The 55961-nt window shown below is 58.9% G+C and carries 53 protein-coding genes and 6 pseudogenes (2 of these 59 running past the window's edge); 23 read left to right on the top strand and 36 right to left on the bottom strand.

Annotated features, from left to right (window positions below; translation table 11 throughout):
* Positions 1-602: the 5' portion of a plasmid partitioning protein RepA gene (repA, locus tag BTN45_RS25945; RefSeq protein WP_207591929.1), read on the bottom strand. 610 nt of this gene lie to the left of the window's left edge; 602 of the gene's 1212 nt are visible here — the first part of the coding sequence; it begins with the start codon at positions 600-602; its stop codon lies off the left edge, out of view.
* A 998-nt stretch (positions 603-1600) separates the two neighbouring features.
* Between repA and BTN45_RS25940 the strand changes: the two genes are divergently transcribed.
* Positions 1601-1858: a hypothetical protein gene (locus BTN45_RS25940; protein ID WP_207591789.1), complete on the top strand. Its 258-nt coding sequence runs from the start codon at positions 1601-1603 to the stop codon at positions 1856-1858.
* A 59-nt stretch (positions 1859-1917) separates the two neighbouring features.
* Here BTN45_RS25940 and BTN45_RS26540 read toward each other — a convergent pair whose 3' ends face one another.
* The 6 genes from BTN45_RS26540 to BTN45_RS25910 all read right to left on the bottom strand — a co-directional run bounded on the left by BTN45_RS26540 (position 1918) and on the right by BTN45_RS25910 (position 5813).
* Positions 1918-2274 carry an HAD-IA family hydrolase gene (locus BTN45_RS26540; protein WP_246751762.1) on the bottom strand — a complete coding sequence of 119 codons (357 nt, stop codon included), beginning with the start codon at positions 2272-2274 and terminating at the stop codon, positions 1918-1920.
* Between the two features lie 505 nt (positions 2275-2779).
* Positions 2780-3226, bottom strand: a complete 447-nt coding sequence (locus BTN45_RS25930; RefSeq protein WP_207591788.1) for a VOC family protein — start codon at positions 3224-3226, stop codon at positions 2780-2782.
* 64 nt (positions 3227-3290) lie between these two features.
* Positions 3291-4052: a YoaK family protein gene (locus tag BTN45_RS25925; RefSeq protein WP_207591779.1), complete on the bottom strand. Its 762-nt coding sequence runs from the start codon at positions 4050-4052 to the stop codon at positions 3291-3293.
* Positions 4053-4073: 21 nt separating this feature from the next.
* Positions 4074-5156: a site-specific integrase gene (locus BTN45_RS25920; RefSeq protein WP_246751761.1), complete on the bottom strand. Its 1083-nt coding sequence runs from the start codon at positions 5154-5156 to the stop codon at positions 4074-4076.
* Between the two features lies 1 nt (position 5157).
* Positions 5158-5559: a type II toxin-antitoxin system VapC family toxin gene (locus tag BTN45_RS25915; protein ID WP_207591777.1), complete on the bottom strand. Its 402-nt coding sequence runs from the start codon at positions 5557-5559 to the stop codon at positions 5158-5160.
* On the bottom strand, positions 5559-5813 hold the full coding sequence (locus tag BTN45_RS25910) for a type II toxin-antitoxin system Phd/YefM family antitoxin (protein WP_207591775.1): 255 nt from the start codon (positions 5811-5813) through the stop codon (positions 5559-5561). Before BTN45_RS25910 ends, BTN45_RS25915 begins: the two co-directional genes overlap by 1 nt.
* A 235-nt stretch (positions 5814-6048) precedes the next feature.
* Between BTN45_RS25910 and BTN45_RS25905 the strand changes: the two genes are divergently transcribed.
* From BTN45_RS25905 to BTN45_RS25885, 5 genes are all read left to right on the top strand, one after another.
* Complete coding sequence (locus BTN45_RS25905) at positions 6049-7002, top strand: DUF1403 family protein (RefSeq protein WP_082186312.1); 954 nt, start codon at positions 6049-6051, stop codon at positions 7000-7002.
* A 2-nt stretch (positions 7003-7004) separates the two neighbouring features.
* On the top strand, positions 7005-7715 hold the full coding sequence (locus BTN45_RS25900) for an SMC-Scp complex subunit ScpB (protein WP_107327914.1): 711 nt from the start codon (positions 7005-7007) through the stop codon (positions 7713-7715).
* Positions 7716-8334: 619 nt separating this feature from the next.
* A complete protein-coding gene (locus BTN45_RS25895) occupies positions 8335-8544 on the top strand; it encodes a cold-shock protein (protein WP_034806062.1) in 210 nt (69 codons plus the stop codon).
* Between the two features lie 453 nt (positions 8545-8997).
* Entirely contained in the window at positions 8998-9273 is a 276-nt protein-coding gene (locus tag BTN45_RS25890; protein WP_038595177.1) for a hypothetical protein, read from the top strand.
* A gap of 72 nt (positions 9274-9345) precedes the next feature.
* Entirely contained in the window at positions 9346-9531 is a 186-nt protein-coding gene (locus BTN45_RS25885; RefSeq protein ID WP_038595179.1) for a hypothetical protein, read from the top strand.
* Between the two features lie 222 nt (positions 9532-9753).
* Here BTN45_RS25885 and BTN45_RS26530 read toward each other — a convergent pair.
* The 5 genes and pseudogenes from BTN45_RS26530 to BTN45_RS25865 all read right to left on the bottom strand — a co-directional run.
* Positions 9754-9948: pseudogene (locus BTN45_RS26530) on the bottom strand (IS110 family transposase); the annotation flags it as partial.
* A gap of 286 nt (positions 9949-10234) precedes the next feature.
* Positions 10235-11215 (bottom strand): L,D-transpeptidase, encoded by a 981-nt coding sequence (locus BTN45_RS25880; protein WP_051917443.1) that lies wholly within the window; start codon positions 11213-11215, stop codon positions 10235-10237.
* A gap of 110 nt (positions 11216-11325) precedes the next feature.
* Complete coding sequence (locus tag BTN45_RS25875) at positions 11326-12237, bottom strand: PhnA-like protein (protein WP_207591774.1); 912 nt, start codon at positions 12235-12237, stop codon at positions 11326-11328.
* Positions 12238-12378: 141 nt separating this feature from the next.
* Complete coding sequence (locus tag BTN45_RS25870; RefSeq protein WP_138787458.1) at positions 12379-13233, bottom strand: YsnF/AvaK domain-containing protein; 855 nt, start codon at positions 13231-13233, stop codon at positions 12379-12381.
* Between the two features lie 32 nt (positions 13234-13265).
* Positions 13266-13637, bottom strand: a complete 372-nt coding sequence (locus BTN45_RS25865) for a YsnF/AvaK domain-containing protein (RefSeq protein WP_080823586.1) — start codon at positions 13635-13637, stop codon at positions 13266-13268.
* A 158-nt stretch (positions 13638-13795) separates the two neighbouring features.
* Between BTN45_RS25865 and BTN45_RS25860 the strand changes: the two genes are divergently transcribed.
* Positions 13796-14188 carry a response regulator gene (locus BTN45_RS25860; protein WP_082186162.1) on the top strand — a complete coding sequence of 131 codons (393 nt, stop codon included), beginning with the start codon at positions 13796-13798 and terminating at the stop codon, positions 14186-14188.
* A 24-nt stretch (positions 14189-14212) separates the two neighbouring features.
* Here the strand turns inward: BTN45_RS25860 and BTN45_RS25855 are convergent, their stop codons facing one another.
* The 3 genes from BTN45_RS25855 to BTN45_RS25850 all read right to left on the bottom strand — a co-directional run bounded on the left by BTN45_RS25855 (position 14213) and on the right by BTN45_RS25850 (position 15811).
* A complete protein-coding gene (locus tag BTN45_RS25855; RefSeq protein WP_024895860.1) occupies positions 14213-14455 on the bottom strand; it encodes a hypothetical protein in 243 nt (80 codons plus the stop codon).
* A gap of 180 nt (positions 14456-14635) precedes the next feature.
* Complete coding sequence (locus BTN45_RS26675; protein ID WP_259030689.1) at positions 14636-14764, bottom strand: hypothetical protein; 129 nt, start codon at positions 14762-14764, stop codon at positions 14636-14638.
* Between the two features lie 258 nt (positions 14765-15022).
* Positions 15023-15811 (bottom strand): SDR family oxidoreductase, encoded by a 789-nt coding sequence (locus BTN45_RS25850; RefSeq protein WP_052821152.1) that lies wholly within the window; start codon positions 15809-15811, stop codon positions 15023-15025.
* A gap of 201 nt (positions 15812-16012) precedes the next feature.
* Here BTN45_RS25850 and BTN45_RS25845 point away from each other — a divergent pair, with 201 nt between their 5' ends.
* The 6 genes from BTN45_RS25845 (at position 16013) to BTN45_RS25820 (ending at position 23960) form a co-directional block, all read left to right on the top strand.
* Positions 16013-16573 carry a MarR family winged helix-turn-helix transcriptional regulator gene (locus BTN45_RS25845; RefSeq protein ID WP_207591773.1) on the top strand — a complete coding sequence of 187 codons (561 nt, stop codon included), beginning with the start codon at positions 16013-16015 and terminating at the stop codon, positions 16571-16573.
* Between the two features lie 140 nt (positions 16574-16713).
* Positions 16714-18252 (top strand): ABC transporter substrate-binding protein, encoded by a 1539-nt coding sequence (locus tag BTN45_RS25840; RefSeq protein ID WP_052821150.1) that lies wholly within the window; start codon positions 16714-16716, stop codon positions 18250-18252.
* 165 nt (positions 18253-18417) lie between these two features.
* The gene (locus BTN45_RS25835; RefSeq protein WP_052821149.1) at positions 18418-19362 is read left to right on the top strand and encodes an ABC transporter permease; all 945 of its coding nucleotides are present in this window, start codon (positions 18418-18420) and stop codon (positions 19360-19362) included.
* A gap of 8 nt (positions 19363-19370) precedes the next feature.
* Entirely contained in the window at positions 19371-20249 is an 879-nt protein-coding gene (locus BTN45_RS25830; RefSeq protein ID WP_082179061.1) for an ABC transporter permease, read from the top strand.
* Complete coding sequence (locus BTN45_RS25825; protein ID WP_052821147.1) at positions 20246-21889, top strand: ABC transporter ATP-binding protein; 1644 nt, start codon at positions 20246-20248, stop codon at positions 21887-21889. Before BTN45_RS25830 ends, BTN45_RS25825 begins: the two co-directional genes overlap by 4 nt.
* Position 21890: 1 nt before the next feature.
* On the top strand, positions 21891-23960 hold the full coding sequence (locus tag BTN45_RS25820) for an FAD-dependent oxidoreductase (protein WP_052821146.1): 2070 nt from the start codon (positions 21891-21893) through the stop codon (positions 23958-23960).
* A 934-nt stretch (positions 23961-24894) separates the two neighbouring features.
* Here BTN45_RS25820 and BTN45_RS25815 read toward each other — a convergent pair.
* From BTN45_RS25815 to BTN45_RS25800, 4 genes are all read right to left on the bottom strand, one after another.
* The gene (locus tag BTN45_RS25815) at positions 24895-25734 is read right to left on the bottom strand and encodes a sugar phosphate isomerase/epimerase family protein (protein WP_052821145.1); all 840 of its coding nucleotides are present in this window, start codon (positions 25732-25734) and stop codon (positions 24895-24897) included.
* A 261-nt stretch (positions 25735-25995) separates the two neighbouring features.
* The gene (locus tag BTN45_RS25810) at positions 25996-26784 is read right to left on the bottom strand and encodes an amino acid ABC transporter ATP-binding protein (RefSeq protein ID WP_052821144.1); all 789 of its coding nucleotides are present in this window, start codon (positions 26782-26784) and stop codon (positions 25996-25998) included.
* Positions 26784-27707 (bottom strand): amino acid ABC transporter permease, encoded by a 924-nt coding sequence (locus BTN45_RS25805; protein WP_052821143.1) that lies wholly within the window; start codon positions 27705-27707, stop codon positions 26784-26786. Before BTN45_RS25805 ends, BTN45_RS25810 begins: the two co-directional genes overlap by 1 nt.
* Positions 27708-27797: 90 nt before the next feature.
* On the bottom strand, positions 27798-28643 hold the full coding sequence (locus BTN45_RS25800; RefSeq protein ID WP_052821142.1) for an ABC transporter substrate-binding protein: 846 nt from the start codon (positions 28641-28643) through the stop codon (positions 27798-27800).
* A 260-nt stretch (positions 28644-28903) separates the two neighbouring features.
* Here BTN45_RS25800 and BTN45_RS25795 point away from each other — a divergent pair, with 260 nt between their 5' ends.
* Positions 28904-29992, top strand: a complete 1089-nt coding sequence (locus tag BTN45_RS25795) for a LacI family DNA-binding transcriptional regulator (RefSeq protein ID WP_052821141.1) — start codon at positions 28904-28906, stop codon at positions 29990-29992.
* Between the two features lie 45 nt (positions 29993-30037).
* Here BTN45_RS25795 and BTN45_RS25790 read toward each other — a convergent pair whose 3' ends face one another.
* Genes BTN45_RS25790 through BTN45_RS25780 form a run of 3 tightly spaced genes read right to left on the bottom strand, consistent with a single transcriptional unit; the run spans position 30038 to position 32723 of the window.
* Positions 30038-30988 carry an ornithine cyclodeaminase gene (locus BTN45_RS25790; protein WP_052821140.1) on the bottom strand — a complete coding sequence of 317 codons (951 nt, stop codon included), beginning with the start codon at positions 30986-30988 and terminating at the stop codon, positions 30038-30040.
* A 10-nt stretch (positions 30989-30998) separates the two neighbouring features.
* A complete protein-coding gene (locus BTN45_RS25785) occupies positions 30999-31709 on the bottom strand; it encodes a UTRA domain-containing protein (protein ID WP_052821139.1) in 711 nt (236 codons plus the stop codon).
* 12 nt (positions 31710-31721) lie between these two features.
* Positions 31722-32723: an SIS domain-containing protein gene (locus BTN45_RS25780; RefSeq protein ID WP_052821138.1), complete on the bottom strand. Its 1002-nt coding sequence runs from the start codon at positions 32721-32723 to the stop codon at positions 31722-31724.
* A 130-nt stretch (positions 32724-32853) separates the two neighbouring features.
* Here BTN45_RS25780 and BTN45_RS25775 point away from each other — a divergent pair, with 130 nt between their 5' ends.
* From BTN45_RS25775 to BTN45_RS25760, 4 genes are all read left to right on the top strand, one after another.
* Positions 32854-33741, top strand: coding sequence for a PfkB family carbohydrate kinase (locus BTN45_RS25775; RefSeq protein ID WP_052821160.1), 888 nt, complete (start codon positions 32854-32856; stop codon positions 33739-33741).
* Positions 33742-33858: 117 nt separating this feature from the next.
* The gene (gene dctP, locus BTN45_RS25770) at positions 33859-34863 is read left to right on the top strand and encodes a TRAP transporter substrate-binding protein DctP (protein ID WP_052821137.1); all 1005 of its coding nucleotides are present in this window, start codon (positions 33859-33861) and stop codon (positions 34861-34863) included.
* 79 nt (positions 34864-34942) lie between these two features.
* On the top strand, positions 34943-35410 hold the full coding sequence (locus tag BTN45_RS25765) for a TRAP transporter small permease (RefSeq protein ID WP_052821136.1): 468 nt from the start codon (positions 34943-34945) through the stop codon (positions 35408-35410).
* On the top strand, positions 35407-36681 hold the full coding sequence (locus BTN45_RS25760) for a TRAP transporter large permease (protein ID WP_052821135.1): 1275 nt from the start codon (positions 35407-35409) through the stop codon (positions 36679-36681). The genes BTN45_RS25765 and BTN45_RS25760 overlap by 4 nt, the downstream gene beginning before the upstream one ends.
* A gap of 77 nt (positions 36682-36758) precedes the next feature.
* Here the strand turns inward: BTN45_RS25760 and BTN45_RS25755 are convergent, their stop codons facing one another.
* From BTN45_RS25755 to BTN45_RS26525, 3 genes and pseudogenes are all read right to left on the bottom strand, one after another.
* A complete protein-coding gene (locus BTN45_RS25755; RefSeq protein ID WP_082186163.1) occupies positions 36759-38297 on the bottom strand; it encodes an IS3 family transposase in 1539 nt (512 codons plus the stop codon).
* A gap of 70 nt (positions 38298-38367) precedes the next feature.
* Positions 38368-39027, bottom strand: a pseudogene (locus BTN45_RS25750) (DNA polymerase ligase N-terminal domain-containing protein); the annotation flags it as partial.
* A gap of 126 nt (positions 39028-39153) precedes the next feature.
* The gene (locus BTN45_RS26525; protein ID WP_246751760.1) at positions 39154-39312 is read right to left on the bottom strand and encodes a hypothetical protein; all 159 of its coding nucleotides are present in this window, start codon (positions 39310-39312) and stop codon (positions 39154-39156) included.
* A 213-nt stretch (positions 39313-39525) separates the two neighbouring features.
* Between BTN45_RS26525 and BTN45_RS26520 the strand changes: the two are divergent.
* Positions 39526-39696 (top strand): annotated as a pseudogene (locus BTN45_RS26520) (transposase); the annotation flags it as partial.
* Entirely contained in the window at positions 39651-39914 is a 264-nt protein-coding gene (locus BTN45_RS26515) for a transposase (protein WP_225339658.1), read from the top strand. The pseudogene BTN45_RS26520 and the gene BTN45_RS26515, both read left to right, overlap by 46 nt.
* A 425-nt stretch (positions 39915-40339) precedes the next feature.
* Here BTN45_RS26515 and BTN45_RS26510 read toward each other — a convergent pair whose 3' ends face one another.
* Both BTN45_RS26510 and BTN45_RS25735 read right to left on the bottom strand, forming a co-directional pair.
* Positions 40340-40810, bottom strand: coding sequence for a transposase (locus BTN45_RS26510; RefSeq protein ID WP_225339657.1), 471 nt, complete (start codon positions 40808-40810; stop codon positions 40340-40342).
* Between the two features lie 1053 nt (positions 40811-41863).
* Positions 41864-42156, bottom strand: a pseudogene (locus BTN45_RS25735) (transposase); the annotation flags it as partial.
* Positions 42157-42360: 204 nt separating this feature from the next.
* Between BTN45_RS25735 and BTN45_RS25730 the strand changes: the two are divergent.
* A pseudogene (locus tag BTN45_RS25730) lies at positions 42361-43794 on the top strand (ISL3 family transposase); the annotation flags it as partial.
* A 115-nt stretch (positions 43795-43909) separates the two neighbouring features.
* Here BTN45_RS25730 and BTN45_RS25725 read toward each other — a convergent pair.
* The 5 genes from BTN45_RS25725 to BTN45_RS25705 all read right to left on the bottom strand — a co-directional run bounded on the left by BTN45_RS25725 (position 43910) and on the right by BTN45_RS25705 (position 48354).
* Positions 43910-44395: a hypothetical protein gene (locus BTN45_RS25725; RefSeq protein WP_052821343.1), complete on the bottom strand. Its 486-nt coding sequence runs from the start codon at positions 44393-44395 to the stop codon at positions 43910-43912.
* A gap of 26 nt (positions 44396-44421) precedes the next feature.
* Positions 44422-44952 (bottom strand): YidB family protein, encoded by a 531-nt coding sequence (locus BTN45_RS25720; RefSeq protein WP_052821344.1) that lies wholly within the window; start codon positions 44950-44952, stop codon positions 44422-44424.
* Positions 44953-45078: 126 nt separating this feature from the next.
* Positions 45079-47229, bottom strand: a complete 2151-nt coding sequence (gene catE / locus BTN45_RS25715; RefSeq protein ID WP_052821345.1) for a catalase C — start codon at positions 47227-47229, stop codon at positions 45079-45081.
* Between the two features lie 72 nt (positions 47230-47301).
* Complete coding sequence (locus tag BTN45_RS25710) at positions 47302-47805, bottom strand: ferritin-like domain-containing protein (RefSeq protein WP_052821346.1); 504 nt, start codon at positions 47803-47805, stop codon at positions 47302-47304.
* A gap of 45 nt (positions 47806-47850) precedes the next feature.
* Positions 47851-48354 (bottom strand): DUF3597 domain-containing protein, encoded by a 504-nt coding sequence (locus tag BTN45_RS25705; protein WP_082186164.1) that lies wholly within the window; start codon positions 48352-48354, stop codon positions 47851-47853.
* Positions 48355-48884: 530 nt separating this feature from the next.
* On the opposite strand from BTN45_RS25705, the pseudogene BTN45_RS25700 reads away from it, so the two are divergent.
* Positions 48885-50114 (top strand): annotated as a pseudogene (locus BTN45_RS25700) (Nramp family divalent metal transporter).
* A gap of 114 nt (positions 50115-50228) precedes the next feature.
* A complete protein-coding gene (locus BTN45_RS25695; RefSeq protein ID WP_038595187.1) occupies positions 50229-50600 on the top strand; it encodes a response regulator in 372 nt (123 codons plus the stop codon).
* Between the two features lie 22 nt (positions 50601-50622).
* On the opposite strand, the gene BTN45_RS25690 is transcribed toward BTN45_RS25695, so the two are convergent.
* The 4 genes in view from BTN45_RS25690 to BTN45_RS25675 are tightly spaced (each overlapping or abutting the next) and all read right to left on the bottom strand, a layout consistent with a single transcriptional unit that may run on beyond the window.
* On the bottom strand, positions 50623-52176 hold the full coding sequence (locus BTN45_RS25690; protein ID WP_052821348.1) for a response regulator: 1554 nt from the start codon (positions 52174-52176) through the stop codon (positions 50623-50625).
* A complete protein-coding gene (locus tag BTN45_RS25685) occupies positions 52173-52745 on the bottom strand; it encodes a chemotaxis protein CheB (RefSeq protein WP_052821349.1) in 573 nt (190 codons plus the stop codon). The genes BTN45_RS25690 and BTN45_RS25685 overlap by 4 nt, the downstream gene beginning before the upstream one ends.
* Positions 52742-53575, bottom strand: a complete 834-nt coding sequence (locus BTN45_RS25680; RefSeq protein ID WP_052821350.1) for a CheR family methyltransferase — start codon at positions 53573-53575, stop codon at positions 52742-52744. The genes BTN45_RS25685 and BTN45_RS25680 overlap by 4 nt, the downstream gene beginning before the upstream one ends.
* Positions 53572-55961, bottom strand: partial view of a response regulator gene (locus BTN45_RS25675; RefSeq protein WP_207591772.1) — the 3' portion only. It continues 1045 nt past the right edge of the window; the window shows 2390 of its 3435 coding nt (coding positions 1046-3435); its start codon lies beyond the right edge, outside the window; its stop codon occupies positions 53572-53574. The genes BTN45_RS25680 and BTN45_RS25675 overlap by 4 nt, the downstream gene beginning before the upstream one ends.

Raw genomic sequence — 55961 nt, 5'->3', positions numbered from 1 at the left:
AAGTATGTCGGACGGATGATGTCGGAGAATGGACGGCGTTCGTTATCGTACCGTATAGCGGCATATGCCGTCTCATTGGGCCCTAGATCGAACTCTGGCTGGATGCCGAACATTGCGGTCATTGATGCTTGCGGATCGAGATCAATGCATAGGACGCGATAGCCTTGAAGGCCAAGAAAGTGCGCGAGATGCGTAGACGTGGTCGTCTTCGAGCTTCCACCCTTGAAATTCACGGTGGCTATAATCTGCAGCTTCTCGTCTTTCCGTCTCGACGGCAATAGAGTGTGCGCTTCGTCAGGGCGAAGGTCGGCCAAAAACGATCGGAGTTCTTTCACCTGGCCAATGGTATAGGTACGGCGATTGTTATCTGCTCTGTCTGGCTGAGGCCCCCTCCCCTCGATCGTCAGTTGTCGCAACGTGCTTTCGGGTACCTTTAGGAGACGCACCAGGTCCACGGTAGAAAATGTCCTGGAGAACATCTTGCGTGCTTCAGGCGGGTAAGCAGCCTCGCGCATGTCGCGGAGTTCCGCCGAGAGCTTAGTCGTGTAGGCCTCGATCTTGGACGCGGTGTCCCTGACGTTATGTGATGCAGCCTGGGGCATCCATTCCTCTTGACGGTTATTACCAATTTTAGCAGTTGTATCCGTCAATGATGGCAGGGTGCGTCCGATTCCACAAGTCGTTTTTAGTTAACGAGAGGTTAACGGCAAATTGTAAGCACGACTCGCTGAAGGACTCGAATCTTTACAGTTGTAAAGTCTGATCTGTGCGGCTCCCCAGCTTTACAACTGTAAAGATCGGCTGGAGAGCCCGGGGCTCGATTCTCTCGGTTCCGATTTGCTGGAACGTAGCGTAAGTCTGGTGCGTGCCAAAGTTAAATTCTCCAAGGCGGTTAGTTGGGTGACCGCACCCCCCTGCCCTGCTGTCGGCGGCAGACCCGCGAAAAATAAAGGTGGTCTGGGGATCCCCTTATGCCGATATCCGTCAAAAGATTGGGGCATCGATTTCTCGCTGTCGCAGTCTGATATTAAGTCTCCAAACGCTGCCGCAGTTTGCAATCCTGCCCGACGGTCTGCCAGCGACGTTGGGCAACGGCGCAGAGGTCTGCTTCGCCCCATTCCAGGATTTTTGTCGACGAAGCTTGGCGTGCCGCAATCGAACATGGCGGAATGGACGAGTGTGCCCCGGGCCTCAGGCCGAAATACGCAGACGACTTCTATTCAGCCTATTGCCGCGATCCGCAGGGTAATAGGCTCTGTTTTGTGCATGCTGGCGGGATGCGGGACTAGGTCGAAGCTTGCCGCATCCGCGCGTCGAGAAGTTCACAGAAATTACGTACATCGCACTCGACATCATCCCCTCGGAAAGATGTATTACGCGGAGATGGAGAGAATCATGTCTTATCAGTGGGATGCCAGCAAGGCTCGTCGAAGCCGTCTCTTCAGGCTTGGATGTGTAATCGTCGCGACGGCGGCAAGCGCTGCAATCCCGGTTTATATCCTGGTCGAAGCAATGCGTCCCTAATGATTTGATTTCGTTTTTGCAATGAGAGGCAAAATTCGTCGTATAGTGTTCGCCTACGTTTCAGATGGATACCGCGATGCTCAAAACCGATACCCGACAAGCAGACTGGCGCCGAGCGAATCCAGGCAAATACGATGCCCATCTCGCGGTCCAGCGGGCGGTGAAATCGGGCGATCTGGAAAAGCAGACATGTGAGGTCTGCGGGGTACAAAAGGTCGACGCCCACCACGATCAATACGACGACCCGCTGCAAGTGCGGTGGTTATGCCGACGGCATCACACCCGCCTTCATCATTACGGCGAGGACATGTTTCCCGTAAGGCCAACCGTTTGAGCCACATTAGTTGATTGCGGCTCATTGTTCCGAAGGCAAAAACAGCGCGGCGGCGCGCTTCAGGTCCGGTACTTCAGCATAGGCATCCAGTCGGGGTTAGCAGCTTCTTTCCGGCGGTTTACCCAGATGCCGCGCAAACCCAGTTCATGCCGCGCTTTTATATCCGTGTACATTCCCATCGCAACATGCACGGTCTCGTGCGGCATGACGCCCATGGAACGATAGGCATGGTCGAAGAGCCTTGGAGATGGCTTGTAGGCTGGCGCCTGCTGGGCGGTAATCACGTAGTTGAACGGAACGCCGATGCGAGCCACAGTTGGCGCGATCAGATCGTCGTCGGAGTTGGTCAGGATTGCTAGCTTGTAGCGCTCGCGTAACCGGTGCAGGGCATCCCGCGCGTCTGGATGCGGACCCATCGTCTTGACCGAGGAAGCAATACCTTCAATTTCAGCCGTGCTCGGTGAAATCCCATGGTCGGCGAACGCTGCCGCAAAGCCGATGCGCAGGATGTCTTTGTAAGATAGGGCTGCTCTGCAGTCACGCTGTCTGACTGCTTCTCACGCGTCTTAGAGATCTCGCGCAAAAGCACCTCATGCCACTGCACGATTGTACCATAGCAGTCGAAGGTGATGATCTTGGGCAGGGGATCAAGCGTGAACGTTGTCATGCCAAGCACTGGTACCTGCCTTGTCACATGCCTTTGAGCCGGCGCCATTCTAGCACATAGCCAAATCCCGGTCCGATCAATAAGCTGCCATGAGCCACTCCATCACGATCGGCTGCCGATCGTCGGGATCATGACCGGTGACGAATAGAAAGAGGCGGCTACGACACAAGCTATCAAAGAAAGAGCAACGAATGGGCCCTTCTCTGTGCTTCGAATATGTTACCTTCAACTTTGTCAGACCGCGGCTTGCAAGGTCATGATACGGAATGCGATAGAGGTAGCAAGCTTCCTTGCACGTCTTGCTCCCAATCCTGGTAGCTTGAGATTTCGATGAGGCCACCATCAGGATCGCGGCAGTAGACTGAGGTCAGCGTCCCGCGGGCGCCCTCTCGATGGTTAGGCCCAGAAACCACCTCGACTCCGGACGTGCAAAGGTGTGAAATAACATCCTGAGCCGATGATGATGTCAGGAAACAGCGATCGTGGCTCCCGGCAGCTTCAAGATCGGCCGTGAACCACTCCCCTTTACTCATCTTCATCATGGAGCGGAGGTTGATCCGCTGGGCGCCAAAAACGACAGCGCTGCGAGGGTGATCCGAATCCGTGCCGTAGTCCAGTCGCGTCATGCCGAGCACTCGCGTGTACCAGTCAGCCGAGCGCTCGACGTTGATGACCATGTGATTCAGTGACACGACCCGCATAAAGTTCTCCCCTAGCCTCAGGCTCCAATCACAATATAGAAAAATGAGCGGTCGTTAGGAAAAATCAGGGGCGCCTCCGCGGCATCCAGCGAAACCGACGTGTGGCCGTGGTGACGAACGTTCCGCGCTTTCTAATTCCTCCGATCGCTATCAGCAGCAACACCGCGGCGCAAACCAGAAGCAGATAGCCGCCAACTGCCCGATAGACGAGGACGCCGACAATGCCCCCGAGGAGAAAGGCGGCAATGGTCCAGGCGTGGAGTTTTAGCCTTGCGCGGTTCTCGGCGGCGTGAACATCCGGCTCTCTCCCACGCAGAATATCGAAGGCGATGCCAAGCTCGATGCCAATATCAGTCGCCATGCCGGAGACGTGTGTGGTCCGCACGCGGGCATCGGAAATCCGCGTCACGGTGGCATTCTGCAATCCCATCAGAAAGGCGAGGCCAAGGATCAAGAGGGGAGGGCGCCAGACCGTCAGCAGCCAGATGTCCGCGAGACCAAGCAGAGCGAGGAGGCATGCCTCCACAAGAATGCTATAAGCGTAGATACCAGCTATCCCCCGTCGCCGCCCCGCATTGATCAGCAGGCTTGACACCGTGGCGCCGACGATAAAGGTGGCGACAATCGCAAGGAAGAACAGGCCCGGTCCCCATTGCGCCGTCGCTACATGATCAGACAGCGCCGACACATTGCCAGTCATGTTGGCAGCGAAAAAGCCCACCGCGTAGAAGGCTGCCGCATTGAGAGCACCAGCGATCAACGCCAGCGAGCAGGCGAGGTTCAAATTGATCCGCGCGTTGCGCGCCGCTCCCTGGCTAATCAGCATCATCGCGCTCCAACGCGTTCCTCACAGCCCCGCCGCCTTGGTCAGGTTCACCTTGAAGCGGTCACGTCGGCGCTGATATCGCCGGGTCATTTCGGCCGACGCATGCCCAAGCTGCTTCTGCACATATCGCTCATCGACCTCGGCAGACGAGGCGAGGCCAGCGCGCAGAGAGTGCCCTGAGAATTTGAACTGCCGCTCAATCTCGGCCAGATCGCCTCGAATGCCGGCGGCCATGGCTGTGCGTTTGACCAGGCGGGCGACCTCTTTGTCGTTCAACCGTTCTGAGCCGACGGATTTTCCCTGGCCGGTCACCCGCCGGAAGAGGGGACCATGGGCGAGCTTGGCGAACTTGATCCAGGTTTCGACGGTGGCGACAGGGCAGGTGGCGTCGGACGAGCCACGACCAATCTCGACTTCGCGCCAACCCGTCTTTCCGCGCAGCGTCACCAGCATGCCTTTGTCGAGGATCTCGATCCAGCCGCGACCGTCTTCGGTCTGATCAGCCTTGAGATCGAGGCCGACGATCTCCGACCGCCGAAGTCCGCCTGCGTAGCCGATGAGCAACATGGCCCTGTCGCGCATGCCGCGTAGCGTGCCGCGATTGAGCGTTTCCAGCATGGCGATGATGTCGGCCGCCATCACCGCTTCCTTCTGGACCGGCGGGCGGGCATGGCTGTTGCGGATGCCGGCCATGACAGTAGCGATATGTCGGTCCTTGCGATCGAGGCTCAGGCCGCGTTGCGCGTAATTCCAGGATATCGACGAGAGGCGGCGCTCGATCGTCGCGACAGAATTCGCCTTCAAGCCACGTTCGGCCGCGCCAGACGCACAGGCGGTAATATAAAGACCGACTGTCTGTGGATGCGGGGGGAGGGGGGAAAGACTGGAGCGCCGACACCAGGCGGAGAAATGCTTCCAGTCTGATGCATAGGCTTTTCTGGTGTTTATGGAGCTGGCTGCCTCGACGTAACCTCGCGCTCGATCGGTGAGTTGCTGAAGGTGTCCTGGCAGATTGGAGCTTGGCGGGGGAGCAGGGGAGGGGACGTCGGCTCCCGAGATCGGTGTTTCGTCTACCTTAGCTTGGCTCTCAACGAACCCGTTCATCTTACACGTCCCATGGATTGATCACGGCTGCGTCTGTGTCCTCGAAGTCCTTGACGTTGCGAGTGACGAGGATCAAGTCGTGGACGATCGCAGTGGCCGCGATCAGCCCGTCGACGTCGCCGCGGGGACGGACCGCAGCGATGCGGCCCCATTCGACCGCGATCTCATCAGTCACTGCAAGGATGCGGTCACCATGATCGTGGCGCAGCTTGCGCAGCCATTCGGCAAGATGTGCCGCAGCCCTAGGATCTGTTTTTTGTTTCAGGGCAATACCGCGCATGATCTCACCGAGCGTCAGCGCGCTCAAGTGGACGCTAAGCGGATCGACTGAACGCAGCCACGATACTGCCTGCGGCGTGCCGCGCCTTGCCTCCGAGACGATGTTCGTATCTACCAGATACATCAGAAGGCCACGTCGCGGCTTGCGACTTTGGCCCGCGCATCGACCGCGTCGGCAAAGGCATCATCCCAAGCAGGACCGGCGAGAAGATCATCAACCAAAGTCGGTCGTCCTGCGCGCAAGGCGTCATAGTCTTTCGCGGACAAGACAACGGCCGTGCGCTCTCCACGCACGGTGATTTCCTGCGGGCCTTCAAAACGGGCCTTTTGCACCACTTTCGAAAACTGATTCTTCGCGTCCTGCAGCTGCCAATCCATAAATCCGCTCCAATCTAGCTAGGCTGTCTAGCTACCAATAGCACCGTTACTAACAATCTCAAAGCCACAATGTACCGTCCTGAGATCGAAGTTCCGGGGTTCTAAAGCGCTTCCACGATTATAAAAATAACGTCCGATAATGCAAGATTATCGGACGTAATATTGTTCCGACAGGTCGTGCGGTTAGGGCCGATATATGTGGCATAAAGCGCGCATATGAACTATGATGCGTAGCATGGATTCAATCACGACAGAGCAAACTCCGTCACCCACATGGTCCGCGCACCTACCAAGTTGGGCGGTGGCGCGCGGTCGCGACGTCGATGAGCGCGACGCGGTCTTCGCCGCCGGTATCGCTCTGAAATCGCTTGATGATCTGGTCCGCGCTGACCCACCGTGGATCGGCTGCTGGCGCGATCGTCTCGCCTTGAAATCAGCCGCGGTCGCTGCTCGGATCCTGGGCCGGAATGAGGAAGAGGATGCGCTGCGCGACGCCGTTTTGCTGACGCCGGCTGATGGCGATCCAGGACCGGCCGGAAAGCTGTTTTTGGCCACACGAATGCTGGCACGTCGAACAGCGATGCCGGGTACTGCGTTTGTCAGGGAATTGGTCGAGCTTTTGTCTATCCGATGGGACACGGAGCTGTGCTCGATCGCGGATCTCGCCGATGTGGCAATCCAGTCCGGGCGCGCGGCCCCCATTGCGATCGCTGATCTGGTATCCGCGATCATGGCGCTTCGTCCGGACGCGGAAGTCCTGGCTCTGGCTTTGGCAAACATCGTACTGGCCCAGAAGCTGAGATGGGCGCGACCCGTGCCGCTTCTGCTACCTGTACGGTTTGGGTCTGCATTCCGCACCATCGGCGGAAGAGGTCGAGTGCGGCCAGGTGAGCCAGCTTATCCCAAGGCAATTTGTCTGGCGCTGGTCAGCAGTGTCGAGGCGGCGCTTCAATCTGCCGCCGACATTGATCGCCGTGCCGCTCGGTTAATGGCAGCAGTGCCAAAGGTGAGGACCAAGGGGGGCGATGCGGTTATCCAAAAGCTCCTCAATGAAGACGCGGTTACGGCCTCGGCGCCGGGGTGCCATCTGTCACGCTGGGCAGCCACTCGATTGTTTGAGCGACTGGAGAGTTTGGAAGCGGTGCGGGAACTGTCCGGCCGCTCTTCCTTTCGAATTTATGGGTTATGACGATGAGGGGAGCGAGCGCAGCAAAAACAAGTCAACGCCAAGCGAAAGACCGGCAGCAGGAGGTCCTTTATGATCGTGAGCTCGAGGGACTGCCTCCAGAACTGCGCTGGCGTGAGTGGATGTTGCGGGTAGAGGCGGTGATATTCGCCTCGTCCGAACCGGTCAGCCGCGAGATGCTGGCGCGGGTGGTCGGCAAAGAGTGCAGTATTGATCTGTTGGTTGATGACCTCATCGACGAATTACGAGATCGACCATACGAACTCGTGTTGGTCGCAGGCGGATGGCAGCATCGCACCCGAGCGCGGTTTGCTGAGACAATTCGCATTTCGACCGCTCCGGCGAGATCAATTGCACCACGGCTGTCAGAGACCGAGTCTATGGTGTTGACGGCGGTGGGATATTTTCAGCCGATCACCCGGGCCGAATTGGCAGAGATTTTCGGCAAGGAGGTCAGTCGTGACACGATCGCCGGCCTGCGAGATGCGGGCCTCATCGTATCAGGGCCGAGAAGTCCGACACCCGGTGCGCCCTACACCTATGTGACAACACCCCGATTTCTGTCGGTTTTTGGCTTTGAGACCCTGCGTGACCTTCCCAACATCGAGGCACTCGAGGATGCTGGGCTTCTGAGCAGGCGAGGCACGTTCGATACCTCCAACAAAGATCTTGCCGACATCGCTTCTGGTGGACATGACGCCGATGAGGCCGACTGATATCCCTTCTCATCGTGAGTTCGTTCGATAACGACCTTTTCTTCGCGATCCGATGTACTGCAGTAACTTGGAATGAAGCAATGCGCTGATATCCCGACGCGCGGTTTTCAAACTGACATGCCAAGTCTGAACGATCTCCTTCGCACTGAAGCGCTCACCCATTCTGATCTGCTCCAAAAACCATAGCTGTCGCTGATTGAAGGATTGTGGTTCAGGGTCATCTTTAGGGTCACGTTCAGGGACACTTGTGAACAACTGGCTGTTTGCGATCCCTGTCATTGCAAATGAATGATAGTCGCGTGCATGTGTCTGCCGGCAACTGATGTTCTCGGTAGGTCTTGATTTGTGGTGCTCTGACTGCTGCACCTGCGCTCCGTGCGGGGATCATTATCTTTCTCGACACAATCAATGGTTGATTACGAAAAGACACGTGAACTTTTCATTGACAGATCCTGCGGAGGGCGGTATTCATTCATCATCGATCTTTTGCTTGCCGAGCTTTGTCTACCGCGCGATTGGCACCGCGCTCTAAGCGAATTTCTCTTTCAAAATCAGTCGGTTCTTGCCCGCGTTGCATTCGTTACGCGGTACATCACTCTATGCTTGGAAAGGGTTCATCATGACCACTGGCACAGTAAAATGGTTTAACTCCACAAAGGGCTTCGGCTTCATTCAGCCTGACAATGGCGGCGCAGATGCATTTGTTCATATCTCGGCTGTCGAGCGTGCAGGAATGCGAGAGCTTGTAGAAGGCCAGAAGATTGGTTTCGAACTTGAGCGCGACAACAAGTCGGGCAAAATGTCTGCGACCAATCTGCAGTCTGCATAAGTGAGATCCGCTTCCCTTTGACCACGGATGTACTGGCACTGCCGGGAGCAATTTCATTGAGGCCAGGCGTTTCGCCTGGCCTTTTTTATTTTGGCCTTGGGCCAGATAGGTAGATAACATGACACAAAGACACAGCAGGCCCCGCCAACAAGCCGAGATCGCGTTCAAAAAGCTTCAGGCTCCTGTCATCGCATCGGATCTTGACGAGCATGATCGGCAAGCCGAGGCGCGGGATGAGAAGACAGCGCGGCTTAGAGCCGCACGCCTCGCAAAAGAGCTTGCCGACCGAACATCTGCGGCAGCAGCACTCATAGCAAGGCGATCCGTGAGGACGCCACCCACTCGCGCGACCGACTGAGCGCATTCGGATCGCATTGGCACCAGTTTCCAGTCCAGCCGTAAGAGCCCTTGGTCAACAATGACGAGGGCACTTGAATTAGCAAAGGAAGACCAATGTCATCGACGACAAGTGAGTTGAACACCATTAACACCGCCTGGCAGATTGCCGTCCAGGAAATCCTGAGGATGGTTATTCGCGATCTTTATCGCGGCGAAGGCGAGGCGCAGTTCAAAGAACATCTTGAACGCATTGAGGCCGCAGCTGTTGACAGTATCCAGACTGACCTGAGATTTCGGGGAACAGACGAGTGGACAGAGCTGCTCGTCAAGGAAAAGGCCAGCAATTTCGTCACGACCTTGCTGACATCATTTACCTTCGACCGGGCATGATTTCGCACTCTTACGGTTTCAGTTCCAGCGCAGTCCGGGGGCGACTTTAGAGAACGAAGAGGGGCCCTGAACATGACAGACTTCAAGCAGTTTGCTACAAGTTCGAATGGCGACAGCTGGTTCGTTGGGAAACGACAAGACGGTGTGGCCGTTGTGCGTCACAAGGCAAACGCCGCGTCTGGTGGACATGAGACGATATTGCGCGTTGAAGAGTTCTTGCTTCTGAGGCACGACAGCCCCGAGCAGGCGGCACTGTGATTAGGCCCTTTAATTGCGGATGCTTGTCAAGCACCTGCTCCATCCTTGCCGGGGTCATGGTCCTTTTCGAGGTCTTCGCCTCACGATCATGTTCGGGTCCAGTGCTTCAACGTATGGAACGGAATACGGCGTAGCCGTTTTCAGCCTAATCAACGAAGTCACTGCAACCACCGTCCCGGCGGGGACTTTGCAGGCCCGCTCGGGCCTACAAATTATAGAATCCTATGTTTCTTTTCCGGCGCTCCATTCGAAGGTCGTACCGTCGACCCAAATGCAGTGAAGGATGACAGCGAGCTTACGAGCTACGGCGACCTGCGCCTTTTTCATCCCGCTGCGCTTGGCCAGCCTCAATCCCCAAGCCTTCAGCGAGCACCATTTCTTTGTCCGATGTAGTAACACGGCTGCGGCTTCGAACAGGTGTCCCGGATCAGCGCCTTTGAGACAGAAGTGTTTTAATTGAGAAGAGAGGATTTTCGGCTCATCGTAGCTCTATCAAAGGAAGCGAAGATGAGACAGAAAACCGTGCCACAGACATCGGCGGCCGAGAAGACGATCAAGGATATCCGCCGCGCGACGCGCAAGCACCATTCGTCGGAGGAGAAGATCCGCCGCCTGATCGCCACACGCTCTCCTTTTTGTAAAGGGCATCGGCTTAGGGGCCCGCCTCATGCCTCGACCGTCTTCAAATGGGGGTGCGCCGCACCTACTCGATAAATTCGACCACGACGCCCGGCTTGACCATTCCAGCCAGTTCCTCGACGTCCCAGTTGGCTAGCCGAACACATCCATGCGAGCCAACCTTGCCGATAAGCTCGGGTTCAGGCGTGCCATGAATCCCGTAGGTCGGTTCGGTGAGGTCGATCCAGACTGTCCCGACAGGACCGTTCGGCCCGCTCGGCAGTTCAAGGATCTTCTTGTTGTTGCCCTGCTGGAAATTGATCTTCGGATTGTAGGTGTACGTCGGCATTCGCGACACGCCCTTGACCTTGTGTGTCCCGGTTGGAGAGGGTGAATCCTCGCTGCCGATCGTCGCTGGATAGACCGCGAGCAGCGAGCTGTCTTCGGCAAAAGCGAAAACCTGCGCCAGTTTGCGATGAACCTCGATCCGCTTGACCGATCCGGTCCTGGCAGCGCCGGGAATGGCGACAGCGATCGTTTCGCCCGGCTTGAAGGCCGCCGTCGGATTGAGGGCCTTGATCAGCGCGATATGCATGTGGAACCGCTCGGCCAGCTTCTCGGCAATGCTGGTGTAGCCGAGATGCTCCATCCTGGCCTGTTCGGCATAGTCTTTCGGAATGCTCTCGACGATATCCTTGCTGTCTTCCTGAATGATGGCATAGGCCTGGATGGCCGGGGCATCATCGGTCAAGCGGCCCAATACGTCGGGATCGAGCTTCCCATCAACTGGCAGACGTTGAAGCGCCTCGAAGCCGGCGATCGCTTTCGTCAGGTTGTCGCCGAAATACCCGTCGATGACGCCCGGCGATGAACCAGCCCGGTCGAGCAGGACCTGCAGATGCACGATGGCGGGATTGGGCTCGGTCTGTTTTTCCGCCGGCGCCTCGATCGGAAGGGACGCGATCGCCGCGGTATTGACGGCTTGTGCGTCGATCGGCGCTGCAAAGGCTGGGGAACAGAGCGTTAGAGCGGCGGTCAGTGAAAAGTACCGAAAGGCATTCTGCATGGAGGCTACCGATAAATTAGGGAGAGACTCTCCACCCGGTGGATGGAGAGGCTTCATTTGATAGAGGTTACGCAAGGAAGAGGCCGCCGTTTCCGGCGGCCTTCATCTTGTCAAATCGTGCGGCGAGTGGAGGTTTCGGCCAGAAGCAAAGCCTTCTTCGTGCCGTAGGAACCGCCGAACCAGGCCGCCACAGCCCCGAGCAGGAGGGCGAAGAAGCCGAGGATCGCGCCGGCCGACACTGCCTTGGTGGCCGTCTGCGCCGCCTCGAGCGCCTGCTGCTTGGCCGCAGCAACATTGTCGCGATAGGTCTTCTCGTACTGCTCGACCTGGGTGCGGGCCTGATCGACCGGGATGTTCTGTGCCTTGGCGATCGCATCAGCGGCGCGATTGCGGGCATCTGCGGCCTTCGTCTGGTCACCGGTCACCGCGGCCTGGACCGCCGAAACGGCTGCATCACGCAGGGCTGCCGGATCGTTGCCGCCAGACGCGTCACGGATCTGTTGCTCGATCCCGGCCATCGGGTTTGCAGAAGTCGCAAGGGCAGGGGCTGCCGACGTGGCAGCGGTCGCGGCCGTCTGGCCGACACCGCCGACAATGCTGGACAGACCACTGAATGCTCCGCCGATGAGAGCACCGACCGACGTGGTCAGCAGGTAGAGGATGACAAGAGTGGTGACAGCCCAGGTGGTTACACCTTGATACCCGCCGGTCGAGCGGCTCGGACGGCCGGACAGGCGGCTGGCGGCATAACCGCCGACGAAGGAAGCAATAATGCCGGCCACAACGAACCACGCGCCACCGGCTATGGAAAAGGTGCTTGCATTCGGGTTATCATAGGTTGCGGGATCGATCACGGCGGCGCCGATGCCCACGCCCAGAAGATTGAGGAGGAACTGGACGGCAAGCGCCAGGACGACCCCGGCGAAGATCGCGCCCCAAGACACCTTGTGCAATGTGGCTGTAAGGGAGGGGTCGACATAAGCCGCTTCGCGCGACACGTGGACGGAGACAGGTTCGGTCATGGTGCATCCTCTTGATCACGGGAACGTGAGTGCCACACTAACGCGGCAATTGCCTTTCGGTTCCCGTACCACAAGAAACAAAAAAGACCGGCGATGGGATCGCCGGTCTCTGCTGCAGTTACATCAAACGAAGAGCCTTGATTAGTCCTTGCGGACGGCGCGGTCGGACCGCTCGTCTTCGACTTCCACCTCGGTACGGCGGACGCTAGCGTTGATGGTCTCCTCGCGCTGCTCGGCGGTCTTGCGCAGCGCGATCTCTTCGACAACGCGCGCATCCTTCGAGACGACAGCCTCTTCATGGTGCTCTTCTGCCTCGATCGTGCGGTCGACGAACGCGTTTTCCGTTCCCGATACAGGGCGGTCGACCGTGCGACGCTCGATGCTGACGTTCTCGTCGCGCAGCGATACCTGTTCGCTGACAGGATTTTCGACCACGTAGGAACGGACACGGACGCGGCCATGGTTGAGGTCGCGCTTGCCGACACGAAGCTCTTCCTCGACCACCGGGATAACCTCTTCACGGCCGGCATCCAGGGCTGCCGTTCCGGTTGCGCCGGCACGATTGGCGGAGGCGCCATACGACCTCACGGTCTCCTGCTGGTTCCAGCCTTCCGAGCGCCAGCTCTGGGCGCGCTGATCGAGATCGATGCTGCCCTCGTCATCGAGGATATCGATAACCTTGTCATAAGAGGCGGCGGTGACGTTGCTGACAGTTACTAGATAACCACCGCGGCGAAGGCCTTCGGAATAGACGGCGCGATCCTCGTCGGGAAAGAAGAAGTCTTCCAGCTTCTCCCAGAAGCCCTTGTGCTCGGAGGCAACCTCAGTCGAGGTAGTAGACTCCTTGCCGGCGACGACGCGAATGCCGTCGCGGGCAATCCCGGCTTCGGCAAGGCGTTCGACGGCGGCATCCGCATCGCTGCGGTTTTCGAAGAAGGCCGTCACCGTGTTAGACGAAGAGGCGCCGTAGGACGATGTGGTTTCGCTATAGGTCATGAGTTTCTCCTTTTCTCGGATTAATAATTGGCTTAGGGGTCGTCGCGCTCGATCGTGGCACGTTGCTTGCGCAGTTCGACCGGAATGGTAACGTCCTCGGTGGTGGCGACGCGGCGGATGTGGATCTCTTCGACCAGCATCAGACGCTTCTCGACAACGAGAACCTCCTCCATCACAGGCACGATGGTCACGTCACCGTCCGTGCGAACGGCCGGCGCTTCTGACACTTCACGTCCGATTGCCACACGCGTCACCTCGACATTCTCGCTGTCGAGGCGTGCCTCCGCTGCTTCTGTAACAAACTCGGTTTTGGTGCTGACGCGGACGCTGCCGTCGCGCACGGCGCGCTTGTCGATGACAAGCTGTTCTTCGATCAGCGAGAGTTTCTCGTCAGGCTTGGTCATCCGCATTCCAGATTGTTGCGACCAGCATTGAACGAGCGGAGTCCAACCTTTGTTCCTTGGAAAAGGTCGCACGTCACCAGCTGAGCGAAAATCGCCCAAGGCCGGAACAAAGTATTGACGCAGTGATTTTGTGGCTCACGAGGAAAGGTTGGATAAGCATGATGAATATCCTGATCGTCGAAGACCAGTGGCTGCTACCTGGCGCGGTCGAAGAGGCAGTGTTGTCGCTTGGGCATGAGGCCATCGGGACGGCAACCACGACAAAGGAAGCGTACGAGCTTGCCGACAAGGCAGAAGTTGCATTTGTCGATGTCAATCTCATCGATGGTGCGACCGGACCGGAAATCGGCCGACGCCTGGCGGCAGACGGCGTCACCGTCGTCTTCATGACCGGCAACCCGGAACAGCTTGGCTCAGGCGTCGATGGCGCCCTCGGGGTGATCTCAAAGCCGGTGATGGACCTTGAATTGGTCGAGACGATCCAGTTCGCAACGGATCATCACGCCGGGCGGGACTGTATCGCTCCTAAGCGGTTTATTGCGTTTCATTGACGACGACTACTCGGCGAGACCCTTCTATTCGTCGAGCTCGTTTCGTGTGACGCTCGCCAACTCGTGGAGCCCCTCGGCGCGGCCTGGCTCCTCGTCAGCGGCCAGAATAACCGCGTAGAAGGCGGCCCGACATATTTCTTTTTTAGACGCAGCAGCGTGTTTCTTTCTGACCGCGTCTACGAGATCCTTCGGTCGCATTCCCGGGAGAGCGAGTTCGGCGATCGTCCGCGCGATATCCTCAATGTCTGATGCCAGTTCTCTTGCCATCACCTTCTCCATTCGAAGATGAGATAGCGAAGGGAGATGACAGCGCGATGTCAGAACGCGTCTGGTCCGCTCAAAGTCAGATTTGCATTCTCAGGCGCGTTTCCGGATGCGTCAGGTCAGGCCTTGCCCCAACGATACGTTTCGCCGCTCAAGCGAGAGTGTGTAGGCGGGTAAATTCCGTCAACTTCCCGACTGAAGCCGCATCTTGCGCAAGCGCTCGGTCTTCAGCCGCCGCTCCTCCGCCTCCGCCTTGATTGACGCCATGGCGCTGTCATGCGTTGCGTCGAAGCGTTGCTTCCTGTCCGCCAAGGAGCTCTTCTCGCGGTTTCGTTTTTGTGGAATGTCGTCATCTTTCCATCACGATGAACTAATGCTCAGCAAAACAGCGACAAGTAGAGGGGGACGTCTGTTGGTTTCCGCGCAGAAGTGAGCCGGCTCACTTCTGCGCGGAAACCAACACTCGATGCTTGAAGACGGCACTGTGTCGATACCGGGCAGCCAGCGAACGTAAACCGCGGCACACGCACGGTCTGCGTTGCCGCCGTCGAAGTCGTTACATCTGCCGAATTATTTCGGCAGCCCGGTCTCGGGCGTGTCGTTGGAAATCCGCGCGCCACCATCGCATTCGATGACGGACCCGGTGACGAAGCCATTTGCCACGACATATAGCAGTGCCTGAGCCAGATCGGAAACCGTGCCGATGCGACCGACCGGAAGACGTGCGGCCGCAAAGGCTTCGGCTTCGGTGAACTCCGCCTCGGAAATGTGATCATACCAGGGTGTGGCGACGAAGCCGGGAGACACGGCATTGACGCGGCGCGGTGCCAGTTCCCGTGCAAGCGTCGGCGTCATGATTTCAAGCGCGCCGTTGATGGCTGCGAAGCCGCTGCCGCCGGCGCTGACCTTTCGTGCCGCGGCACCTGTTACGAATGTGATCGATCCGGTCGGGGAAAGGGTGGCAAGCGAGGCCTGCGCGATAGTGAGATGCGGCCAGAACTTCTCCTCGAACGCCTGCCGGAACTCGCCGAGATCGACCTCTGCGAAGGTGCCGCCGCCGAGGCGGCCCGTCATCGTGATGATGAGGTGATCGAAATCGCCAACCCGGGCAAACATATCCCTGATCGAGTCGATGGACCGTCCGTCGACGACCTCGGCCGAAGCCTTACCGGAGATCGCGCCGACAGCCGCCTGAAGTTTTTCCGCATTGCGGCCGGCAAGGATCACCTCGCATCCCAGCGCGCCGAGAAGCTGTGCGCTGCCAAGCCCGATGCCGGAACCTCCGCCGACAATCAGGACTTTTTCGCCCCGCAAATTCGCCCAGGAAGGCAGGGAAAACGGGGTTTGGATCTGGTTCATGGGGTGACTCTCTATGGTTAATGGTTGTGTGAAAAATATAGTTCCATATGGAACATAGTCAAGCATGAATGCACGGCCTTGCTGTCTTCGACCGGTCACCGGTGCTGTGAACAGTTGCCCGCCCCCCAAAATTCATTCCATAAGAGACGATCGGAGTGATGATCGCGGTCCATTTCTAGGACCGAAACAAAAGGAGTGTGTATGAGCAGGCAGGATCCTGACGAAAACCTTTCGGCGCGGCTCGATGCCGGACGCAAGGATGTTCTTGACGTCGTTATGAAATCCCCGCTGATCGATCGTTTCGGGTTCAGGATGAGTTTGTGGGCCGGCCTCTATGCAGGTCCCGTCTTCGTTGAGATCGAGAAACGGCTCGGGGTGACGCGAGATGAAAATAACATATTGTGTTCATTAACTGTTTACGGATCAACCACAGCAAAGGTCATATCCGATTATCTTGGAAGGCCAAAGAACAGCATCAGTCGTGCTGTCGAAAAACTGTTGCAGAGAGGATTGATTGCCAGCGAGGTCGATCCAACGGACCGGCGACGGATCGTTCTTAGCGTCAGGCCGGAAGGGCGTGCTACATATCTGGAATCCAGCCGTATCTGGCGGTTGCGGCAGGATCGTCTTCTGGCAGTACTCAGCCCGGTCGAGCGGGTGGCATTTGATGCGATACTGGACAAATTGCTGGCGGTTGACGATTGGGATGTGCCGATTGAAGACCTCGATGCGGTCGAAAAGTCTCCCAATGGTTCTGGTTGACATTGTTCCAAAAGGAACTAATAATTGAATTATCGATTGACGCACGGCTGTACGGGAAAACTCGCAAAGACGGTGCAAAAAAGAAAAATCGAGGGGTTCACGCCGTTATCCGCGGCGGATGTCATTTACAGGAGAGTTCCATGAACTGCTGGAAGACTTTGCTTGCCTGCGCGGTGGCGACTGCGCTTCATGCAGGTGTGGCAATGGCCGAGGAGCCGCAATCGGGCGGTAAACTGGTCGCGGCCGTGCCGATCACGTTCAAGACACTGGATCCGGTGTTCGGCGATGCCGACATCACCGATCGTCTGGCACTCAACCAGATCTACGATCCGCTGTTCCGGCTCGATGACGAGGGCGAGATGGTTCCTGTTCTGGCGACCGGCTATAGCTATAATGCGGACAATACCGAGCTGACGATCGGCCTTCGTCAGGGTGTGACCTTCCATGATGGTACGCCGTTCAACGCCGATGCCGTTGTCTACGTGTTCAATCGTCTCAAAAACTCGTCGGGCGCCATGCGCACCGGCACGGTCAGCTGGATGAAGACGATCGAAAAGACCGGCGAGTATGAGGTCAGGATCACCGTCAACGCCCCGACGGGCTACGCGGTTTCCAGTCTTGCCGCCGAGGGAACGCTGATGATCTCCCCGGCCGCCGACAAGAAATACGGTCAGAATTTCGGCCGTCATCCGGTCGGTACCGGACCGTTCAAATTCGTCGACTGGATTGGCACGGATCGCATCATTCTCGAGAAAAATCCGAATTACTGGATGAAGGACGCAGCGGGGCGCTCGTTGCCGTATCTCGACAATGTGGAGATCCGGTCGATCACCAACTATGCGACCGCCATGCTGGAGCTTGAAAGCGGCGGCATCGGCCTGTTGAATGTCGTCAACCCCCAGGATTTCGAGCGCGTCCGCACAAGCGGCGAGCTCGCTCTGCTGGAAGGGCCGCAGGTGCTGGCGCATCAGATGATCGTCAATGTCGATCATGCCCCCTTCGACAAGAAGGAGGTACGGCAGGCACTGGCGTGGGCCGTGGATCGCGAGACGCTTGCGAAAGCCGTGGCAGGCGAAGACGGCCTCGTTTATCCGACCTATGTGCCGCCCGCGGAATGGGAGTTCGACGCGACGATCAAGGGCTACCCCTTCGATCCCAAGAAAGCCAAGGAATTGCTGGCCTCGGCCGGGCACCCTGACGGTGTCAGCTTCGAGATGCTGACAATCCAGCGCGAACCGGACATCACCATTGCCCAGATCCTCCAGCAGATGCTGAAGGAGAGCGGCTTCGACATGAAACTGACCGTGCTTGAGCGGCAGGCATGGATTGGTCGCGTCATCACCGAAGGCACCTACGACGCCAGTATGGCAGCGGGCCAGCATCCCCGCATCGATCCGCACGATACCTGGGCCAGGTCCTATATCAAGGAACAGGGCGGAAACTGGTCGCGGCATAAGAACCAGGAACTCGTCGACCTGATCTACAAGGCCCGCGATACCGTCGCGCGGGAGGATCGCAAAAAGCTCTATCGTGATGTTGCCGAGATGGCGCTCGATGAAAACTATGTCACGTTCCTCTTCGACCGCAGGGCCTATGGCGGCGTGAGCAAGGCGGTCCGCGACGTGAAGGTCGACAACGGTGGCGCCTGGGTTCTGACGAACGCCTGGGTCAAGCGTTGATCCATGCCGATGCATGCCGCGCAAACATGTGCTGTGCGGCATGCCTGAAAGCGGGGATTTTAAGCTGAGAACGCGACTGATCGAGGTCGCTACCGGCGTCACCCGGCTCAGGGCCAGGACAGGCCCGTCATGCGTCATCATCCATATCCGTTTGGAAAGCTTCATATGTTAAGCTACATCTTCTCGCGTATCGTTTCCGTCATTCTGCTGATGCTGGTCATGAGCGCGGTGATCTTCGTGGCCACGACGTGGCTTCCGGGCGATCCTGCCGTATCGATTCTGGGTGTCGAGAGCTCTGCCGAGGAGCGTGCCAAGGTTCGCGAGACCTACGGTCTCGACGATCCGGTTCCCGTACAATATGTGCGATGGTTCGGTCGCGTCGTCGAAGGCGATCTGGGACGTTCGATCCGTACGCGTGAACCGGTTGCAGACATGCTTGCCGCGCGCGCGCCGGTTACGCTGCAACTGACCGTCTTTGCCCTTTTGGTTGCGATGGCCATCGGAATTCCGGCCGGAATATGCGCCGCCCGGTGGCGCGGCAGACTGGCGGACGGCATCATCAGTACTGTGGCGCTCGTCGCATCGGCGGTCCCCTTCTTCTGGCTCGGCGTCATTCTCATCCTGTTCGTCGCCGTCCGCCTGCACTGGCTACCGGCGTCGGGATACGCGCTGCTGTTCGATCAGCCGCTGGAAAGCCTGAAACTGATGATCCTGCCTGCCACTGCCGTCGGTTGTTCGCTGGCCGCATTGATAACGCGGCAAACGCGAGCTGCCATGTTGCAGGTGCTGAACGAGGATTTCGTTCGCACCGGGCGTGCCAAGGGACTCCGGGAAGACCAGGTCGTTTTGCGGCATGCCCTTCCGAACGCCCTGATCCCCGTCATCACCGTCGTCGGCCTGCAGGCAGGTGCGCTTCTCGGCGGTGCGATCGTCACGGAGAAGGTGTTCGCTATCGCCGGCATAGGCAGCATGGTCATCGACGGCATTTTCAACCGCGATTTTCCCGTGATCCAGGGCGCCATGCTTTTCATCGTGCTGTGCGTTGCACTCATCAACCTGATGGTGGACCTGCTCTACACGCTGGTCAACCCCCGCATTTCCTATCGGTAGGCTCATCCATGACCGTGTCATCCCCGCAAGTATCTGCCGAGGCGGCTTCATCAGGCCGTACCGTGTTGCGCAAGGTCCTGTCCTCTCCACGGGGCGCGTTCGGTGCCTTTGTCGTCGCACTGATTGTCATCGTCGCGATAGCCGCACCATGGCTCGCGCCTTACGACCCGACAAAGATCAACTACCTTGCCATCGCCAAGCCACCGTCAGCCCTGCACGTGCTGGGCACGGATGAAGTTGGCCGTGATATCTTCAGCCGCCTGCTTTTCGGTGCCCGCATCTCGGTCGCGGTTGTGGTCCTTTCCATTGGCGGCGCGATGATCGCCGGCTCGGCGATCGGGCTTGCCGCAGGCTATGCCGGCGGGATCATCGACAATCTGGCCATGCGGCTGGTGGACTCGATTCTGGCTTTTCCGACGCTGGTGCTTGCCCTGCTGGTCATCGCGCTGATCGGGCCCGGCCTTGCCAATGCAATTTTTGCAATGGTCATCGTCTACACGCCAAGCTTCGCGCGTCTCGTGCGCGGTGAAACGCTGACACTTCGCAACCGCGACTATATCGCTGCTGCCAAGCTGGGCGGTGCCCGCTCGGCTCAAATTCTGCTTCGGGAGATTCTGCCGAACCTTGCCGGAAACACTCTTGTCTTCGCGTCGCTTCTGGCCTCGACGGCATTGATCACAGAATCCGCACTCAGCTTTATCGGTCTCGGCATCCAGCCGCCCACTCCAAGCTGGGGGTATATGATCAGCGCCGGTATGCAGTACTGGGCTGCCTGGTGGATCAGCTTCTTTCCGGGACTGGCGATTTTTGTCGCGGTCCTCGGCTTCAATTTTCTCGGTGATGCCTTGCGGGACGCGCTGGATCCGACGCTGGAGGCAGGACGATGACGGAACAACTTCTTCAGGTTCGTAACCTCGTCATTCCGTTGCCGGGTGGCGGCGACCGGAAAAATGGTGTCGATGGCATCAGCTTTATGGTCGGATCCGGCCGGACGACGTGCCTTATCGGTGAGTCCGGTTCTGGAAAATCCCTGACCGCCCAGGCTATCCTCGGACTGCTTCCCGAGAAATTCGACAGGCCGACGGGAACGGCCGAGTTTGGGGGTGCGAACCTGCTTGCGCTCGATCCTTCGGCTCTGCGCCGTGTGCGTGGCGCCCGGATCGGCATGATCTTCCAGGAACCGATGACCGCCCTGAACCCCTTGCAAAAGGTGGGACGCCAGATCGATGAAGTCCTCCGTGCCCACATGCGCATGACGCCGGCGGCAAGGAGGGCGCGGGTCCTGTCGATCCTGGGCGAGGTCAATCTGGATGCGGAACGCGTTATCGGTCGCTTCCCGCACCAGCTTTCCGGCGGGCAAAGGCAACGCGTGATGATCGCCATGGCGCTGGTGATGGAGCCGCGGCTGCTGATTGCCGACGAGCCGACCACCGCGCTTGACGTGACCACGCAGGCGCAGATTCTACGGCTGATATCGCAGCTTCAGGCCCGGCACGGCACCGGCGTGCTGTTCATCACCCACGATTTCGGTGTCGTGAAGCAGATCGCCGACGATATCGCCGTCATGCATCGCGGCCGTGTCGTCGAGGCCGGACCGGTCGCCGATATCCTGTCCTCACCGCGGGAGGAGTATACAAAGGCACTTCTCGCTGCCGTACCAAAGGGGGAATTGCGTCCTCCGGTCGCGCGCACGGGGCCTGTCGTGCTCGAGGCGGCGGGATTGACCAAGGTGTACAGTCACCGCCCGTTCCTTTTTGGCAAGCCGAAACGTTTCGTCGCCCTTCAGGACGTGTCGCTGCAACTACGTTCGGGCGAAATCCTCGGCATCGTCGGCGAGTCCGGATCGGGCAAGAGCACCACGGCCCGCTGTATCAGCCGTTTGGTCGATCCGGATGAAGGCAAGGTGCTTCTCGGCGGTGAGGATTTCGGCGCCTTGCGGGGAAATGCATTGCGTCTCGCCCGGCAGCGGATGCAGATGGTTTTTCAGGATCCCTACAGCGCGCTCAATCCACGTCGCCGGGTCGGCGATATCCTGATGCAGGCACCGCTGAATTTCGGGGTTCCCCGGGCGGAAGCTCAAGCCCGCGCGCGCCGCATGCTTCAGCTTGTCGGGCTTGATCCATCGGCGTTCTCGCGGTTTCCCGGCGCCTTTTCAGGCGGGCAGCGGCAACGCATATGCATTGCCCGCGCATTGATACCCCAGCCGAAACTGCTGATCGCCGACGAAGCGGTTTCCGCGCTCGATGTTTCGGTTCAGGCGCAGATCCTGACATTGCTCAAATCGATACGCGACCAGATGGATCTCGCCATCCTGTTCATCACCCATGATCTGCGTGTCGCCGCCGAACTGTGCGACCGTCTGATCGTCATGAAGGACGGTTGCATCGTCGATCAGGGCACCTGCGCACAGGTGCTGTTCGAAAGCACCGTGCCGTACACCCGTACACTTATCGATGCAATTCCCGGCAATAAACTGACGAAATCCGATCGGTTCATCGACACCGTTGCAGCAGGCCAGGGGAATTGAGATGCGGCATCCCGAAACAGTGCAGGTTTCCGATACACGCTCCGGCATTGCCGAGGAGAAGGATCCGCTTCTTCGGCCGCTTTCGATCGGAAGCCTGAAACTGCGCAACCGGATTATGAGCACGAGCCATGAAACGGAGCTGGACGAGCACGGATACCCACGTGAGGCTTATCAGCGCTACCATGAGGAAAAGGCAAAGGGTGGTCTCGCGCTGACGATGTTCGGTGGTTCCGGTCGCGTTTCCGCCGATTCAAGCTGGGGCGGATCCCAGCTTGACTACACCGACGATGCCATCGTTCCCGTGTTCAGGCAATTTGCCGACCGCATTCACGGTCACGGCGCGGCGCTCATGTGTCAGATTTCGCATGTCGGACGCCGGGCGGACGCAACGGTCGGAGATTGGCTGCCAGCCATCGGTCCGTCGCATTCCCGCGAAGAATATCGCAGGAATTTCTCCTGTGAAATCGACAGGCACGAGATCGCCCGTGTCGTGCACGATTTCGGGCAGGCGGCAAGACGGGCGCGCGAAGGGGGGCTGGACGGTCTCGAGACGATGAGCGGCGGGCATCTCATAGGCCAGTTTCTCTCTCCTCTGGTCAACCGGCGGACCGATGAATTCGGCGGCTCTCTCGAAAACCGGATGCGCTTTCTGCGGATGGTTCATGAAGAGATACGCACGCAGGTCGGGCCGGACTTTCCCGTCGGGATCCGCTACACGATCGACGAGGATCACCCGGACGGACTTGGCTTTGACGAAGCCGTCAAGGTGGCAAACATGCTGGAGAGAGAAGGGCTGGTCGATTTCTTCAACTGCATTTTTGGCCGCTTCGATACGAAGTTCAACCTTCTGGTCTACAACATCCCGGATATGACATCTCCTTCTGCACCATGGTTGCAGAAAGCCGGTGCCTTTCGCTCCGAGACCGATTTGCCGGTTTTTCACGCGGGCAAGATTTCGGACATCGCGACGGCACGATATGCTGTGAGCGCCGGGTTGCTGGACATGGTTGGCATGACGCGGGCTCATATGGCCGACCCGCAAATCGTCAACAAGCTGAGAGCAGGCAAAGAGGATCAGATACGTCCGTGTGTCGGAGCGTCCCACTGTCTCTATCGGCCTGTCCGCTGCATCCACAATCCGGTCACCGGTCGGGAAACGTGGTTGCCGCAGGTGGTGGAGCGATCGGCCGAGGCCGGCCGGAAAGCCGTCGTGATCGGGGGCGGACCTGCCGGGCTCGAAGCGGCACGCGTTCTTGCAGAACGGGGGCATCGGGTGGTCCTGTTCGAGGCGACTGATCGTCTGGGCGGGCAGCTTGCGCTGGCGACCCGAGCGCATCTGCGGCACGACCTGAAGGGGATTGTCGACTGGCGCGAGGCCGAACTGGAGCGCCTGGGCGTAACCCTTCACCTGAATGCCTATGCCACTGTGGAAACTGTGTTGGCTGAAGCGCCGGATATCGTCATCGTTGCCGCCGGGGGCTATCCGGATCAGGGCACGTTTGACGGCAATGAACTTTGTCTCAGTGTGTGGGATGCGCTGGGCAATCCATCCGCCATGGCTGATGATATCCTTGTCTATGACGGGACGGGCCGACACCCGGCGCCTTCCGTCGCGGTTCAACTGGCGTCGGCCGGGAAATCCGTGACCTTCGCCGCACTCGATCCCGTCGTGGCCCCTGAAATGGAGACCCACTCCCAGATCATCTATCGCAAGAGATTCGCCGAACTGGGGGTACAGACCTTGCTGGAATACGAGATCGTTCGCGTGTCTCCGAACGGCGACCGGTATGACGTGTCGCTAACACATTTGTTGACCGGACAAGGTCTGGTTCTGGCCTGTTCTCAGGTCGTTGTGGAAAACGGAACTTACCCGGTAACGGATGTGTTCGATGAGCTTCGTCCGCTTTCTGCCAATGATGGCAGGACCGAATTGTCTTCGTTAACCGGCCCAGCCCCGCTTCGCCCGCGACGCGACGACGGGTTCGAGCTGCACCGGATCGGCGATGCCGTAACCAGCCGGTCGGTTCACGCGGCGATGTTCGATGCGGTCCGTCTGTGCATTCAGTTCTGACCTGCCGATCACCCTTGTCGCCCGGGCAACCAGACGCATGACAAATCGATAGCTGACATCGCCCGTCAGCATCCGCGCGAAAGCGTTTTCGATATCGTCCGGTTCGATGATCCCGATGTTTGACGCGATATCCCTCTCGGCGCAGTTTTGACTGGCTACCAAGAGCATCGGCAAACCATCGCGCCTTACGCGGATTGAGGATAGAAACCGCTAAGCTGCGGCTGAGCATGAAAAAATCGAAAGCCCTGTACGAGTTACCGGTCAGTTCGTAGATGATGCGCTCGACGGCCCCCATCCATTCGAGGGTAGCGGCACCCCCCTTGTCGTAGTCGGCGTGCTGCCAGTTCCCATCCTGTTGCCGATGCAGCTCGATATGGTTTTTCGATATATCTGCACCGATGATAATATTAGTCATCTTTTCCCTATCCCATGCTTGTCCTCCGGGCCAAAAGCTCGGGTATCCGTTCAGAACGATTGGAAAAGCTGGATGTGATTACCCACCAGCTCACCCCCGAAACGACCTCGCTTTTCACGATCCATTACCCATTTGGGAAAAGAATGACCGCCCTCTTGGACGCTCCTTTATCTCACGAAGAAGCAGTGATAGGCATAAGGTGAGTATTTTCTTCCCAACATCATTTGCCTGATTGAAGCGGTGCTCCTCACCGCCGATGACGAAGGCCAACGCCATCAACAATCGAGGCGGAAAACATCTTCAAATTATATCAACAAGCCTGATCATGGGGCCGACTTCACAACCAAAACTACTCCGGTTTGACGGACGTTGCCGGCAAGATAGCTGTGCGCGTAGGACAAGCGTAACTGCCGAACATTCACGTCTTGCATTACGTATAGACATTCAAATGTCGTAGCAGATATCAGGAGCTGGTGCTTGAGTGACGGGTTTTTTGTTTGTCTACAGCCGAATAGCCGCCTATGCAGACCTGAGCGCCTTGCGCATGGCTTCGACGCATTGCTTTAGCGGCGGGGTGGGGTCGACGTTATATTTCCAGTTGGTCAGTTCCACCGTCAGAGACCCGTCATAGTTCTCTTTCCGCAGAAAGGTGACCAGCTTGTCAAGGTCGATGACGCCATCACCCCAAGCAAGGTGGCTGCCACCAGCATCGGAATCGGTAAAGTGCACATGCGCAACGCGACCGGCGAGATGGGTGAAGTAATCCTCAGGCGTCTCATGCGTCATTATCGCGCCGGCAACGTCGTATACCGCGTGAAGCGAGGAGTTCCCGAGCTTGTCCATCAGTTCCCGGATTTCCCGCGCCGAGCGAATGATATTTGCGAATGAATCCGGCAGCGACTCCATCCAGAGATCGATGCCGAGTTTCTGCGCGCGGTCGCAAAGAATGCCCATGGAATCGATGCAGCGTTCCAGTGCCTGCTCCACGGGTTCGTCGCGATAGCCACCGCCTGCCGTTACCAGAAGAGCTGGTGCCCCGCATTCGATGGCAAATTCCAGCGATTCCAGAAAATAGCGCACGGAGCGGTCGCGCAACTCCGGTTCCTTCGCAGAGATGTTGATCGGGTAGATGCATTGCTCCGGCGTGAAAGCGACGATGTCGAGACCCATTCCACGGACTTTCCGCCCCAGCGCCCGCGCATCGGCCAGCGTTTTATCGCCGATATAGAAATGCGGCGCGGCGGCCCAAAGTTCGATGCGCGAGACCCCGGCATCACAGACATCGGCCAGAAACCTGTCCAGCGTGTGCCGCACGTAGTGGAAATTCATTACACTTATGCTGCGCTCATCAAGTGCCATTATCTATTCTCCATATGCCTATGCGACGGTTCGTCGTTCACAAGAATGTCGCTATTTACTTCGCGCTTCGGTGTGCCGCGTCGTTGCGGATTGAGATGTCTAAAAACTGAATTCGGTCGCGGGCCTTACCCGTCCCCGCATCGAGCGGCGCATGAGGCTGAGACAGTCGATCATGTCAAACGGTCGAGCCCGCAACACTGCAGCCGCGACATCCTGCTGGAAGTGCCCGCGCCATAATCGTCGCGGACGCGTTCCGGCGCTTTACGCAGCAGCCAGAACCCGCGCCAGAAACGCCTGGGTGCGCTCGTGCTGCGGGCGCGTCAGCACATCTGCCGGCCGGCCTTGCTCCACGATCACTCCCCCATCCATGAAGATCAGGTGGTCAGCAACATCTCGCGCAAAACCCATTTCATGGGTGACGACGACCATGGTCATGCCGTCGTCCGCAAGCTGGCGCATGACAGCGAGAACCTCGCCGACAAGCTCTGGATCGAGTGCCGAGGTCGGCTCATCGAACAGCATGACGTCCGGCTTCATTGCCAGAGAGCGGGCAATGGCCGCGCGCTGCTGCTGCCCGCCGGAGAGTTGGGCGGGATAGTAGGCCGCCCGCTCCTTCATGCCGACGCGATCCAGAAGCACCATCGCCTCCTCCACCGCCGCACCACGGGACATACGCTTGACCAGAACCGGAGCCTCAATCACATTTTCAAGCACGGTCTTGTGCGGGAAGAGGTGAAAGCCCTGAAACACCATGCCCATACGTTGTCGTTGACGGGCAAGCTCGTTGAAGCTCATCTCATAGAGCTTGTCGCCTTTCCAGCGCACACCGACGGGTTCCCCGTTCAGGAAGATCGCGCCGCCCGTAGGCCTCTCGAGATAGTTCAGGCAGCGCAGCAGCGTACTCTTGCCGGAGCCTGACGGGCCGACGATGCAGGTTACGTCGCCACGCATGACCGCTACATCAATCCCGCTCAACACCTCATGTGTGCCGAAACTCTTGCGCAGCTTCTCGACCTTCAGCAGAGGCTCGACGCTAGTCTGGTCCTTCATCACAAAGCCTCCTGCTGACGTTTGAACAGGCGAGCGGGCAAAAGCCCGCCTGCTTTCTTCGCACCTGCACGGTGTTCGGACTTCAAGCGGTGCTCGACGGCATGCTCGATAACCGTCAACACTGTCGTCAGGACGAGATACCAGATGGTCGCGACCAACAGCAGCGGCACAGTCTGATAGGTGCGTGCATAGACCATCTGGGCGGAATAAAGCAGGTCGGGCAATGCCAGCACGGAGACGAGCGACGTGAATTTCAGCATCGAGATCGTATCGTTGCCGATGGGCGGAATAACGATGCGCAGTGCTTGCGGCAGCACGATGCGGCGAAGCGTCTGACCACGCGTCATGCCAAGCGTTGCGGCAGCTTCCGTCTGGCCCGCGTTCACGGCCTGTATGCCGGCACGGATCATTTCGGCGGCATAGGCGCTTTCGGTAAAGGCGAGGCCCATGATGGCCGCACTGAACGGCGTGATGAGCTGGTTGGTGTTCCAGGAGACAAGCTTCGGCCCGTCGAAAGGAATGCCGATCGAAATCTCCGGCAAAAGCAGCGCCAGATTGTACCAGAAGATCATCTGAACCAACGGCGGCACACCGCGGAAGAACCAGATCCAGCCCCAGCTCACGGCTTGAAAGACGCGGCTGGTCGACAGGCGCATGATGGCAAGAACGATGCCGATCCCAAGACCGAGCACCATGGCAAGGACCGTCAGCAGCAACGTCATGCCGAGACCGGAAAGGATCGCAGGGTTGAACATATATTTGGCGACCACGCCCCACTGCATGTTCTTGTTGGTGACGAGCACCTGCAGGAACACTATGGCAAGAATGGTCAGAGCCACGCCGCCGATCCAGTGGCCTATTTTAGGCACCGCGATGGGCTTCAAGTTGAGGATCGAGGGACGCTCCGGCGATTTTTCAGACATCTTTATTCCTTGCTGCCGATCCTGAGCTGTCTGCTTCGGCCCGGATGACAATCCGGGCCGGGATACGCTTTTGCAGCCGGTGAAACTGCGTCAGAGATCAACCGGGTTTTCTTCCGTGATCAGCAGCGCCTTGCTCAGCATGCCACTGTCGTTCAGACCCCACTTGGCCATGATCTTCTCGTAAGTACCGTCGTCGATCAGCGATTGGATCGCGTCCGTCAGGACCTGGCCGAGCGGATCGCCCTTGCGCACGCCGATGCAGCTGTTGACAGGAGACAGAACCAGTTCCGAAACCTTCAGATCGCCGGTCTGCGTCGCCATGTAGCTGAGCTTGACCGAGCCGCCGACGGTGGCTTCGGCGCGATTGGAACGAACGGCAAGTTCAGCCTGCGCCTGCGTGGCGTGCATCTGCATGACGATCGGCTTGTCCTTGCATTCATTGGCGTTGAGCTTTTCAAGGAGCCCGATATCCCAGGAACCGTTCAGAACCGCTATCGTCAGACCGCAGGCATCGGAGGCGGACTTGACGGCGAGCTTGCTGTTTGCCGGGTAAGCGAACGAGGTGCCGATCCGCCGCTGGGAAACGAAATCAAGCGTCTTCAGCCGCTCGGCGGTTGTGCCGAAGGAGGAGAAGCCGGCGTCGAAACGCTTGGACTGAAGCCCCGGAATGATGGCATCGAAGCTTGTACCCTCGAAAGTGAAGGGAACGCCGAGACGTACTTCCATCTCCTTGGCGAGGTCCACGCTCCAGCCCTTGAGCTGGCCATCGGCATCAAGATACTCATCGGGCGCCCAGTCGTTGAAGACCGCAGCCTTGATACCATTATCCTTGTATTCCTGCGGCAGTGCATCGCGCAGAGCGGGAATGACGTCCGCGAATGTGCTCACCGCCGTCAATGCGCTCAGGACACACCCGGCCAGAATGGATTTGAACATGACAGCCTCCTTGTTATGCGAAACCCGGCGGGTCCGCGATTGCGTTCTCCGGTTCCCCTTGCAATCATTTAGAGAACGTTCTCACATATGAGGCACGGCGAATATCCATCCGTCAAGCGTCATCTTTCAGATGACCGGCTTTATGGAGCGTTGAAAACCACTGTCGATCTGCTAAAGCCAAAAAACAGCTACCGTTTTCTTCCGACCAGACATGATAAGATTCTCATTCCGGCAGACCAAAATATGAGAGGAATTGCCAGTTGGCTCCTAAAAGCAAGGCGACGATCACCGATGTCGCACGTGCAGCAGGTGTTTCCACGGCGACCGCGGGGCGCGTGCTGGGCGGTTACGGCTACACCAGTGACGACAAGAAAGAACAGGTGCTCAAGGCCGCCCAGAAGCTGGGCTATCGGCCCAATGCGCTGGCGCGCAGCCTCATTACCGGCAAGACACGAACTATCGGCGTCGTGGCCGGTGATATTCAGAACCCGTTCTACGCTTCGGTTCTGCGCGGTATTTCAAACGTCGTGGAAGCCAACGGTTTCGGGCTGCTGATCACCAATAGCGACGAGTCGCAATCCAAGGAGGTTCACTCGGTGGAGCTTCTGGCGCAGAAGCAGGTGGATGGGTTGATCGTCACCCCCAGCGACACGCGCAAGGCGCGGCACCTGCACAATCTGCGGGGCATGGGCGTGCCGCTCGTTCTGATCGACCGTGCTGTCGCCGGTCTGATGGTGGACCGCGTGGCGACCGACAATATCGCCGCTGCCGAACAGGCCGTGCGCTATCTGATTGCCGCCGGTCACCGGCGGATCGGCATTGTTGCGGAACTCGTCGATCAGGAGAGCGACGGACTGGACGGGTTTCTGGCGCGCGCTGTCGCGGGAGATCCGATCGAAAGCGAAACGCTTTATCCAAGTTGGCAGCGCCTTCTTGGTTATATCCGTGCGCACCGGATTGAAGGCTTGCCAGTGGACCCACGCCTGACGATACGGGCGGGAGGCTATTCTGCCAGCGCCGCTCAGGCTGCGCTCCCCCGGCTGATGAAAGTCCCGGACCCGCCGACGGCTCTGTTCACGACGGACGGCACTATGTCCGAGGGCGCCATGCGAGGGCTCTCCGAGTTGAAGCTTTCAATTCCAGAGGACCTCTCGATCATCTGCTTCGACGATCTTGACTGGATGAGCTTTCATCGCCCCGGCATCACCACCATTGCACAGCCGCGCCTCGCCATGGGCGAGGCCGCTGCACGGATGCTGCTGGAGCGCATTCACGGCGAGGATTATCCACCACGCACGGTGCTTATGCCCGCCGAGTTGATTGAACGCGGCTCTGTCGCACCATTGTGATCGCCGCCACCATGGCAACGACCTCCCGGTGAGGCCCCACCCACATCATGGAGCAGTTGCGTTGTGCGTCGCCATAAGTGCCGCGACGGTGAATAGATCGAGATGGGCACCGCCGACGTTCTTGTAGATGGTGATCTCGTCTTCGGAGATCCGGCCCGGATGCCTTGCCTGCGCCAGATCGAACATATCGGCCGTGACAGCATCCCAGCCGAGAATGCCGGATGCGACCGGCTGCGCCAGATCGCCGGCACCTTCCATGCCGCGCCGGGTGTCGACGAAAATCGTTCCGCGCTGCATGGCTTCGTCGTCGGCTTCCCGAAGCGTCGTCATGTATGCCCCGATCAGGTCGAGATGCGCGCCGGGCCGCAACAAGGCACCCTTGACCAGCGGGGTATCCGACATCGTGACGCACGAAATGATATCGGCCTCGCTGACCGCCTGATCGAGATCAGTTGCCACCGCGGCATTCAGCCCATCGGCCTTCAGCCCCGCCACCACCGCCTCGGCGCGTGCCGGGGTGCGGTTCCACACCAGAATACGATCGACCGACGGACGCGCCGCCGAATGGGCGTGGGCGACGTGAGGGGCAAGGGCACCTGCTCCGACCACGAGCAATGTCCGGGCGTCATGGCGGGCCAGGAGACTAGACCCGAGTGCGGAATCACCGGCCGTCTTGCGGGCTGTCATGGCCGCCCCGTCGGCCACCATACGCGGCGCGCCTGTCGCACCGTCAAATGCGGCGACGAGGCCCTGCACTGAAGGCTGCGGAGGTTGAAGTTCGGCATTGCCGGGAAAGACACCGACCATTTTCACGCCGATCAGACCTCCGGGAATCCAGCCCGGCAATGTTACGAACTGGTTGCCGCTGCCACGCGGGTCGGATTGCAGCACGACATCGGAGGCAGGCATTTCGCCCAAGTGAGCGATGCGAAGCGCTTCGATCAGCAGGGGCCAGGCAAGGGTAGCGTGAACGGCATCGGCATCGAAAACGAGCATTAGGAAACTTTCAGCTTCTCATCGTGAATGTCACGAGGTGGCAAGGTGTCACAAGTCTCGAGAAGGAAATCGGCCGGTCACCGGCCTCGAAAACGGTCTTCTCGATCCGGTAGACGGGTTGCGAGGATGGAATGGCGAGGATCTGCGCTTCCTCGCGGGTGGCGAAACCGACATCGAACTGTCGCTCGGCACCGGCTGGCTGGATGTGCATGCGCTCGCGCAGCGTAGTGAAGAAGGAACCGCCGTCGCGAACAGGCTGGATAGCGCCTTCCAGTCGTTCGGCATCGAACCACAGCGTCTCCAGCGTCATGGGACGGCCATCCACTTCGAGCACGCGCTCGAAGCGGGCAAGCCGTGCCGCCGCAAGGCGTCCGCCAGCGGCGGCGGCATTGTCGTCTATCCCGAAAGACAGAATGCTATGGCTGCTCCTGCGACCAAGGCCGCTCATCGTTTCCGTGAAGCCGGAAAGGGTCACCAGCGTCTGGCGAACCTTGCGCGGTGCGACGAGCGTGCCTCTGCCTTGTTGCCGAACGAGGTGTCCCTCGGCACAAAGCTCCGAGATCGCGCGGCGGAGCGTGATACGGCTGACACCATGCGCCGCGCAAAGTTCAGGCTCGGCGGGCAGGAACCCGCCTTCGCCAAGAACGCCGGATTCGATATCCGCCAGAATTGCACGTCGCACCCGCTCATAGAGCGGTATCAGCTGTTCATGCTCGTCCATCAGCCATCCGTGTCAGTAGGAGATCTTCTTCATGTAGCGTCGCGCTTCCAGCATTTCGTGCTTGCGCAGTTCGGCGATCTTGTAAGCGAAACGCCAAAGGGTGTCGAAGAAAATGAGCGGGACGACATTGCCACGGAATTGCGGATCGATACCGTCGAGATCGAGCTTTTCAGCATCGAGAACAAGAATCTTCTCCGCCGAGCCGAAGCGGTGGAGGAAGGTGTCCGCCCGGTCTTCAAGCGCACGGGTGCTGTCCAGCCCCTTCATGAGAATAAAGGCGCGGTCCTTGTCGAGCACCTCGAACGGACCATGGAAGAACTCGTTCGCATGGATCGCCTGGCTGTTGATCCACTGCATTTCCATCAGCACGCAGATGGAGAAGGAATAGGCTGCGCCGTAGCTGGCGCCGCTGGCGACGGTGTAGACGACGTTCTCTTTGGCAAAACGCGGGGCGTAATCATCGAAAAGCGGCGCGAAGACGAGCTGTGCCTTGTCGATTGCGACCTGAAGCGCGGCGAGGCTTTTGATCAACGGCTCAGTCAGGTTTTCGCCGCCGGTGAGCGCGACGACGCCCATGACAAGCTGGTAGATGCGGGAATAGTTGCTGTTAACGGCATCGATCGGAACGCCGGTCGTGTAGGGGGCCTCGAAGCCGACGACATGATCGCAAGCATTTGCGAGCGGCGAACCCGGCTCGACCGTCAGGCCGATCGTGGTTGCACCCTTTGCACGGGCGAATTCGGCGGCGGCCGTCGTTTCCTTCGTCGTGCCGGTCATCGAGCACAGGATAACCAGCGAGCCGGGACCGAGCAGTTTTGGTGCGCGGGCAACGAATTCGGCAGCGTTATAGACATCCGAAGCAATCGCCGCATGCTGATCCAGCAGGAATTTTGCAGGATGCATGATGGAAAGCGAACCGCCGCAGGCAACGAAGAAGACGTGGTGGATTGCGCTCGCGTCAAGGGCACCAAGGGCTGCAAGCACCCCTTTGTCGAAAGTGGATGGCAAGGTCATTTTAAAGCCTTTCTCGATATGACGTTATAATACGTATTATTTTTTTGCCGGGACGTGTCAAGCGCAATTGACAGGCTTGAAACAATTGTGCGAACGTTCTCTTAAATGAGCAAGAGGGATGGGAACGAGCATGACAAACGAACCATTCGTTCTGGCGTTCGGCGACAACGTCGTCGATTGCTACAGTGACGAAAAGGTCATGTATCCGGGTGGAAACTGCGTCAATCTCGCAGCGTTTGCCCGTCGTGCCGGTGCACGCTCCGCCTATGCCGGAGCCGTTGCCGACGACGCAGCCGGACGTGCGATCCGCGATGCGCTGGCCAGAGAAGGGGTTGACGTTTCACGCCTCCGCTTTCTGCCGGGCGCGACCGCCTACTGCGTGATTGAGCTTCAGGATGGCGACCGTGTGTTCGCAGGGGCCAATCTCGGTGTTTCGATTATCGCGCCCGAGACGGCCGATCTTGAGTTCGCCCGCCAAGTCGACGCGCTGCATACCGGCCGTTCGAGCCATATCGATGCGTGGATACCGTTGATCGCCGGGCTGACGCGCGTTTCCTACGATTTTGCGACGATCCGCGACAGGGCTCACATCGCACCGCTGGCGAAGCATTGCTTTCTTGCCGCCTTTTCCGGTGGTGATCTCGGGCGCGACGATGCCCTCGCGCTTGCTGAATTCACCCGTGATGCTGGCGCGCATTGGGTTCTGGTGACGCTCGGCGACCGTGGTGCGTTACTGCTCGGTGCCTGCGGGCTGAGCGTTGTACCCGCTGCCATTGTCGCGCCGGTCGATACGCTCGGAGCAGGTGATAGCTTCATTGCGCGCACGCTGGTCGGACTTCTGCGCGCGGAAGCGCCGGAGGAAGCCCTCGCCGCTGCCGCGCAGACGGCTGCCCTCACCTGCCTCGCCAAGGGCGGCTTCGGCCATGAAAGTCCCATGGACGTCGATATTTCGACCGCCATGACAATTGATGAAATCTATCGCACGACGAAACCGGCCCCCAGTCCGGTGGATGCCTGAAACGTGCGCTGGAACGCCATGCCCAGGGAAGGGCCTGGCGTCATGCCTGCCAGCGCAAGACCTGCACTGGTTCGAGATACAATGACAACAACAAACCCTGATCAGAGGAGGGGCAACATGACCACTTTGAAGACGACGCGCCGCGGTGCAATCGCTGGCGGACTGTTCCTTGCATCGGCTCTCCTGTCGGCCCCGGCCGTCGCCGAGAACGTGACGATACGCATCGCGACCGTCAACGCGCCGACCAGCGAATCCTACAAGGGTGCGATGGCCGCAGCCGAACGCGTCAAGACGCGGACCGAAGGCCGTGTCTCGTTCCAGGGCTTCCCCTCGGGCCAGCTTGGCAGCACGACCGACTCCATCGAGCAGGCGAGCCAGGGTCAACCCGTCATGACCTTCACCTCCGCCTCGTTCCTGTCGACGTTCGGCGTGCCGGAGCTTTCCGTCGTTGAAGGCCCCTTCATGGTTTCCAGCACGGATGAAGCCGAAAACATTGCGTTTTCCCCACTGATGCAGGGCTTCTACGACCGTCTTGCGAAGGACGCAGGCATTCGCCCTGTGGCGCTGAACTGGTTTGACGGTCCGCGCCATATGATCGGCGACAAGGGCTATCCGGCGCCGACGGACCTCAAGGGCGTCAAGATGCGTGTTCCCCCCGTCGAAAGCTGGCTGAAGACCTTCCAGCCTCTCGGCGTCGTCGCCACCACTGTCGAAGCGGGCGAAGTCTATTCGGCGCTTTCCCAGGGTGTTGTCACGGCTGCAGAAAGCCCGCTGACCGGCCTTCGTGCCTCGGGCTGGCAGGAAGTCGTCAAGCACATCACGCTGACCGGTCACTTCAATCTCTTCACCGGATGGGTGATGAGCGAGGCGGTTTACGCGAAGCTGAGCGACGGCGACCGCGCCATTCTGATGGAAGAGTTCAAAACCGGCGGTCAGGACCTGACGAAGCTGTCGGCCAAGCTCGAAGGCGAAATCCGCACGGCGTTCGAAGCACAGGGCGTGACCTTCCACACCGCCGACATCGAGGCCTATCGCAAGGCCACGGCCGGATACTATACGAGCTTCCCGAAGTGGCCTGCGGGTCTCTTCGAACAGGTTCGCGCGGCGGCGGTGGCCAAGTAAAGGGCCGGTTGGTAATCTGAAGGAAGGGCGGAGGCGCTTGCACGCCTTCGCCGCCACCCACGGATTTTGGGAGCGTTCAATGCGTAGTCTGATCCGCCTTTTCGGCGTCGCGCTTCCGGCGGTGACGACCGGAGCGATCGTCCTCGTGGTTTTCGCGGATGTCATCGCCCGCAATTTCTTTCAAGCCCCCATTCCCTGGGCACACGATCTCGCGGTCGTGATGATGGCGGTCACGGTCTGGTTCGGTCTTGCGGGCGCCTGCATGTCCGACCAGATGTTCGGCATCGCCACCGTCGTGGAGCGGTTGCCGCCGCGCTTGCAGATGGCCGCGATGGTTGCCGCCGATCTGTTGACGATCCTGATCGCCGCCGCCGTTGTGCGGGCCGCCTATGCACAGATCTCCACCGCCCGCTTCACGACGTTTCTGGCGCTCGGTTGGCCGAAATGGATCATCGCGGCCTTCATTGCCGCCGGCATGATCATGATCATCATCGTGCGCCTTCTTGATATCGTTGCCCGCCTGCGTGGGGAGAAGAATTTCCAATGACCCTGACCGCTATCGCCTTCGTCGTTCTGCTGCTGCTCGGGCTGCCGGTCGGTTTCGTCATGCTCGGCGCCTCGATGATCTATTTCTTCCAGAACCCGATGATGGCGAGCATCGTCGCGCAGCGCATGGGTTCGGCGCTCGAATCCTTCCCGCTGCTGGCCGTGCCATTGTTCGTGGTGGCCGGTTGCGCCATGGCGCGCGGCGGCATTGCCGACCGGCTTTACGGCTTTGCCGAAACGCTCGTCGGTCACTGGAAGGGCGGGCTGGCGCAGATCGCCGTGGTGAACTCGCTGTTCATGGGTGCCATGTCCGGTTCCGCCAATGCGGATGCCGCCATCGATGCGCGAACCATCGTGCCGGTGATGCGTCAGCACGGCTATACCAACGCCTATGGTTCGGTGGTCAGCGCCGCATCAGCCCTGATCGCGCCGATCATGCCGCCATCCATCGCATTGATCGTTTATGGTCTCCTGACCGATACCTCGATAGGGCGCCTGTTCATGGGCGGCGTCATTCCAGCCTTCTTCATCGCCGCCGCGTTGATGCTGACCGTGCGCTGGTGCGCACGCCGCCATGGGCACACGCAGGCGAGAACGGAACGTGCAAGACCGCGTGAAATCTGGACCAAGGGTCATGCAGCACTCTGGGCGCTGGCCATGCCGGTTCTCTTGCTGTTTGGTCTGAGGACCGGCTTTTTCACGCCGACGGAACTCGGTGCATTCGCCGCGCTCTACGCATTTTTCGTCGGCGCCGTCATCTACAAGGGCCTGTCCTTTTCCGACAGCTACGACCTGCTTCGTGAATCGGCGCTAACGACGGCGGGCGTCATGTTCATCGTCGCTTCCGCCTCGGTCTTCTCGCTGATCCTCAGCCTGGAACAACTGCCGCAGATGCTGGTGTCGCAACTGCTCGGCATTTCGGAAAACAAATATGTCGTTCTGATCGTCATCAACATCGCGCTGCTTGTTCTCGGTACGATTTTCGAGGGATTGGCGATCATCATCATCCTGGGCCCGTTTCTGCTCGATGTGGCGACCAGTCTCGGCATCGACCCCGTTCATCTCGGCGTCGTGCTGGTCTTCAACACGGCCATCGGCTCGGTCACGCCGCCCATCGGCACGGTGATGTTCACGGTCTGCTCAATCACCAAATGCTCCATCGAGGATTTCTCAAAGGAATTCCTGCCGTTTCTCGCAGTCCTTGTCGGTCTTCTGCTGCTCTTCACGCTGGTGCCGCCAATCATCACATTCCTGCCAAACGTGCTGATGTAAGGTGGTGTGCGGCCAGCTACATGTCGGACGTGCTCAAGGGGCGCGCAAGGGGGGTGCGGATAAAAAGTTGGACTGTTTTAAATGCTCAGGCCGAGGCTCTTACGATATTCGACCGGGCTGAGTGATCCCAGTGATATTTTGATGCGCGTTTCATTGTACCATCGGATGTAGGCGTCCACCTCTGCCACGAACTGCTCGATCGTGATGACCTTCCAGTCTCGTGGATAGAAGAGCTCGGTTTTCAACCGACCGAAGAACCCTTCGCACGCGGCGTTGTCTTGCGAGCAACCCTTTCGAGACATCGAGCGAACCAGTCTTGCTTCGCTGATACGGGTTAACCAGCCGGGCCATCGATAATGAGCTCCGCGATCAGAATGGATGATTGGCCGTTCCTCGCCGTTGGCGACGGTTTCGATGGCTGCATCCAGCATGGTGTTGACGAGACCTGCATCCGGTTGGGTTCCGATGGACCAGCTGATGACCATGCCGTCAAAGCAGTCGATGATGGGCGAAAGGTACACCTTGCCTGCTGGGATCTGGAACTCGGTGATGTCTGTCAGCCACTTCACGTTCGGCGCTTCTGCATGGAAGTCGCGATTGATCAGGTTCTCGGGCGCTGGACTGATCTCTCCCAGATAGGATCCAAACCGCCGTCGACGCGGCCTGGCAACGACCAGCTGCTCCTGCTTCATCAATCGCTGGACAACCTTTTCCGAGATTACCACGCTTTGTCTGGCCAGCGACGCCTGCAGTCGTCGATAACCGTAGCAACGACGGTTCGTTTCAAAGATCTCAGCTAGGCTGTGGCGGACGGCGGCATACTTGTCTGCCAGGCACATGCGGGCGCGATGGTAGAAGTAGGAGCTGCGGGCAATCCGAAGCTGGGCAAGCAGCTCTGGCAAGCGATAAACTTCCTTAAGGGCGTCAATCAGTTGGGTCTTCTCCCGATTACTCAGGATCTGCAGATCGACGCCCAGGTCTTTTTTTAGGAGTTCGTTGGCCTTCTTCAGGAGATCATGCTCGAGTTGTAACTGGCGGACATCACGCTGGAGGGCTTCAAGCTGTCGCTCGAGCTCTTCACGTTCAGGCAGCTTGGGGTTGGATTTGCGGCGTTTCATGGATGAGGGAGCCTCGTGACCGAGTAGCTGATCTTTCCAGCTGTACAATGTCGGCCTTGAGACGCCCAGTCGGTCAGCTACCTGTTGAGCGCTTTCATCTCCACTGCATAATCCGATGACCCCCGCTTGCCGGACCTCTTCGGAATAGCCAGGGTGCCACGATCGACCGACCATCGATGTCCGCGCCTCCGGAAACGCCTCACGAACCCATGCGGTTAGAGTTCCTCGACCGGGATAGCCGAGCGCCCTCATCGTCGCAGAGATGCAACGATCATGGGTGCGAAAGTGCTCAAGTGCCGCCTGCCTCTGAGCCTGTGAATATTTTGGCGCTCGCGCTACCGGCTGAGTACGCAGGTCGAGATGCTGTAGGTACTCGCGGTACCAGCCCCTCAGCGCATTCTTGGTGGGATATCCCAGCTGGCGAATGGTCGCGTTAAGCCGCTTGCCAAGCCGGATATAGAGCTCAACCGCTCGAAGTCTGTCTGCGTAGGAATACATGAACTACCTCCTTGGTGGTCCAAGTTTTCGTCCGCACCCCCACCGGCTCACTTCTGCGCGGAAACCAACAATTGCTGTCCCAGACGGCGTCGGCCTGCACATCGCCGCTCTGCACCATGAACGGTTTTGGTTTCTTTCCTTTACCGGCGGCGATGGCGGCCATGGTTCTGCCCGAGGCAACCGACGTGTTGTTTTCGTCAAGGATGGCGGCGCCGTTTTCATCGACCGAGAAGTCGTCGCGATGCTTGATCAGCAGCCAGTTCGTCCGTTTGCCCCCGTCACGGTCATTGCGCATCCGCACCAGCACGAAGCTGCCATGCAGCCGCTCCCCTTCAAGGGTAAACTTGAAGTCGCCCTTGGCGAGAGCCTGCTCGGGCGTCCTGTTGCCTTCCGGCTCCCAGTAGCCGCGGTCCCAGAGCATGACCGTGCCGCCGCCATACTGGCCTTTGGGAATCGTGCCTTCGAAGTCACCATAGTCCAGCGGGTGGTCTTCCACCTCCACGGCCAGACGCTTGTCCTGGGGATCGAGAGACGGTCCCTTGGTCACAGCCCAGGACTTGAAGACGCCGTCGAGTTCGAGGCGCAGGTCATAATGGAGCCGCGTGGCGTCATGCTTCTGGATGACAAAGCGCCGGCGGTTTGAAGCTTTCAGCTTCGTTTTTCCGCTTGGCTCCTGCGTCTTCTGAAAATCGCGTTTCTGCCTGTAGGTCGAAAGCTTGTCGTTGGCCATGGGTATCCCCGTAAATAATCAGCCTGCCGTCCCTGATGGAATGAGGCGTGGGCAGGACAGAGAGAGGCGCTCAACTGCCCAGCCGAAAACAGGAGCACCGCCCACTATCTCAACAAGCAAAATCAATTATTCCAGGTTTTGTTCCGAGGGGGCGGAGGAGGGCAAATGGCTCGTCTTCAGCCGTACTTCCCCAAGAGCGATGGTCGCCAGCGCGTCGATGATCGACGCGTTCTGAGCGGCATCATTTTCGTCAACCGCAACGGCCCAGGTGGTGCGATGCGCCAAAGGAATATGGCCCTTCCAAGACGCTTTATAACCGCTGGAAACGTTGGGGTGACAAGGGCATCTTTCTCCAGATGATGGAATGCTTGGCTGTGCCCGAGGCTGCAGAGCGCATGAACATCATGATCGACGCGACCTATCTCAAGGCCCACCGCACGGCTTCCAGCCTGCGGGTAAAAAAGGGGGCTCAGGCCGCCTGGGCGCACGAAAGGCGGCATGAACACCAAGCTTCATGCCATAACGGATGCGATTGGTCGCCCGATCATTTTCTTCATAACGGCCGGTCAGGACAGCGATTACACCGGTGCCGCCGCCTTGCTTGATGAACTTCCCAAGGCCAAATGGCTACTGGCCGACCGTGCTATGATGCCGACTGGTATCGTGACGCTTTACAGGCGAAGGGGATCATCTCCTGCATTCCGGGTCGGAAGTCCTGCAACAAAGCCATCAAATACCGTAAACGCCGGTACAAACGGCGCAACCGGATCGAGATCATGTTCGGGCGTCTCAAAGACTCGCGGCGTGTCGCTACCCGCTACGACAGATGCCCAATGGTCTTCCTCTCCGCCACCGCTCTCGCTGAAACCGTTATCTTCTGGCTCTGATCAACGAGTCCTGAACCTAGGAAAGTCCCGAACGCTTTAGGTGTCCGAAAACTGCTGCATTTGATTGGTTCTACAAGTTTTCGGGTGCGGGGCGTCTCATAGCATTTCCACCCCACCCTGTCTCCTGCAAGGCGTCGAAATGGTTGGGGGCCACGCACGTCAGGGCAAATAATGTAACCCGGATGTTCCTTCCTCTTGAAAATCGCGGAATATCTGCCGAGTTAGCCGGATGCTGCGCGCTCGTGACGGAGAACAATAGGTTGGCGTGCCATGCTTCAACCGCCTGCTTGACGGGGCGCAGAAACCGGCGGTTATCGTCTATTTGAGAACGGAGGGCTGACGCCTTTTGATGCTATTTTCCATCCGAAGAGAAGGGTCGCAAGACATAGTCGCGACTAATCGTGGAATCATGGGCGCCGGTAAGATCAATCCATCCCGCATCCCGCCCAATGACGGCGCCAATCATGACAAACAGGGCGACCATCATCAAAAGGATCAAGGAAAACAAGACAGGTGGCAGCACTCTTTTGCACCCGAAAAGAAATATTGCAAGGGCGTTGGCTCAATGGAGGGTCGGACAGCCCGAAGACTGGCCGACCCTGCAGCGACGTGACTTCTGGGCACGTACTCATTGCAATGCAGGATTCGCCGGTGTTCTTCAACCCTCTATCGATCAGCATACCGGAATTGGACATGCGAACCCTACCAACGGATTGCCCCATCTTGCTGACACCACCCAGTCGGGTCTTGCCTCCCGTAGAGTGCTGCCTGGGCACAAGGCCAAGCCAGGCAGCAAAATTCCGGCCGCTCTTAAATGCGCGAAGATCTGGAGCAAATGCGAGGATCGCGCCGACGGTCACGGATCCGACGCCGGGAGCAGTGCAAAGTCGACGCATATCTTCATTCGCTTTGATCGCTTCTCGAAGTTTCAGCATCAGCCCGTCGATTTTCTCGGTCAGCAGCCTGATCTGATCCAGGTAAAGCTGGCCCATCTCTCTAACTCCAGTAGGAAGATCATTTGTCTCATCGGCCAGAATTCCCACTACCGCAGTGAGATTGGCGGGTCCTTGAACAACGATGATCCCGAATTCGCCAAGATGTCCACGCAGCGCATTGATGAGCTCGGTACGATGGCGCACGAAGCACTGGTGCGTTCGAAACGCCACCGCTCGGGCTTGATGTTCAGCCCTTGACCTCGACATAATGCATGTTCGCTCGTTGTGCAGCCTCGATCGCCGCTGCATCGGCTGTGTCGTTCTTCTGACGTTTGACAAACGGCTTCACGTAGATCGGAGGGAATCAGCCTTACATTATGGCCACAGCGTTGAGCAAAGCGGCCCCAAAAATGGCCGGTGGCACAAGCCTCCCGCTCCCCCTCGCGTACAGTCGCCCTGTTCTCCTGTCGTGTTTTTTAAGGTTGCCGGTATTGCCGGCGGGGTTAGCCTTGAACCGTCGCATCTTTCCAACGGGTAGCGGCATAGATGCCCGGCGCTTACGAGGAGCGTCGGGCCTCATTCTTTTTGAAGACTATAAGTTACAGTTGAAACGTAAGCTTCGCGCAACCTATCTGCGCTATCTTCTATTCCAACGACACGAATGCCAAGAACAGGCATCATAGAATGCAGCGGCGTTGCGAATAGCGCCTAAGCGTGAGCTCGTCACCCCGCCAGGTGACGGGCTTTTTTGTTCTCACCTGTGCCCAGGAACGTTTGGTTTTTTAGCGAATTGAAACATTGCCGTCGGTGTTCCAATTCCGCAGCGGCGCGAGGCCCGCTCGATTAATCTCCAACGAGATCGGCGGGCCTCACTTTTTTGAGTGCGACGGGAAGCGTTTCCCGAGCCATTGTAGTCTTGGAGTGCCCGTTTCGGCGGACATGCCAGTTTGATTTAGCCCTGATGAACTGCCGAGGGGAAGCCATTTTGAGCGCGGATGGGGATGGATTTCGTTACTTGATCTCGCCGTGCGACGCTCGATCAGATTTGTCGACTGAAGCTTTGCCCAGTGCTGCTTGGGAAAGGTCATGTAAGCGAGGACATCCTGTTCGGCACTATCCATCAGCGTAGCGAGTTTCGGAACCTTCGGCCTGATCTGGTCGGCGACACTGCGCCATTGGGTGCTCGCCGCCGCTGGCGTGTCCTGAGCAAATGCCGTGGCAATGAAGGCGGACACGACGCGACGTCCGCTCTTTCCGGCTTGGACCAAGGCATTGCGCATGAAGTGAACCATGCATCTCTGCCAGGTTGTGATTAGGCATGGAGTAAGGGGTCTGACTCAATCTTGATGATGTTTTAGATTCCACTGGCCTGGTTTTTCACGGAGAACCAGCGCCATGCGAGCCCAGTTTCGGCTTTCCGATCTGATCCCAGCCGAGCTGACGTCAAGTCAGTGCACCACACATCCGATGCGATGGTCATCGCCGCATACGGTCATTCCCCAGGTTGCAAGTGTCCCGAATGCGGTACGACCTCCCATCGCGTTCATAGCCGCTATCCTCGGATGATCGCCGATCTGCCGTGTGCGGGCCGAAGGATCGAATTGCATCTGACGGTCCGACGCTTCGTCTGCAATGTCGTCCATTGTCGCCGAAAGATTTTCGCCGAGCGTTTCGGTGATGGCGTGATCCGACCGATGGCCCGCCGCACGGCACGCCTAGAGACCTTAGTTTACCATCTCGCTTTGGCATTGGGTGGTCGGCCAGCAGCACGGTTCGCAGATCGTCTCGGGTTACCGGTTAGCAATGACACGCTGCTTCGAACCGTTCGCCGATATGATCGCCCACCACCACCGCCGCCAAGCGTTATCGGCATTGATGACTGGGCGTGGCGTAGCAATCACCGATATGGCACGATTATCTGCGATCTGGAACGGCGAAAGACGATCGCGTTGTTGCCCGACCGAGAATCCTCGACCGCAAAGGCCTGGCTGGTTGAGCAGCCGCAAATCAAAATCGTCGCAAGAGACCGCGGCGGCGGATGTGCACAGGCCGCTGCGCAAGCCCTGCCACAGGCCGAACAGGTCGTCGACCGCTGGCATCTCATGGAAAATGCTAGCCACGCCTTTCTTGACGCCGTTCGCAAGTCGATGCGGCAGGTGCGCCTGGCAGTTGGAACAGCAACCGTAAGCCCTAAGCTTCTGACTGCCGCCGAGCGTTTGCAATATGAGGGCTATCTACGGCGTGAAGAGACTAACTCTGTCATTCGTGGGCTCGTCGGCGATGGCGTGTCCATCAAGGAAATCGTGCGCAGAACAGGACATAGTCGTAAGCTCGTTCGCAGTGTCATCCGTGGTCAAAGGACCGACATCTTCCGAGTCCGGCAAACTTCGCTCGAACCACACCTCCCGTGGCTCGAAGCGCAATGGGATGCCGGATTACGAAACGGCGCTGAACCTTGGGCGGCAGCTTGGCTGGCTGGTTTTGGCGGCGGTCTCCGCGTCGTCACGGAATGGGCAACACGACGAAGAAGGGCCGAAAAGGCCGAGAACGGCTCGGTCACGCGCCAGCAGCACGCACCATCGTCCGCCTGATGACCCTTGAGCGCAACAATTTGACCAAGGCGCAGACGATGATGGTCGCAGCGATTGAGGAGCAGCTACCAGACCTTGTCGACGCAAGAAATGTTGTGGAGAGCTTCCACGAAATGCTGCGGCGCAAGTCTAAAGATGATCTGGACACATGGATCAACTGCGCCGCAGCAAGCTTAATCTCTCCATTCGCGAACGGCGTTATCCGCGATAGAGCAGCGGTTCAAAATGCAATCACTTCAATTTGGTCGAACGGCCCGACAGAGGGCCACATCACCAAGCAAACTCATCAAGCGCCAGATGTACGGGCGCGGGAAACTGGATTTGCTTGAGGCACGTATCGTCGGAGCACCCTGATGTCATCGAAATTGCGTCAGACCCCCCGTTACGACGCCGATTGACAATGACGCTGATGGGCGCCGAAGCCAGCAAGGGAAGCCGCGAGGGCCAGTGAATTGAGCTAACGCCGGGTCTAGCGGGTCAGCCCCCAGACATAACCCAATAGCGCGGCAATACTTACGGCTGTTAGCGGACGCTCCCGAATGCGGCTCTCAGCGTCGCGAACTGCGGATCGGGCTTCCGCCTTCATCAGTTCGACACCGCCCTCGGCGATTTCAAGCAGGTTTTCCCTCAGTCGGGCGACGTCCCGACGCAAAGCGCGGACTTCCTCCCCGGCATCGAGAACCTCAGAGTCAATTTGCGACTGGCTCTCCAGTGCGGCGTCGACGCGTGGGTAGTCCCGATCCTCTGCAAGTTCCGCGGCGCGCGCTGGGGAACCTGCGTCTGCGGTCTCCGCTCGGCCCGCCGGGATCGAGGTGATCGTTGCAGACACGGGATCGGAACCAGGGAAGGTGGCCTCTAGCCCCTTATCGAGGGTGCCGGCGCTCGCTGCGGAGCGCTGCCGCTCCTGCTCCTCGCGCATCAACTGGACGGCTGGCGAATTGTTCGGTTCGGACATCGTGTTCTCCGTTCGAGAGGTAGAGTTCATGCGGTCTTGCCCGTCGACAGCGCGCTGGCCGAGCGAAGGAAGTCGTCTTCTTCGCTCGGCACTTTGCCATCGGGCGTAAGGTCGTCCACGGCCTTCGGCAGATCGCGCGTCAACCGATCGAGGATGTCCTCGCGAGACAGGCCCGTCTTGGCCGTGAGTTCGTCGAGGACGTCCGGGCCGAGAGCCTCCGAGAGCTGTCCTCGCTCAATGGGAGCGTTCGGTCCCGGCTGGACCCACGTATCTGCCTTGTCGCCGTGGCCGTTCTGCTGAAACGTCTTCAGAAGGTCGCCCAGGCCGCCGCTGAGGATGCCGCCGGTCGTCAGGCCCCCGAGTAGGTCTCCAAGGCCGCCTTGTCCCCCAAAGAGACCACCCAGGCCGCCGTCCGCCTTATCGGTCGGGCGAGAGGCGTCGCCGCTTTGAGGCTGCCGGTTCTGAAGCCCGCGCAGCACCTCCGCGATCTTGTCACGGTTCTGGTAGCCTGCCACGGCGAGCGCTCCCAGCAGCGCTTTCATAGGTCCACTCATCATTGATCTATCTCCTGTGTTAGCTTCTTCCGGTGTGTTGCCGCTCCGTGGAACGACAACACTGGAAGAGGTCTCACGTTCCTCACTCCTTCGACGGAGGGGGGCGGACACGGGGTCCTCGCCTCATGTTCACTTCACCGGCGGAGACGCCTTGCCGAGCTTGAGCGCGGGTTCGCGCCCCCAGACCCGAAGCTTGCCGAGCTCAGACACGAAGGCGGCAAGTCCTTCTTCGCCGGGAAGGATGATCATGCCCTCGTCGAGGACATCGGTGATCCCGGCTTTGACGAGCAGCGGGAAGGCGCTCTCGTCGTAGCCGATGAACTTGCAGTGCTGGAATGCATCCGCGACGAAGTCCCGCGCGGTCGCCTCCTTTACCAGATCCTCGATCGCGGCGGGCGAGGCGAGGACGGCAACGGCGTCGAACAGCACCGACGGACCACCGTCGATCATATGCTGGGCCTCGATCCAGGAGCCGTCGGACGCGGTCACGCCGCCGACCTTCGGCGCGATCAGCTCGACTAGAGCCTTCTCCTTTTCGATAGCGGTCTTCAGCCCCTTCAAGAGCTTCGCATCGACCCCGTCGGTGACGAGCACACCAAGCTTGCGGCCCTCGAACCGCTTCGGACCACGCTCGACGATGCTGAGGGCAGGAGAGGGCTCGAGATCCTGGCGCGTCGGCATGGCGGCGTCCGCTGCTTTCGGCATCGTCTGGATCCCGAGCTTCTGCGCGACAGTGGTCGCGAGCGTCTCGTCAATGTTCAGGAGATGGGAGATCATCCGCTCCCGGATGGCGACCGTTTCCACCTTGCTCAGTTCGAAGGTCAGCGCCATGGCGATGTGCCGCTGCTCCGGCGGCGTCTGGCTGAGAAAGAACTGGCGAGCCTGGCTGTAATGGTCGGCGAAGCTCTCCGGGCGCAGCCGCACCTTCGAACCGTTCTCCTCGGCAGGGAAGTGGCGATAGCCTCTCGACGGAGATTCGCGCGGACCTTCACCAAAGGAGTTCGGCTGGTAGTTCACCCGGCCGGCCGGGTTGCGCATCGCCATGTGCCCGTCCTGCTGAAAATTGTGGAAGGGACACTTCGGTGCGTTGATGGGAAGGTGCGTAAAGTTCGGACCGCCAAGGCGCTTTAGCTGCGTGTCGAGGTAGGAGAAGTTGCGGCCCTGAAGCAGGGGGTCGTTGCTGAAGCCGATGCCCGGCGGCACATTCTGGGTCATGAATGCGACCTGCTCGGTCTCCGCGAAGAAGTTGTCCGGCATGCGGTCGAGCACGAGACGGCCGATCGGCTTCACGGGCAGGATTTCCTCAGGGATAATCTTCGTCGGATCGAGCACGTCGAAGTCGAAATTGTCGGCAAACTCCTGATCGAAGAGCTGCACGCACAGCTCCCATTCCGGGAAGTTGCCGGACTGGATCGACTGCCAGAGATCGCGGCGATGGAAGTCGGGATCGGCCCCGTTGATCTTGACCGCTTCGTTCCATGCGACGGACTGCAGGCCGAGCTTCGGCTTCCAGTGGAACTTGACGAACGTGGATTCGTCCTTTTCGTTGACAAACCGGAAGGTGTGGACGCCGAAGCCTTCCATGAAACGAAAGGAGCGAGGGATCGTCCTGTCGGACATAATCCACATGACCATGTTCATGCTTTCCGGCGTCAGGCTGATAAAATCCCAGAAATTGTCGTGGGCGGTCTGCGCCTGCGGGAAGGCCCGGTCAGGTTCCTGTTTGGCAGCGTGCACCATGTCGGGGAATTTGATCGCATCCTGGATAAAGAAGACCGGGATGTTGTTTCCGACGAGGTCCCAGTTGCCTTCCTGCGTGTAGAACTTGACGGCAAAGCCGCGAACGTCGCGCGCCAGGTCGGCGGAACCCTTGTTGCCTGCGACGGTTGAGAAGCGCACGAACACGGGCGTCTTCTCGCCTGGTCGCTGGAAGATGTCGGCGCGCGTGACGTCCGACAAGGTTTCGTAGGTCTCGAAGAAACCGTGGGCGCCATAGCCACGCGCATGCACCACGCGTTCCGGAATGCGCTCGTGGTCGAAGTGGAATATCTTCTCGCGAAAATGAAAGTCGTCGACCAGAAGCGGACCTCGCGGGCCGACTCGAAGCGAGTTCTGGTCGTCGGCGACCGGCCCGCCCTGCGACGTGGTCAGGACGTCGGCGCCATCCTCCGCGATCTGATGCAGCTCGCCGCCCGCGCCGCGGTGAAGCTGCTGGTCGTGAATGGTGACGGTGTCGGTAGATGAGGTCGAGCAGGAAGCCCGCGTCGTGCGCTTTGCCATGGTTGTCCCCGATGATGGTGGCCGGATGTCAAAAAAGGCCGTCTGGACGGCCTTCTCGTGAGTTCAGATGGTTTAGGCTGCCTTGCTTTTGCCCTTGGCATTCGCAGACGCCTTTGCGAGCTGCGTCAGCTTCTTGTCCGTCGCTTCCTCTTCGGCAAGATTTGCCTGAAGGAGCGGCACGGCATCCTTCAGACCGAGCTGCTTAGCCCACTCGATAAGAGTGCCGTAGCGGGCGATCTCGTAGTGCTCGACCGCCTGGGCGGAGGAGATCAGGCCAGCGTCAAGAGCCGGAGATTCCTTGAACTCCTCGATTATCTCCTCGCCTTCGGCGATGATGCCCTGGATGGCCTCGCAAGTCTTACCTCGCGCCGGCCTGCCGAGCAGTTCGAAGACCTGCTCAAGGCGTTCGATCTGGCCCTGCGTCTCGTCGTGATGCTGAAGAAAGCCTGCTTTGCCTTCTTCCGACTGCGCGGCGCGGGCCATTTTCGGAAGGGCCTTCAGGATCTGCTTTTCAGCGAAATAGATGTCCTTGAGCGTATCGAGGAACAGGTCGTCGAGTGTCTTGGTGGCTGCCATTTCATTTCTCCCTGTTGATGATTTCTAACTTAACGATGACTGCGATCAGTCGAGCAGGTCGGCCGGTACCTTGCCGCCGTTTTCCGACAGCTTCTTCATGAGCGCCTTGTGAAGGAAGGTATTCATTTTCGCGCTGTCATGGGCGTCGCCGGAATAGCCGAGTTCCTGAGCAAGCTCTTTGCGCTCTTCGAGGCTCGCGTCCATGTCAAGCGCCTTCATCAGGTCGACGATGGAGTGCCGCCAGTCGAGCTTCTGGCCTGACTTCTTCACGGCTTCGTTCAGAATGGTTTCGACATCGACGGAGGAACCGCTGCCGGCCGACTGAGAGGGCTGCGCGGACGACGGGGCTGCAGGCTGGGTTGCGGAAGACGACGAGCTTGCCGCCGGAGCGGCCGCGGTCGTCGACGGTGCGGGCGACGAAGACATTGTGGAGGCCGGCGCGGAAGAAGACGGTGAGGTCGAAGATGCGGACGAGTTTGATCTCTGCGGAGCAGATGCAGCATGTGCTTCGCCAAAGATTGCGTGCTTGATACGGTCGAAGATGCTCAAAGTGATCCTCCTTGTCTGAGCGGGTGAGGACGTGGCCTGAAACGGAGCTGCGATACTTGGCGTACCGAAATCACCACGAAAGGATTCATGAGCCTGTCGTCCCAATAATCACGTGTCCGTGAGTGCCATTTAACGCGGTGGAGGCGTCAAGGTTCCGCGCCCTGAACGAGTGGGAATAAATTTCGTCGCCAGCACCGATGACAACGTCTTATCACCTCCGTGATCGACCCACAGCGTCCAGCCTCTCGACCTGCTGACAAGGCGGTATTGTTTCGAAAGAACAAGCACTTCGTAGCCATGCCAGCGAATCCTGTGTCCCGAGGTAGCCGTGAATCCGCAGTCTCCCGATCATCCACCGCGCCAGGAACGAGCGGACGTCTTGTCGGGAGGCTGTCGATAGGCGTCGTAACGGGACCCCTTATCGGCTCCCAAAAGGGGCTCTGACGACTGATGTGAACACCTCAATTGACGGCCCGCTACCCGCGCCCCCTTCCGGGCATGCCACGTCGCGTCCGACATCAGGCTCGGTTCTGAAGAAGCTTGGCCCTGGCCTAATCACTGGAGCCGCCGACGACGATCCAAGTGGGATCGCAACCTACTCCCAGGCCGGCGCGCAGTTCGGCTTCAACATGCTTTGGACCATGTTGCTGTCTTATCCGCTGATGTCGGCAATCCAGCTTGTCAGCGCCAGAATTGGCCGCGTGACCGGATCGGGGCTGGCGGTCAACATGGGTGCCATCTGGCCGAAATGGCTCGTCACCGGGTTGGTCTGTCTGCTATTCGTTGCCAACTGCATCAATATTGGCGCGAACCTCGCGGCGATGGGTGCGTCGGTCGAGCTCGCGACGGGCATGCCGAGCCTGCCGATCACCATCTTCTTCGCCCTCTTGTCACTAGGGCTGCAGATGTTCATTCCCTATGAGCGATATGCCAACATCCTGAAGTGGCTGACGCTGGTCCTGTTCGCCTACATCGCCGTCCTGTTTGTGGTGAAGATCGACTGGATGGCGACGTTGAAAGGATTTGTCTGGCCAACCTTTGCCTTGAACAATGACAGCTTCACCGTGGTCGTTGCGATCCTCGGCACGACGATCAGTCCTTATCTATTCTTCTGGCAGTAGAGTCAGGAGGTCGAGGAGATCGATCGCAAGGAGGAAGCCAAGCCGCTTGAGGAGGCACCGCCTCAAGCTCCGAAAGAGCTGAACCGGATCGAGCTTGATACCCTCGCGGGGATGGCCGTTTCCACGATCGTCGCTGTCGCGATCATGATTTGCGCGGCCGCGACGCTGCACGCCAACGGAAAGACCGATATCAACTCGGCCGCGGATGTCGCCGAAGCGCTGAAGCCGATCGCCGGCAATTTTGCCTTTGTCCTCTTCAGCCTCGGCATCGTTGGGACGGGGCTGCTGTCGATCCCGGTTCTGGCTGGCTCTGCGGCATATGCCTTCGCCGAAACGCAGGACTGGAAGGCGGGTCTCGACCACAAACCGTGGGAAGCCGTGGGCTTCTACGGCGTTATCGTGGCGGCGACCCTGTTCGGACTCAGCCTCGAATTTGTGCCGCTCGATCCGGTCAAGGCGCTGTTCTGGAGTGCCGTCATCAACGGATTTGTCGCCGTGCCAATCATGATCGCGATGATGATGGTCGTCAGCAGCAAAAAGCAGATGAAGGAGTTCACGGCTCCCATTGCCATGAAGATCTGCGGATGGGCGGCGAGCGGCGTGATGGGTGTTGCAGCGGTCGCGATGCTCATTGACTGATGCATGAGCCTTCAGGTTAATTGGCATTTTATTAATATTGTCGGCATCTAATAAACAAACGCGCTGATCGTTTTGCGCTGTATTGCGTTTCGCTTGCAGAACTAGGATATCGAGATGCCGAACTCAGGTGATACCGTGCTTGTCGTTGAGGACGAAGCTCTCATCCGCTGGAATATCGTCGATGCCCTGGAAGAGGCTGGTTTCAAGGTCCTCGAAGCCTGCAATGTCGTCGACGCAGTCGCGATCCTTGGCGTGGTTCCCGACATCATTGCGGTGTTCACCGATGTCGACATGCCAGGCCCGAAAGACGGGTTGGATCTCGCGCAAGTGGTGAGTACCGACCGACCCGACGTCAAAATTCTCGTCGCCTCTGGACGCCATCGCCCCGCGAATACCGACCTCCCAGCAGAATGCCGCTTCTTCGCCAAACCCTATAGCTGCGCGAACGTCATTGCCAGTCTGAACGAGATGCTCTCGGCCGCATAACAAACGCCGACGGCACCCTTCGTCAGTCTCTTGCTGCCACGCCCGAAAGTATTCGCTGAAGATCCGCAAGAGGCACAGGCTTGGTGAGGTGGAAATCGAACCCCGCATCTCTGGCCAGTTCCTTGTCCTTATCCTGGCCCCAGCCTGTCTGAGCGATGATGGTGGTGTGTTCGAACAGGTGGTCCTGCCTCAGCGCGCGGCAGACCTCGTAGCCATCCATACCGGGGAGGCCAATATCGAGCAGGATCGCGTCTGGCCTATAGTTGCGAGCGGCATCCAGAGCTTCTCGTCCATCGTGGACCGCCTCGAATTCATGGCCGATGTCCTCCAGCAACATCCCCATCGTGTCGGCGATGATCGGGTTGTCATCGATGACGAGGACTTTCAGCCTCTGGGATGGCTTCTCCGTTGGTTTGGCGGACTGTTCCGCAGTTGTGATTTCCTCCGGGGCTGCGGTTAACGGGATCTGGACAGTGAAGACGCTTCCTCGATCAGTCCCCTCGCTTGATGCGCTGACCGAGCCGCCGTGCAGTTCGACCAATTGCTTGACGAGGGCCAGGCCGATACCGAGGCCACCTTGCGAACGCTCTCGATGACCACCGACCTGCGCAAACAGCCGGAAGACGTCGCTCTGCATCTCGGCCGGAATGCCTACTCCATTGTCGCGGATGGTGATGACAGCTTTGCCGCCGTCCGCGGTCACCGATAGTTTGATCGTTCCGCCGGATGGCGTGTATTTTGCTGCGTTGGTCAGCAGGTTGGCGATGACCTGCGACACGCGGGCCGGGTCCGCATCGATCCAAAGATCTGCGGTGGGGATATCGAGCTCGAAGGTGTGTGCTGCGCGATCGATAAGCGGGCGGCTGGCCTCGGCCGCTGAATGAACGACGTCCGCGACCCTGACCTTCTCCTGGCGCAGCTCGATCTTTCCTTGGCTGACACGCGAAACATCAAGGAGATCGTCGATCAGCCTAACCAGGTGGTCCAACTGACGGTCCATCATCTCGCGAAGCTCGTAAGCCCTCACATCGTCGGGATCGCGCCGCAGGATATCGAGACCATTGCGAAGCGGTGCAAGTGGGTTGCGAAGCTCATGGGCAAGAGTGGCCAGGAACTCGTCCTTGCGGCGGTCCGCTTCCTTCAGCGCCTCGGCCTGGGTCTGAAGCTGGTCCCGCTGCTGCTCGATCTGTTGGCGCTGACGATAGAGTTCGAAAAAGACCTCTGCCTTATGGCGCAGCACATCGGGCTCGATCGGCTTCTGGATAAAATCCACGGCTCCCGCTTCATATCCCTCGAAGCGGCGGCGCTCGCTCGTGCTGCCGGCGGTAACAAAGATGATCGGGATGCGGCGGGTTCGCTCATTGCCGCGCATCAGTTCGGCAAGCTCAAAACCGTTGAGGCCAGGCATCTGGACGTCTATCAAGGCGAGCGCGACATCATCCTCAAGGAGGATTTCGAGCGCCTGGTCGCCGGAGCGGGCTTTCAGAAGATACAGGTCGTCGCGACGAAGCAGCGCTTCGAGAGACAGGAGGTTTTCTTCGAGATCGTCGACCAGCAAAAATTTGACGGGGTTCATGGCTCAACCTTTTGCAGATAAGTAGCTATCGAAGCAAGTGACAAAATATCGGCTTTCGCAACGGCTTTAATCGCAGCCTCTGGCATGGCGTCCTGAAACGCCGTGTCTGGTTCCTGAACAATTGCGATGCCGCCTGCGTCGGCGATCGCTTTGAGGCCCAAAGCCCCATCCTGGTTGGCGCCGGTCAGAACAATACCAATCAGGCCGGGACCGTAAATGTCTGCAGCCGATTCAAACAGGACATCGATCGACGGACGGGAAAACAGCACGGGCTCATCGGCGGATAGCGCAAGTGACCTGTCTGTTTCGACAAGCAGATGGTAGTCTGGCGGCGCGAAGTAGATAGTCCCTGCTTCGAGCGGAACCTTGTCCTCTGCCTCAACGACATTAAGGGCGCATTTTGCGGCAAAGAGCTCGGCAAGAACGCTGCGTTTGTCCGGAGGTATATGAACCACCACCATGATCGGTAATCCGAAGTCGGCAGGAAGCGCTGGCAGGATAACGGATAGCGCCTCAAGGGCACCAGCCGATGTACCGATCACGACAGCCTCTGGACTGGAGGTGCTCATCGGACCGCCTTCTGGTAGATCTTCTCTTCGCGAACGACGTCTGTGAACGCATTGGCATGCGCCGAGAACCGAAGGCTTTCCTTCGCGCCGATCCCCAAAAAGCCTTTCCGCGCGAGCGATTCCTTGAACAGGCCGATGGTCCGATCCTGAAGTGGCCGATCGAAGTAAATCATCACATTGCGACAGGAGATCAGATTCATCTCGCCGAAGACCGCGTCTGTCACAAGGCTATGGTCGGAAAAAACGACACGCTCCCTGAGGCTGCGGTCGAATGTCGCCCGGCCATAACCGGTGGTGTAATAATCTGACAAAGACGACTTGCCGCCTGACGCTCGGTGGTTTTGCGTGAAGAGCTGCATGCGATCGAGATCATAGACACCGGCTTCGGCGATCCTCAACGCTTCCTGGTTGATATCGGTGGCATAGAAGATCGTCCTGTCCTCCAGACCCTCCTCGCGGAACAGGATCACAAAGGAATAAAGTTCCTCCCCGCCGCTGCAGCCAGCGATCCAAATCTTAAGCGATGGATAGGTCTTAAGATGCGGCACCACCTTCTCGCGAATGGCGCGAAAGTAGCTCGGATCGCGAAACATCTCGCTCACCTGCACGGTCAGATAGCCAAGCAACCGCGGCAGCATCGCCTCGTCGTGCAAGACGCTTTCCTGGATGGCCGAAATAGTCGGAAACCCCAGTTGCTCACGGGCCTGACGCAGGCGTCGCTTCACCGATGCCATCGCGTAATTGCGGAAGTCATAGTGGTAGCGGACGTAGAGCGCCTCCAGCAGCAGCCGGATCTCGATGTCCTCGATCTTGTCGAATGTCTCGCTCATCGCGGCATCCAGACGCGGACGAGCGATAGCAGCTTTTCGACGTCGAGTGGTTTGGCCATATAATCGTTGGCGCCGGCATCGATGCAGCGCTGCTGATCGTCGGGCATCGCCTTGGCCGTCAGAGTGATGATCGGCAGCTTTTTCCAGTCAGGATTTTTTCGGATCGCCCGCGTTGCTGTCAGGCCATCCATCACCGGCATCATCACATCCATCAGCACCAGATCGATCTTGGACACGTCATCGGCGCTGGATTTCTCCAGGGCGTCGAGCGCCTCCTGGCCATTGCGGGCTATCTGAATGAGCGCGCCACGGGGCTCCAGAATATTCGTGAGGGCGTAGACATTACGCACGTCGTCTTCAACAATGAGGATCCGGCGTCCCTCAAGCAGGGCGTCGCGGTGACGCGCCTTGCGGATCATCTTCTGCTGCTCGTCCGGCAGCTCCGAGACGACCTGGTGCAGGAACAGCGACACCTCGTCCAGCAGCCGCTCCGGCGACTTTGCCCCTTTGATGATGATCGACTTCGAATAGCGACGAAGTTTTTCCTCCTCGTCGGATGCGAGCACGCGACCGGTGTAGACGATCACCGGTGGGAAGGAATGCGTGTCCTCCTGGCTGATGGTTTCAAGCAGCGAGTACCCCGACGCGTCCGGAAGTGAAAGGTCAAGAACCATGCAATCAAATGTCTGGTCCTTCAGCAGTGCCAAGGTTTCCGCTGCTGTCCCGGCGCTGACCGTCTCGACGTCGTGTGACGTGAGAAGCTTGGCGACGGCCTCTCGTTGAACCTCGTTGTCTTCAACGATCAGAACACGGCGCACGCCTTGCGTAAGCTTTGCTTCAAGCTTGTGCAGCACTTCGACCAGTTGCTCGCGCTGCACCGGCTTCAGCATGTAGCCAACAGCCCCGAGCGACAGGGCAGTCTCCGTATAGTCGTCGCCCGAGACGATATGGATCGGAATATGCCGGGTGCGGACATCCCGCTTCAGACGATCGAGGACGGAGAGGCCGGACTGATCGGGTAAGCCAACATCGAGGACGATGGCGCTCGGCATGAACTGCTGCGCGAGGTTAAGGGCGTCCTGGGCGGTGCCTGCTACGAGCGAGCGGAAGCCCATCTCGCGGGCGAGGTCACGCAAGATCGCCGCGAAGGTCTGATCATCTTCGACGACAAGCAGAATTCGTCGCTCGTCCGAGGGCATAGCGCGGTCGTCCTCCACAATCGCTCGCGGCAGTAGCGCCGTCGGTTGACTTGGTGCTGCTGAAGCAGCGGGTGCGAGGGGTACGGCATTGCCGACCGGAGCTCTCGGCGCGACGATGGCAGGATCGTAGGCGAGCGGGAGCGTGACCGTTAAGGTGCTGCCTTTCCCTTCCTGGCTTCTGATATGGATCGTACCACCCAGCAGGCGCACGAGTTCACGGGAAATAGACAGGCCTAATCCCGTGCCGCCAAACTTGCGGCTGATCGTTCCATCCGCTTGATGGAAGGCCTCGAAAATCCGTTTTTGCTGCTCCGGCGCGATGCCGATCCCCGTGTCCGTCACCCCAAAGGCGACCTGGCCGTCGCCCGTTCGGTTCATCGAAAGCGTAACCTTGCCTTTCTCGGTGAACTTGAAAGCGTTAGACAGCAGGTTTTTGAGGATCTGTTCGATCCGCTGCAGATCGGTCTCGATGACTGCGGGGCATTCCGGCGAGATGTCGATCTCGAAACCGAGCGACTTGTTTTTGGCAATTGGTTCGAAGACTTGACGCAGGTTGTTGGATAGACGCTCGACGGAGACGGGTTCGGGCCGGATGTCGACATGGCCCGCCTCGATTTTGGAAAGATCAAGAATGTCGTTGATCAGGTTGAGAAGATCGTTACCTGAAGACTGGATGGTCTGGGCATACTTGACCTGCTCGGCCGTCAGGTTGTCGTCGGGATTGTCCGCCAGCAGTTTCGCCAGGATCAACGACGAGTTCAGCGGCGTGCGCAGCTCATGCGACATGTTGGCCAGGAAGTCGGACTTGTATCGGCTGGCCTGCTCCAGCTCGCGGGCTTTCAGCTGAGTTGAGGCGTTGGAGCGCTCCAAGTCGTCTTTTTGCGATTCCAGCTGTTGCGCCTGCTCCTCAAGCTGAGAGTTCGTCTGCTCCAGTTCGACCTGCTGCTGTTCGAGCCGCGCTTGCGACTCCTTCAAGGCCCGACCCTGTTCCTCGAGTTCTTCGTTCGAGACCCGCAGTTCCTCGCTCTGCACCTGCAGCTCTTCCGATTGTCGCTGGGTTTCCTCCAGAAGGTTCTGCAACTCACTTCGATAGTTCGCCGAACGAATGGCGGTGGCGATCGTGCCGGATGCCTCTTTAAGGAACGTGAGGACGCGTTCATCCACAGGCCGCAGGAAGCCGAGCTCGA

This window comes from Rhizobium sp. ZX09, assembly GCF_017357485.1.
Lineage (GTDB): Bacteria > Pseudomonadota > Alphaproteobacteria > Rhizobiales > Rhizobiaceae > Agrobacterium > Agrobacterium pusense.
The sequence above is the reverse complement of the archived record's forward strand: the minus strand, read 5'-3'. Positions and strand labels throughout refer to the sequence as shown.

What these genes read in the sequence shown, in the direction of transcription:
- BTN45_RS25940 (WP_207591789.1), top strand. Translation starts at nt 1,601, where the DNA reads ATGCTCAAAACCGATACCCGACAAGCAGACTGGCGCCGAGCGAATCCA.
- BTN45_RS26540 (WP_246751762.1), bottom strand. Translation starts at nt 2,274, where the DNA reads ATGGGTCCGCATCCAGACGCGCGGGATGCCCTGCACCGGTTACGCGAG.
- BTN45_RS25930 (WP_207591788.1), bottom strand. Translation starts at nt 3,226, where the DNA reads ATGCGGGTCGTGTCACTGAATCACATGGTCATCAACGTCGAGCGCTCG.
- BTN45_RS25925 (WP_207591779.1), bottom strand. Translation starts at nt 4,052, where the DNA reads ATGCTGATTAGCCAGGGAGCGGCGCGCAACGCGCGGATCAATTTGAAC.
- BTN45_RS25920 (WP_246751761.1), bottom strand. Translation starts at nt 5,156, where the DNA reads ATGAACGGGTTCGTTGAGAGCCAAGCTAAGGTAGACGAAACACCGATC.
- BTN45_RS25915 (WP_207591777.1), bottom strand. Translation starts at nt 5,559, where the DNA reads ATGTATCTGGTAGATACGAACATCGTCTCGGAGGCAAGGCGCGGCACG.
- BTN45_RS25910 (WP_207591775.1), bottom strand. Translation starts at nt 5,813, where the DNA reads ATGGATTGGCAGCTGCAGGACGCGAAGAATCAGTTTTCGAAAGTGGTG.
- BTN45_RS25905 (WP_082186312.1), top strand. Translation starts at nt 6,049, where the DNA reads ATGGATTCAATCACGACAGAGCAAACTCCGTCACCCACATGGTCCGCG.
- BTN45_RS25900 (WP_107327914.1), top strand. Translation starts at nt 7,005, where the DNA reads ATGAGGGGAGCGAGCGCAGCAAAAACAAGTCAACGCCAAGCGAAAGAC.
- BTN45_RS25895 (WP_034806062.1), top strand. Translation starts at nt 8,335, where the DNA reads ATGACCACTGGCACAGTAAAATGGTTTAACTCCACAAAGGGCTTCGGC.
- BTN45_RS25890 (WP_038595177.1), top strand. Translation starts at nt 8,998, where the DNA reads ATGTCATCGACGACAAGTGAGTTGAACACCATTAACACCGCCTGGCAG.
- BTN45_RS25885 (WP_038595179.1), top strand. Translation starts at nt 9,346, where the DNA reads ATGACAGACTTCAAGCAGTTTGCTACAAGTTCGAATGGCGACAGCTGG.
- BTN45_RS25880 (WP_051917443.1), bottom strand. Translation starts at nt 11,215, where the DNA reads ATGCAGAATGCCTTTCGGTACTTTTCACTGACCGCCGCTCTAACGCTC.
- BTN45_RS25875 (WP_207591774.1), bottom strand. Translation starts at nt 12,237, where the DNA reads ATGACCGAACCTGTCTCCGTCCACGTGTCGCGCGAAGCGGCTTATGTC.
- BTN45_RS25870 (WP_138787458.1), bottom strand. Translation starts at nt 13,233, where the DNA reads ATGACCTATAGCGAAACCACATCGTCCTACGGCGCCTCTTCGTCTAAC.
- BTN45_RS25865 (WP_080823586.1), bottom strand. Translation starts at nt 13,637, where the DNA reads ATGACCAAGCCTGACGAGAAACTCTCGCTGATCGAAGAACAGCTTGTC.
- BTN45_RS25860 (WP_082186162.1), top strand. Translation starts at nt 13,796, where the DNA reads ATGATGAATATCCTGATCGTCGAAGACCAGTGGCTGCTACCTGGCGCG.
- BTN45_RS25855 (WP_024895860.1), bottom strand. Translation starts at nt 14,455, where the DNA reads ATGGCAAGAGAACTGGCATCAGACATTGAGGATATCGCGCGGACGATC.
- BTN45_RS25850 (WP_052821152.1), bottom strand. Translation starts at nt 15,811, where the DNA reads ATGAACCAGATCCAAACCCCGTTTTCCCTGCCTTCCTGGGCGAATTTG.
- BTN45_RS25845 (WP_207591773.1), top strand. Translation starts at nt 16,013, where the DNA reads ATGAGCAGGCAGGATCCTGACGAAAACCTTTCGGCGCGGCTCGATGCC.
- BTN45_RS25840 (WP_052821150.1), top strand. Translation starts at nt 16,714, where the DNA reads ATGAACTGCTGGAAGACTTTGCTTGCCTGCGCGGTGGCGACTGCGCTT.
- BTN45_RS25835 (WP_052821149.1), top strand. Translation starts at nt 18,418, where the DNA reads ATGTTAAGCTACATCTTCTCGCGTATCGTTTCCGTCATTCTGCTGATG.
- BTN45_RS25830 (WP_082179061.1), top strand. Translation starts at nt 19,371, where the DNA reads ATGACCGTGTCATCCCCGCAAGTATCTGCCGAGGCGGCTTCATCAGGC.
- BTN45_RS25825 (WP_052821147.1), top strand. Translation starts at nt 20,246, where the DNA reads ATGACGGAACAACTTCTTCAGGTTCGTAACCTCGTCATTCCGTTGCCG.
- BTN45_RS25820 (WP_052821146.1), top strand. Translation starts at nt 21,891, where the DNA reads ATGCGGCATCCCGAAACAGTGCAGGTTTCCGATACACGCTCCGGCATT.
- BTN45_RS25815 (WP_052821145.1), bottom strand. Translation starts at nt 25,734, where the DNA reads ATGGCACTTGATGAGCGCAGCATAAGTGTAATGAATTTCCACTACGTG.
- BTN45_RS25810 (WP_052821144.1), bottom strand. Translation starts at nt 26,784, where the DNA reads ATGAAGGACCAGACTAGCGTCGAGCCTCTGCTGAAGGTCGAGAAGCTG.
- BTN45_RS25805 (WP_052821143.1), bottom strand. Translation starts at nt 27,707, where the DNA reads ATGTCTGAAAAATCGCCGGAGCGTCCCTCGATCCTCAACTTGAAGCCC.
- BTN45_RS25800 (WP_052821142.1), bottom strand. Translation starts at nt 28,643, where the DNA reads ATGTTCAAATCCATTCTGGCCGGGTGTGTCCTGAGCGCATTGACGGCG.
- BTN45_RS25790 (WP_052821140.1), bottom strand. Translation starts at nt 30,988, where the DNA reads ATGCTCGTTTTCGATGCCGATGCCGTTCACGCTACCCTTGCCTGGCCC.
- BTN45_RS25785 (WP_052821139.1), bottom strand. Translation starts at nt 31,709, where the DNA reads ATGGACGAGCATGAACAGCTGATACCGCTCTATGAGCGGGTGCGACGT.
- BTN45_RS25780 (WP_052821138.1), bottom strand. Translation starts at nt 32,723, where the DNA reads ATGACCTTGCCATCCACTTTCGACAAAGGGGTGCTTGCAGCCCTTGGT.
- BTN45_RS25775 (WP_052821160.1), top strand. Translation starts at nt 32,854, where the DNA reads ATGACAAACGAACCATTCGTTCTGGCGTTCGGCGACAACGTCGTCGAT.
- dctP (WP_052821137.1), top strand. Translation starts at nt 33,859, where the DNA reads ATGACCACTTTGAAGACGACGCGCCGCGGTGCAATCGCTGGCGGACTG.
- BTN45_RS25765 (WP_052821136.1), top strand. Translation starts at nt 34,943, where the DNA reads ATGCGTAGTCTGATCCGCCTTTTCGGCGTCGCGCTTCCGGCGGTGACG.
- BTN45_RS25760 (WP_052821135.1), top strand. Translation starts at nt 35,407, where the DNA reads ATGACCCTGACCGCTATCGCCTTCGTCGTTCTGCTGCTGCTCGGGCTG.
- BTN45_RS25755 (WP_082186163.1), bottom strand. Translation starts at nt 38,297, where the DNA reads ATGTATTCCTACGCAGACAGACTTCGAGCGGTTGAGCTCTATATCCGG.
- BTN45_RS26515 (WP_225339658.1), top strand. Translation starts at nt 39,651, where the DNA reads ATGGCTACTGGCCGACCGTGCTATGATGCCGACTGGTATCGTGACGCT.
- BTN45_RS26510 (WP_225339657.1), bottom strand. Translation starts at nt 40,810, where the DNA reads ATGCGTCGACTTTGCACTGCTCCCGGCGTCGGATCCGTGACCGTCGGC.
- BTN45_RS25725 (WP_052821343.1), bottom strand. Translation starts at nt 44,395, where the DNA reads ATGTCCGAACCGAACAATTCGCCAGCCGTCCAGTTGATGCGCGAGGAG.
- BTN45_RS25720 (WP_052821344.1), bottom strand. Translation starts at nt 44,952, where the DNA reads ATGATGAGTGGACCTATGAAAGCGCTGCTGGGAGCGCTCGCCGTGGCA.
- catE (WP_052821345.1), bottom strand. Translation starts at nt 47,229, where the DNA reads ATGGCAAAGCGCACGACGCGGGCTTCCTGCTCGACCTCATCTACCGAC.
- BTN45_RS25710 (WP_052821346.1), bottom strand. Translation starts at nt 47,805, where the DNA reads ATGGCAGCCACCAAGACACTCGACGACCTGTTCCTCGATACGCTCAAG.
- BTN45_RS25695 (WP_038595187.1), top strand. Translation starts at nt 50,229, where the DNA reads ATGCCGAACTCAGGTGATACCGTGCTTGTCGTTGAGGACGAAGCTCTC.
- BTN45_RS25690 (WP_052821348.1), bottom strand. Translation starts at nt 52,176, where the DNA reads ATGAACCCCGTCAAATTTTTGCTGGTCGACGATCTCGAAGAAAACCTC.
- BTN45_RS25685 (WP_052821349.1), bottom strand. Translation starts at nt 52,745, where the DNA reads ATGAGCACCTCCAGTCCAGAGGCTGTCGTGATCGGTACATCGGCTGGT.
- BTN45_RS25680 (WP_052821350.1), bottom strand. Translation starts at nt 53,575, where the DNA reads ATGAGCGAGACATTCGACAAGATCGAGGACATCGAGATCCGGCTGCTG.